The organism is Fibrobacter sp., from assembly GCA_024399065.1.
In the GTDB taxonomy this organism is placed as follows: domain Bacteria; phylum Fibrobacterota; class Fibrobacteria; order Fibrobacterales; family Fibrobacteraceae; genus Fibrobacter.
Window position 1 is genome coordinate 1 of the sequence record JAKSIB010000026.1, and the last position, 49433, is coordinate 49433.

59 protein-coding genes, 4 tRNA genes and 1 pseudogene are annotated in these 49433 nt (G+C 49.6%); 10 read left to right on the forward strand and 54 right to left on the reverse strand.

Translation table 11 applies throughout. From position 1 onward, the window contains the following. The 4 genes from MJZ25_11730 to MJZ25_11745 all read right to left on the reverse strand — a co-directional run. On the reverse strand, positions 1 to 82 hold an 82-nt coding region (locus MJZ25_11730), incomplete at its 3' end, for a hypothetical protein (GenBank protein MCQ2124846.1). 22 nt (positions 83 to 104) lie between these two features. Further along, positions 105 to 176: transfer RNA gene (locus tag MJZ25_11735), tRNA-Thr, on the reverse strand. Positions 177 to 216: 40 nt separating this feature from the next. Next, a tRNA-Tyr gene (locus MJZ25_11740) sits at positions 217 to 299 on the reverse strand. Positions 300 to 308: 9 nt separating this feature from the next. Continuing rightward, a tRNA-Thr gene (locus MJZ25_11745) sits at positions 309 to 381 on the reverse strand. Positions 382 to 638: 257 nt separating this feature from the next. Here MJZ25_11745 and MJZ25_11750 point away from each other — a divergent pair. Next, a complete protein-coding gene (locus MJZ25_11750; protein ID MCQ2124847.1) occupies positions 639 to 1199 on the forward strand; it encodes a flavin reductase family protein in 561 nt (186 codons plus the stop codon). Between the two features lie 11 nt (positions 1200 to 1210). Next, positions 1211 to 1837 carry an N-acetyltransferase family protein gene (locus MJZ25_11755; protein ID MCQ2124848.1) on the forward strand — a complete coding sequence of 209 codons (627 nt, stop codon included), beginning with the start codon at positions 1211 to 1213 and terminating at the stop codon, positions 1835 to 1837. Between the two features lie 3 nt (positions 1838 to 1840). On the opposite strand, the gene MJZ25_11760 is transcribed toward MJZ25_11755, so the two are convergent. The 3 genes from MJZ25_11760 to MJZ25_11770 all read right to left on the reverse strand — a co-directional run bounded on the left by MJZ25_11760 (position 1841) and on the right by MJZ25_11770 (position 4415). Further along, the gene (locus tag MJZ25_11760) at positions 1841 to 2539 is read right to left on the reverse strand and encodes an HAD family hydrolase (protein ID MCQ2124849.1); all 699 of its coding nucleotides are present in this window, start codon (positions 2537 to 2539) and stop codon (positions 1841 to 1843) included. A 14-nt stretch (positions 2540 to 2553) separates the two neighbouring features. After that, entirely contained in the window at positions 2554 to 3633 is a 1080-nt protein-coding gene (locus MJZ25_11765; GenBank protein MCQ2124850.1) for a polysaccharide lyase, read from the reverse strand. 134 nt (positions 3634 to 3767) lie between these two features. Beyond that, entirely contained in the window at positions 3768 to 4415 is a 648-nt protein-coding gene (locus MJZ25_11770; protein ID MCQ2124851.1) for a hypothetical protein, read from the reverse strand. A gap of 251 nt (positions 4416 to 4666) precedes the next feature. On the opposite strand from MJZ25_11770, the gene MJZ25_11775 reads away from it, so the two are divergent. Continuing rightward, the gene (locus MJZ25_11775) at positions 4667 to 6535 is read left to right on the forward strand and encodes an endo-1,4-beta-xylanase (GenBank protein MCQ2124852.1); all 1869 of its coding nucleotides are present in this window, start codon (positions 4667 to 4669) and stop codon (positions 6533 to 6535) included. 115 nt (positions 6536 to 6650) lie between these two features. Then, positions 6651 to 7937 carry a DUF763 domain-containing protein gene (locus tag MJZ25_11780; protein ID MCQ2124853.1) on the forward strand — a complete coding sequence of 429 codons (1287 nt, stop codon included), beginning with the start codon at positions 6651 to 6653 and terminating at the stop codon, positions 7935 to 7937. Between the two features lie 38 nt (positions 7938 to 7975). Here MJZ25_11780 and MJZ25_11785 read toward each other — a convergent pair whose 3' ends face one another. Further along, positions 7976 to 8554 (reverse strand): fibrobacter succinogenes major paralogous domain-containing protein, encoded by a 579-nt coding sequence (locus tag MJZ25_11785; protein ID MCQ2124854.1) that lies wholly within the window; start codon positions 8552 to 8554, stop codon positions 7976 to 7978. 424 nt (positions 8555 to 8978) lie between these two features. Here MJZ25_11785 and MJZ25_11790 point away from each other — a divergent pair, with 424 nt between their 5' ends. Then, positions 8979 to 10190 (forward strand): glycosyl hydrolase family 8, encoded by a 1212-nt coding sequence (locus tag MJZ25_11790; GenBank protein MCQ2124855.1) that lies wholly within the window; start codon positions 8979 to 8981, stop codon positions 10188 to 10190. 70 nt (positions 10191 to 10260) lie between these two features. On the opposite strand, the gene MJZ25_11795 is transcribed toward MJZ25_11790, so the two are convergent. Further along, the gene (locus MJZ25_11795; protein MCQ2124856.1) at positions 10261 to 11592 is read right to left on the reverse strand and encodes a GntR family transcriptional regulator; all 1332 of its coding nucleotides are present in this window, start codon (positions 11590 to 11592) and stop codon (positions 10261 to 10263) included. A 173-nt stretch (positions 11593 to 11765) separates the two neighbouring features. Here MJZ25_11795 and MJZ25_11800 point away from each other — a divergent pair, with 173 nt between their 5' ends. Together MJZ25_11800 and MJZ25_11805 are read left to right on the forward strand one after the other, a co-directional pair. Next, positions 11766 to 12179, forward strand: a complete 414-nt coding sequence (locus MJZ25_11800) for an acyl-CoA thioesterase (GenBank protein ID MCQ2124857.1) — start codon at positions 11766 to 11768, stop codon at positions 12177 to 12179. Positions 12180 to 12292: 113 nt separating this feature from the next. Next, positions 12293 to 13591, forward strand: a complete 1299-nt coding sequence (locus MJZ25_11805; GenBank protein ID MCQ2124858.1) for a replication-associated recombination protein A — start codon at positions 12293 to 12295, stop codon at positions 13589 to 13591. Here the strand turns inward: MJZ25_11805 and MJZ25_11810 are convergent. Genes MJZ25_11810 through MJZ25_11820 form a run of 3 tightly spaced genes read right to left on the reverse strand, consistent with a single transcriptional unit; the run spans position 13588 to position 15664 of the window. Further along, positions 13588 to 14082, reverse strand: coding sequence for a hypothetical protein (locus MJZ25_11810; GenBank protein ID MCQ2124859.1), 495 nt, complete (start codon positions 14080 to 14082; stop codon positions 13588 to 13590). The genes MJZ25_11805 and MJZ25_11810 overlap by 4 nt on opposite strands. Beyond that, entirely contained in the window at positions 14082 to 14906 is an 825-nt protein-coding gene (locus tag MJZ25_11815; protein ID MCQ2124860.1) for a hypothetical protein, read from the reverse strand. Before MJZ25_11815 ends, MJZ25_11810 begins: the two co-directional genes overlap by 1 nt. A 17-nt stretch (positions 14907 to 14923) precedes the next feature. Further along, positions 14924 to 15664: a fibrobacter succinogenes major paralogous domain-containing protein gene (locus MJZ25_11820; GenBank protein MCQ2124861.1), complete on the reverse strand. Its 741-nt coding sequence runs from the start codon at positions 15662 to 15664 to the stop codon at positions 14924 to 14926. A gap of 111 nt (positions 15665 to 15775) precedes the next feature. On the opposite strand from MJZ25_11820, the gene MJZ25_11825 reads away from it, so the two are divergent. Further along, positions 15776 to 15913 (forward strand): hypothetical protein, encoded by a 138-nt coding sequence (locus tag MJZ25_11825; protein MCQ2124862.1) that lies wholly within the window; start codon positions 15776 to 15778, stop codon positions 15911 to 15913. On the opposite strand, the gene MJZ25_11830 is transcribed toward MJZ25_11825, so the two are convergent. The 10 genes from MJZ25_11830 to MJZ25_11875 all read right to left on the reverse strand — a co-directional run bounded on the left by MJZ25_11830 (position 15910) and on the right by MJZ25_11875 (position 26566). After that, entirely contained in the window at positions 15910 to 16431 is a 522-nt protein-coding gene (locus MJZ25_11830) for a hypothetical protein (protein MCQ2124863.1), read from the reverse strand. The two genes, MJZ25_11825 and MJZ25_11830, sit on opposite strands and share 4 nt — an antisense overlap. Before the next feature lie 343 nt (positions 16432 to 16774). Beyond that, the gene (locus MJZ25_11835) at positions 16775 to 17893 is read right to left on the reverse strand and encodes a hypothetical protein (GenBank protein ID MCQ2124864.1); all 1119 of its coding nucleotides are present in this window, start codon (positions 17891 to 17893) and stop codon (positions 16775 to 16777) included. 131 nt (positions 17894 to 18024) lie between these two features. Continuing rightward, positions 18025 to 19107, reverse strand: coding sequence for a M48 family metallopeptidase (locus tag MJZ25_11840; protein ID MCQ2124865.1), 1083 nt, complete (start codon positions 19105 to 19107; stop codon positions 18025 to 18027). Between the two features lie 83 nt (positions 19108 to 19190). Continuing rightward, positions 19191 to 19748, reverse strand: coding sequence for a LemA family protein (locus MJZ25_11845; GenBank protein MCQ2124866.1), 558 nt, complete (start codon positions 19746 to 19748; stop codon positions 19191 to 19193). Between the two features lie 77 nt (positions 19749 to 19825). After that, positions 19826 to 20044 (reverse strand): DUF1016 domain-containing protein, encoded by a 219-nt coding sequence (locus tag MJZ25_11850; protein MCQ2124867.1) that lies wholly within the window; start codon positions 20042 to 20044, stop codon positions 19826 to 19828. Between the two features lie 224 nt (positions 20045 to 20268). Then, positions 20269 to 20511, reverse strand: a complete 243-nt coding sequence (locus MJZ25_11855; protein ID MCQ2124868.1) for a hypothetical protein — start codon at positions 20509 to 20511, stop codon at positions 20269 to 20271. A 221-nt stretch (positions 20512 to 20732) separates the two neighbouring features. Beyond that, the gene (locus MJZ25_11860; protein ID MCQ2124869.1) at positions 20733 to 22703 is read right to left on the reverse strand and encodes a CotH kinase family protein; all 1971 of its coding nucleotides are present in this window, start codon (positions 22701 to 22703) and stop codon (positions 20733 to 20735) included. A gap of 143 nt (positions 22704 to 22846) precedes the next feature. Beyond that, a complete protein-coding gene (locus MJZ25_11865; GenBank protein ID MCQ2124870.1) occupies positions 22847 to 23638 on the reverse strand; it encodes a hypothetical protein in 792 nt (263 codons plus the stop codon). 14 nt (positions 23639 to 23652) lie between these two features. Beyond that, a complete protein-coding gene (locus MJZ25_11870; protein ID MCQ2124871.1) occupies positions 23653 to 25332 on the reverse strand; it encodes a S8 family peptidase in 1680 nt (559 codons plus the stop codon). Positions 25333 to 25759: 427 nt separating this feature from the next. Then, entirely contained in the window at positions 25760 to 26566 is an 807-nt protein-coding gene (locus MJZ25_11875) for a YggS family pyridoxal phosphate-dependent enzyme (GenBank protein ID MCQ2124872.1), read from the reverse strand. An 86-nt stretch (positions 26567 to 26652) separates the two neighbouring features. Between MJZ25_11875 and MJZ25_11880 the strand changes: the two genes are divergently transcribed. Next, the gene (locus tag MJZ25_11880; GenBank protein MCQ2124873.1) at positions 26653 to 27279 is read left to right on the forward strand and encodes a lytic transglycosylase domain-containing protein; all 627 of its coding nucleotides are present in this window, start codon (positions 26653 to 26655) and stop codon (positions 27277 to 27279) included. A 105-nt stretch (positions 27280 to 27384) separates the two neighbouring features. Here the strand turns inward: MJZ25_11880 and lon are convergent, their stop codons facing one another. From lon to MJZ25_11905, 5 genes are all read right to left on the reverse strand, one after another. Beyond that, a complete protein-coding gene (lon, locus tag MJZ25_11885; GenBank protein MCQ2124874.1) occupies positions 27385 to 29796 on the reverse strand; it encodes an endopeptidase La in 2412 nt (803 codons plus the stop codon). Positions 29797 to 29920: 124 nt separating this feature from the next. Next, positions 29921 to 31198, reverse strand: coding sequence for an ATP-dependent Clp protease ATP-binding subunit ClpX (clpX, locus tag MJZ25_11890; protein MCQ2124875.1), 1278 nt, complete (start codon positions 31196 to 31198; stop codon positions 29921 to 29923). Beyond that, positions 31198 to 31791 (reverse strand): ATP-dependent Clp protease proteolytic subunit, encoded by a 594-nt coding sequence (locus MJZ25_11895; protein MCQ2124876.1) that lies wholly within the window; start codon positions 31789 to 31791, stop codon positions 31198 to 31200. The genes clpX and MJZ25_11895 overlap by 1 nt, the downstream gene beginning before the upstream one ends. 11 nt (positions 31792 to 31802) lie before the next feature. Next, on the reverse strand, positions 31803 to 33062 hold the full coding sequence (gene tig / locus MJZ25_11900) for a trigger factor (protein MCQ2124877.1): 1260 nt from the start codon (positions 33060 to 33062) through the stop codon (positions 31803 to 31805). Positions 33063 to 33111: 49 nt separating this feature from the next. Continuing rightward, positions 33112 to 33191: transfer RNA gene (locus MJZ25_11905), tRNA-Leu, on the reverse strand. 66 nt (positions 33192 to 33257) lie between these two features. Here MJZ25_11905 and MJZ25_11910 point away from each other — a divergent pair. Continuing rightward, positions 33258 to 34490 (forward strand): oligosaccharide flippase family protein, encoded by a 1233-nt coding sequence (locus MJZ25_11910; GenBank protein ID MCQ2124878.1) that lies wholly within the window; start codon positions 33258 to 33260, stop codon positions 34488 to 34490. On the opposite strand, the gene MJZ25_11915 is transcribed toward MJZ25_11910, so the two are convergent. The 27 genes and pseudogenes from MJZ25_11915 to rplB form a co-directional block, all read right to left on the reverse strand. Next, positions 34431 to 35780, reverse strand: a complete 1350-nt coding sequence (locus tag MJZ25_11915; protein MCQ2124879.1) for an oligosaccharide repeat unit polymerase — start codon at positions 35778 to 35780, stop codon at positions 34431 to 34433. The two genes, MJZ25_11910 and MJZ25_11915, sit on opposite strands and share 60 nt — an antisense overlap. A 3-nt stretch (positions 35781 to 35783) precedes the next feature. Beyond that, a complete protein-coding gene (locus MJZ25_11920) occupies positions 35784 to 36989 on the reverse strand; it encodes a Wzz/FepE/Etk N-terminal domain-containing protein (GenBank protein MCQ2124880.1) in 1206 nt (401 codons plus the stop codon). 4 nt (positions 36990 to 36993) lie between these two features. Beyond that, entirely contained in the window at positions 36994 to 38160 is a 1167-nt protein-coding gene (locus MJZ25_11925; protein ID MCQ2124881.1) for a polysaccharide biosynthesis/export family protein, read from the reverse strand. Positions 38161 to 38538: 378 nt separating this feature from the next. After that, positions 38539 to 38913: pseudogene (gene rplQ, locus MJZ25_11930) on the reverse strand (50S ribosomal protein L17). 3 nt (positions 38914 to 38916) lie between these two features. Then, positions 38917 to 39891 carry a DNA-directed RNA polymerase subunit alpha gene (locus MJZ25_11935; GenBank protein ID MCQ2124882.1) on the reverse strand — a complete coding sequence of 325 codons (975 nt, stop codon included), beginning with the start codon at positions 39889 to 39891 and terminating at the stop codon, positions 38917 to 38919. An 18-nt stretch (positions 39892 to 39909) separates the two neighbouring features. Beyond that, positions 39910 to 40257, reverse strand: a complete 348-nt coding sequence (gene rpsK, locus MJZ25_11940) for a 30S ribosomal protein S11 (protein MCQ2124883.1) — start codon at positions 40255 to 40257, stop codon at positions 39910 to 39912. 98 nt (positions 40258 to 40355) lie between these two features. After that, positions 40356 to 40724, reverse strand: coding sequence for a 30S ribosomal protein S13 (gene rpsM, locus MJZ25_11945; protein ID MCQ2124884.1), 369 nt, complete (start codon positions 40722 to 40724; stop codon positions 40356 to 40358). Between the two features lie 9 nt (positions 40725 to 40733). After that, on the reverse strand, positions 40734 to 40850 hold the full coding sequence (gene rpmJ, locus MJZ25_11950) for a 50S ribosomal protein L36 (protein MCQ2124885.1): 117 nt from the start codon (positions 40848 to 40850) through the stop codon (positions 40734 to 40736). 27 nt (positions 40851 to 40877) lie between these two features. Next, positions 40878 to 41096, reverse strand: coding sequence for a translation initiation factor IF-1 (gene infA, locus MJZ25_11955; GenBank protein ID MCQ2124886.1), 219 nt, complete (start codon positions 41094 to 41096; stop codon positions 40878 to 40880). Then, the gene (secY, locus tag MJZ25_11960; protein ID MCQ2124887.1) at positions 41096 to 42457 is read right to left on the reverse strand and encodes a preprotein translocase subunit SecY; all 1362 of its coding nucleotides are present in this window, start codon (positions 42455 to 42457) and stop codon (positions 41096 to 41098) included. Before secY ends, infA begins: the two co-directional genes overlap by 1 nt. Then, positions 42457 to 42894 (reverse strand): 50S ribosomal protein L15, encoded by a 438-nt coding sequence (rplO, locus tag MJZ25_11965; protein MCQ2124888.1) that lies wholly within the window; start codon positions 42892 to 42894, stop codon positions 42457 to 42459. Before rplO ends, secY begins: the two co-directional genes overlap by 1 nt. A gap of 1 nt (position 42895) precedes the next feature. Further along, a complete protein-coding gene (rpmD, locus tag MJZ25_11970; GenBank protein MCQ2124889.1) occupies positions 42896 to 43075 on the reverse strand; it encodes a 50S ribosomal protein L30 in 180 nt (59 codons plus the stop codon). A gap of 11 nt (positions 43076 to 43086) precedes the next feature. Beyond that, positions 43087 to 43569: a 30S ribosomal protein S5 gene (gene rpsE, locus MJZ25_11975; GenBank protein ID MCQ2124890.1), complete on the reverse strand. Its 483-nt coding sequence runs from the start codon at positions 43567 to 43569 to the stop codon at positions 43087 to 43089. A gap of 13 nt (positions 43570 to 43582) precedes the next feature. Next, the gene (gene rplR, locus MJZ25_11980; protein ID MCQ2124891.1) at positions 43583 to 43957 is read right to left on the reverse strand and encodes a 50S ribosomal protein L18; all 375 of its coding nucleotides are present in this window, start codon (positions 43955 to 43957) and stop codon (positions 43583 to 43585) included. 6 nt (positions 43958 to 43963) lie between these two features. Further along, a complete protein-coding gene (rplF, locus tag MJZ25_11985; GenBank protein ID MCQ2124892.1) occupies positions 43964 to 44503 on the reverse strand; it encodes a 50S ribosomal protein L6 in 540 nt (179 codons plus the stop codon). 2 nt (positions 44504 to 44505) lie between these two features. Beyond that, positions 44506 to 44901, reverse strand: coding sequence for a 30S ribosomal protein S8 (rpsH, locus tag MJZ25_11990; protein MCQ2124893.1), 396 nt, complete (start codon positions 44899 to 44901; stop codon positions 44506 to 44508). A 13-nt stretch (positions 44902 to 44914) separates the two neighbouring features. Then, entirely contained in the window at positions 44915 to 45100 is a 186-nt protein-coding gene (locus tag MJZ25_11995; GenBank protein ID MCQ2124894.1) for a type Z 30S ribosomal protein S14, read from the reverse strand. Positions 45101 to 45109: 9 nt separating this feature from the next. Then, on the reverse strand, positions 45110 to 45649 hold the full coding sequence (rplE, locus tag MJZ25_12000) for a 50S ribosomal protein L5 (GenBank protein ID MCQ2124895.1): 540 nt from the start codon (positions 45647 to 45649) through the stop codon (positions 45110 to 45112). A gap of 2 nt (positions 45650 to 45651) precedes the next feature. After that, positions 45652 to 45951 (reverse strand): 50S ribosomal protein L24, encoded by a 300-nt coding sequence (gene rplX, locus MJZ25_12005; protein MCQ2124896.1) that lies wholly within the window; start codon positions 45949 to 45951, stop codon positions 45652 to 45654. Further along, a complete protein-coding gene (gene rplN, locus MJZ25_12010; GenBank protein ID MCQ2124897.1) occupies positions 45951 to 46319 on the reverse strand; it encodes a 50S ribosomal protein L14 in 369 nt (122 codons plus the stop codon). The genes rplX and rplN overlap by 1 nt, the downstream gene beginning before the upstream one ends. Before the next feature lie 21 nt (positions 46320 to 46340). Further along, positions 46341 to 46595: a 30S ribosomal protein S17 gene (gene rpsQ, locus MJZ25_12015; GenBank protein ID MCQ2124898.1), complete on the reverse strand. Its 255-nt coding sequence runs from the start codon at positions 46593 to 46595 to the stop codon at positions 46341 to 46343. A gap of 18 nt (positions 46596 to 46613) precedes the next feature. After that, complete coding sequence (rpmC, locus tag MJZ25_12020) at positions 46614 to 46805, reverse strand: 50S ribosomal protein L29 (protein MCQ2124899.1); 192 nt, start codon at positions 46803 to 46805, stop codon at positions 46614 to 46616. Beyond that, on the reverse strand, positions 46805 to 47218 hold the full coding sequence (rplP, locus tag MJZ25_12025; GenBank protein ID MCQ2124900.1) for a 50S ribosomal protein L16: 414 nt from the start codon (positions 47216 to 47218) through the stop codon (positions 46805 to 46807). Before rplP ends, rpmC begins: the two co-directional genes overlap by 1 nt. Positions 47219 to 47221: 3 nt before the next feature. Next, positions 47222 to 47881, reverse strand: coding sequence for a 30S ribosomal protein S3 (gene rpsC / locus MJZ25_12030; protein MCQ2124901.1), 660 nt, complete (start codon positions 47879 to 47881; stop codon positions 47222 to 47224). A 5-nt stretch (positions 47882 to 47886) separates the two neighbouring features. Then, positions 47887 to 48234 (reverse strand): 50S ribosomal protein L22, encoded by a 348-nt coding sequence (rplV, locus tag MJZ25_12035; GenBank protein MCQ2124902.1) that lies wholly within the window; start codon positions 48232 to 48234, stop codon positions 47887 to 47889. After that, entirely contained in the window at positions 48234 to 48515 is a 282-nt protein-coding gene (rpsS, locus tag MJZ25_12040; GenBank protein MCQ2124903.1) for a 30S ribosomal protein S19, read from the reverse strand. The genes rplV and rpsS overlap by 1 nt, the downstream gene beginning before the upstream one ends. Positions 48516 to 48518: 3 nt before the next feature. Beyond that, on the reverse strand, positions 48519 to 49349 hold the full coding sequence (rplB, locus tag MJZ25_12045) for a 50S ribosomal protein L2 (GenBank protein ID MCQ2124904.1): 831 nt from the start codon (positions 49347 to 49349) through the stop codon (positions 48519 to 48521). Positions 49350 to 49433 lie beyond the last annotated feature (84 nt).

Below are 49433 nucleotides of genomic sequence, written 5' to 3' on the forward strand. Positions count from 1 at the left end.
AAGTGGTTTTACCGTGGTCAACGTGACCGATGGTGCCGATGTTGCAGTGCGGCTTGCTTCTGTCAAAATGTTCTTTTGCCATGATTCTATCTCCATTTAGTGAGAGCCCAGATCGGGAGTCGGACCCGAGACCTCTTCCTTACCAAGGAAGTGCTCTACCACTGAGCTACCTGGGCATATTCCTCATAACGAGCTCTCATGTCGTCATGAGGTTAGTGGGTAGGAGTGGTTTCGAACCACTGTAGGCGTGAGCCAACGGATTTACAGTCCGTCCCCTTTAACCACTCGGGCACCTACCCATTATGTCAAGCCAAAGATAGGAATCGAACCTACGACCGGCTGATTACAAATCAGCTGCTCTACCAGCTGAGCTACTTTGGCAAGTAACCCTAACATTCGCGAAGAACATTAGAGTGTGCCAAATTTAATAAGAAGTACGATATCTTGTCAACGGATTTCCGCGTATTTTTCAAAAAAAATCAAATTTTTTCAATATTTATGTATACACGATAGGTTAAACAGTGTTGATAGATTGTGAATAGATGTTTTTTCGCCTACAACGGAGCAAAAGTTCATACACAACAACCAGTTACGCACACTTATGTATATTAGGCAAGTATTCAATCCAAGGAGTTACCATGCGCAAGGATCTCGGAAAGAAAGCTCTACTCTACCCCCAGCCCGTTTTGATCATCGGGACCTACAACGAAGACAAGACCCCTAATGCCATGGTGGCCGCCTGGGGATGCGTCAACGATTTCGACAAGGTGACCATCTGCATCGACAAGACCCACAAGACCATGGACAACATCAAGGCAAACAAGTGCCTGACCGTCAGCATGGCCACCGCCGCAAACATCAAGCAGCTGGACTATCTGGGTATCACCTCGGGCCACAAGGTGGCGGACAAATTTGCAAAGTCCGGACTTTCCGCCGTCAAGAGCAAGAAGGTCAAGGCCCCCATCATCAAGGAGCTTCCCCTGACCTTGGAATGCAAGGTCTTGAGCTACGACGAAGAAACCGAACTGCTCTACACCCAGGTGGTGGGCGTCTCCGCCGACGAATCCATCCTGAATGCAAAAGGCAAGGTGGACATCAAGAAACTTTGCCCCCTGTGCTACGATCCCGAAGGTCACGGCTATTACGCCCTAGGCGAAAAAATCGGCAACGCCTTTAAGGACGGAAAGAGCATTAAATAGTTTTGTTTGTCATGATTAGAATACGTTCTGCAAAAGTTGAAGACGCCGCAGCGCTACAAGCAATCTACAAACCCTATGTAGAAGGCACCGCCATTACGTTTGAATACGACGCGCCCTCTGTGGAGGAATTTGCAGAGCGAATCCGCGGGACGCTGGAAAAGCACCCCTACCTGGTTCTGGAACGAACCGAAGACAACGCAGGGAACGCCGGGGCTGTCGCGAGTTCGGAATGCACCGCGGACGAAAACTGCGTAGGTTCGGAGTGCATTGCGGACGAAAATGGCGCAGATGCTGCAGAAATTCTCGGGTACTGTTACGCCGGCGTTTTCAAGGCCAGAGCCGCCTACAGCCGCAGCGTAGAAACTTCCATCTACATCAAGATGGGCGAACACGGGAAAGGCTACGGCCGTGCCCTGTACAGCGAACTGGATCGCGAACTAAAATCTCGCGGGATTCTAAACGCCTACGCCTGCATCGCTTCGCCAAAACCTGGCAGCACCCACCTGGACAACAGCAGCCAGAAATTCCACGAACACATGGGCTACACGCTAGTCGGTACCTTCCACGATTGCGCCTACAAATTCGGGCAATGGTACAACATGATCTGGATGGAAAAAATGCTGGGGGAACACCGCTAATTTCTAGAAGCATTCTTCCATAACTTCTGGCAGTTCGCTAAAGTTACGGAGAACGGCGGCAGGTTTGTTGGCTGTGCCGAAACCGTAAGCCGCGTGGATAAAGGGAATGCCCGCAAAATTTGCAGCAGTTTCATCGCCGAGAGTGTCGCCTACATAAACTGCATTTGGCACGAAGTTCGCGTCGGCGACAGTTGCATCGCAATAATCGGTAGCGGCTCCGTTACAATCGGCACCGGCGCACAAGCCGTTTCGTTCACAGATGGCCTTGATGTTTTCGCCCTTGCTTTTGCCAGTGCGTCCGGACATTTCAAAATCCTTGAAGTACTTCTGCAAATCGCAGGATTCCAGGAACGCCTCGATGTACCCGCAAGGACAATTGCTGACAATGAACAATTCGTATTTTGCGAAAAGCAGTTCAAGTGTTGCGCGGTCCAAAAACAGCGGCGCACCGTGTTCTTTCAGGTAGTCGCAATGGGCCACGGCACACTGATTCATAATGTCTTCGCGGCGTGACTTTTCCATGTCCGGGAAATAAATTGCGCTGATTTCCTGAAGGTTCTTCCCCATCACATTTCGCAGGTCATCTTCAGAAATCACCTTGCCCGTATTGTTCTTCTGGAACACCTGATTCCATATCAGCGTCAAGGGAGCAACAGTATCCCAGAGGGTTCCATCAAGATCAAAAATTACAGCTTTAGGCATGGACACAAATTTAATTATTGCTGCTGCCCCATGGCGTTAAAGTCTTTTTCGTTCTTGAAATATTTTGGGGTTTCGCCGGGGCGCTTGGCACTGCGTTTGCCGACGTAATCACCAGCACGATTGTCGCTACGATTTCCGTCGCGATTATTGGAAAGCGCAGGCTTAATAGCCGACGAGCCGTCCTCCGGCGACACCACGTCTCCGCCAGATGCGCCAGGCTTCGCGTTCGCCACGGGAATGGAATCCGTGGAAACTACAAAGTTATCATAGCGCACGAACACGTCGTTAGCGGGAGCCCAGCTATCGTCGCTTCCGCCATGGAATGTAGAGAGGTAGAACATGTCAATTTTCTGGTCCTGGAAATCACGCAACCGCAAAGTATCCAAGTCCAGGGAAAGTTCACCGTCGAACCAACTTTGCACAACGCCATTCTTGTCGCCCGAACCTTCCGTAGTTACAGAATTCATGACCACGCGGGTCACCACATGATGCCACTGCCCCGGCACAAAATGTTTTTGCTCCGCAGTCTCGCCCAGGTTCCATTTGGCGTCATCACCGTAAGTACTGCCCTGGTCCACAAAGTAGAGGTATTGCACCACGGCACCATCCGTACGCCACATGATGCGAGCGCTCCAGCCGTCGCCTACAGAGGGGCGATTTCCGCCAGTGTAGCATTTGCCGCCGCAAAGCCCAGGCAACTTGCCGCCTTTCACAAATTCAAAACCAGGCTCGAACTGAATATCGTACGCCACCCACATTTCTTCTGCAGAAACATCGAGCGGCTGCTTCACCTGCCCGGCGCAGGCGGGGCGCTCACCCTCGTCATTGGGCCCTACGCAACCCTTGGGGTACTTCAGCTGCAGAACCATTCCGTGCTCTTCATCGTCCTGCACAATCTTTGCATTCTGACCACCGTTCTGTTCCATGGCATACCAGCTGGAAACTCCCGCCTTTTTAGGGAAGTCCTCCTGGGCCATCTTATCGGTGTACTGGCCCGCAGCACGATTTTCAAAATCCGCAGAAAACACCACATCGGCAAAAGACACCGAAGTGCAAGCCAAAGCCATTGCGAAAATTCCACGAGCTAAGTTCATAACGGGCCTCAAAAAGAAATGCAGACTCTATTGAAAATACATTCTTTTAGGGAGATATGAATACATATTGCGCCCTTATGAATAGACAAAAAGCCTCCCTCAAGGGGAGGCTTCTTTAACGAACAATCGTAAGCTTAGCGAAGACCTTTCTTCTTGTAGTAGTACAGTTTCAGCTGGCCTATGGTCTGATCTTCTGTGGATTCCACCTTGATGTCGGTTGCAAAGAACGGATAGATTTCATTGTCGCTATCCTTTGCGATGTACCAAGTTCCATCGGTTGCACCGAATATAGAGCTGCTGATTTCCGTATCTTCGTTGATTTCGAACATGCTCTTGCATACGGGAGTTTCTTCCGGCAGGGTGCCGGTCTTCAGGCCGGTGCTTAAGTCGGCTTCGTAGACAGAAAGAAGCATGCTCCTTTCAAACATGACGGTATCGACATCAACGCGAAGCTCCAGGTGCTTGGGAATTTCGCCACCAGTCTTGAGGCTAATGGACTGCTGCGTATCGGAGTTGATATCATTGGTCAGGATTGCAGAATCCAGCACCATTTCAATGCAGCGTGAAGAGGAAGACGCAACGACGGAAGAGGACGACTTGGCAGAAGAGGAAGATCCCGGTTCAGTTGATTCGTCAGCATCATCTTTTTGGTCATCGTCCTTTTGGATATCTTCGGAAATTTCATCGTCACTGGTACCAGAAGAACTATCGTCACCACAGGCGATAAGACCGAAGCCTGCCGCAAAAATGGCGGACCCTAGGAGAATTTTTTTGAAGTTCATATAGTATTCCTTTTTATGTACACAATTGTTTACACAACTGCACTCCCTAGAAATATTCTAAAAAATGTCGAATTGACCACGGCCATATTTGAAATAAGTAAAAAAACGCATTGTACTAGTTTCTTTTAAGCAATCCCACCTTATGGATATTTTATCCATAAAACGTATTTTGCCTCCTATATAAATTATTCCAACTGGAAATAGTTTTAGCCATGGTGTTATGGAAATTATTCCATATTGAGGATGGTTATATGAAAAAGTCTCTTTCCAGTTTTGCTTCTGGCCTTGCTCTGGCTGCAGCTTGTTCTGTACCGGTCTTTGCAGGTCCCGGCCTTGCCGATGGTGCCGCAAAGTTCGTAGGCAACATTACTCAGTCTAACACAGCCCCTGGCCCCAACGATGAATATACCAAGCTGTGGAACCAAGCCACGGCCGAAAACGGCTGTAAGTGGGGTTCCATCGAAGGTACCCGCGGCAGGTTCAACTGGGCAGGCTGCGACGCCGCCTACAACTGGGCCAAGAACAATGGCGGCCACTTCAAGTTCCACGCCCTCCTTTGGGGCGGTCAGTACCCCGGCTGGCTCGAAAGCCTGAGTGTCGATGAAACCAAGAAGGCTATTACCACCTGGTTCGACGCTGTCAAGGAACACTATCCTGATATCGAAATGATCGACGTGGCTAACGAAGCAATTCGTACCGGCAATGGGCAGTATCATTCCGGTTACACCAGAACCAAGATTATCCCTGCACTGGGGGGCGATAACAACGGCGATTACCAGTTCTTGACTACCGCATTCAAGATGGCACGTGAACGCTGGCCCAAGGCAATCCTTATTTATAACGACTATAACACCATCCAGTGGCATGTGGACCAGGGTATCAACCTGATCAACACTATCCGCAAGAATGGCGCTCCGGTCGACGCCTACGGCCTCCAGGCACACGACCTGATGAGCACCGGCGGTGGCTACAACGGCACCGGTGGCGGCGGCAACTGCCTGAACTACAATACCTTCGTTTCTACCATGCAGAAGATCCACAAGGAAACCAACAACTTCCCGGTGATCATCTCCGAATACGACGTCCCGTCTACCGACGATGGCATTCAGAAACAGTGCGTCAGCGAACAGGTCAAGTACTGGATGGAAGACCCCTATGTGGCCGGCATTACCTTCTGGGGTTACATCTATGGCCGTACCTGGCTGGACTGTAACGGTACCGCCAGCGGCTGCTCCGGCTTGATCAGGAACGGTCAGGACCGCCCGGCAATGACCTGGCTCAAGGAATATCTGGCAAATAACAAGGGCGTGAACACCACCGGTCTTCCTACCGGCGAAACCAGGGAACCGGAACCGCAGACTCCGTTCAAGGGCACAATCGCCATTCCGGGCAAGATCGAAGCTGAAAACTTCGACGTTCCGGGTATCGGCTCTGGAAACGATTCTTACAGCGTTGGAAGTTCCGGCCACGGCAACTCCGACTACCGTAAGGACGAAGCCCCTAACCTCTACAAGGGTGCCACTGGTGTTGTCATCGGCTACAATAGCGAAGGCAACTGGTACGAATACACTGTAGACGTGAAGGCAACCGGCACCTACACCATGTATGCCGCAGTCGCTTCTGCAAATAACACCTCCGGCTTCAAGCTCTCCATTGACGGCGAAGACATTACCAAGTCTATCTCTGTTCCCCAGGCAGCTTCTGGCGAGGAAAACTATAGCGACTACAACAAGGTCAGCGCCGATGTGAACCTTACCCAAGGCAAGCACATTCTTCGCCTCACCGTAACAGGATCCTGGTTCGACATTGACTACATGACCTTCGTTGCCAAGGGCGAAACAGATCCGGAACCCATCGCAAAGTCTTCCAGCTCCGCCGAACAGCCGGCAAGCAGCGATGACAAGGCATCTATCGGCCCGAGCCTCGAATTCGAATACGCAACCCGTCAGGACTTCGACATCTTCGACATGCAGGGCGCTTTCATGGGCCGCATCGGAGCATACAGCTTCGGCCAGGCAATCTCCTTCATCAAGGATAGCGACGTCAAGTTTGCAAAGGGCGTTTACTATCTCCGTTGCAAGAGCACCAAGCAGATGATGACTTTCAGCCTCACCGAATAATACGAAATTAAAACACACCCAAAACTAGGCTCCCGGACTTTTCTCCGGGGGCTTTTTTTGTCAGCTAATCATTTCCTTGAATAAACTTTGTTCTAGAACGAACTAATTTTTATTCATGCCTAAACGTACTGGTGTAGCGGACTTGCCTTTGCATACGGGGACTGTTCCCCGTTGGCTTGCGGACCGTATGCGTGACTTGGGCAGGCTCATTGCCGAATCCATCGTGGAGAATTACGGCAAGAGGGAATTCCTGGTGCGTTTAAGCGACCCGCTGTGGTTTCAGTCCTTCGGGGCGGTCATGGGCATGGACTGGCATTCCTCGGGAATTACCACCAGCGTGATGTACGCCCTGAAGCGTGGGCTGAACCCGATTGCAAGGGACCTTGGGATTTATGTGTGCGGCGGACGCGGAAAATTCTCACGGGAGACGCCAAACGAATTGCTGCAGATTGCGGACAAGACCGGCGTGGACGGGTATTACCTGAAGCGCACCAGTTGCCTTTGCGCCAAGGTGGACAACACTGCCGTTCAGGACGGTTTCCAGCTTTACCAGCATAATTTTATCGTGACGGATGAGGGCGACTGGGCGGTGGTTCAGCAGGGCATGAACACGGATGCCAGGGCAGCACGACGTTACCACTGGTGTTCCTCCAGCTTGCGGTCTTTTGTGGAAGAGCCCCACGCCGGCGTGGTGGGCGAAAACCGCGGGCAGATTCTGAACTTGACTCATCAGGATGCAGGCGTGACACGCAGTTCCATTCTGGAGTTGACTCACGAAAATCCCGACAGGATGATGCGTGAGATACAGCAGATTGTGGCTCCCAATTCTTCTGTCATTGTTTCGCCCCAAATGGATCTGTTCGCACCGCCGGAGAGTGCACAGCCCCTTATTATAAATCCATCGCGCGACCCTATCGTCGCAAATTCATCCCGCGACTGCATTATGCCCAGCCGTCACGAAGTCCGTGCCGAAGACGTCGACTTGAAGCGCCTCGGTGGAGTTCTTGCCACCGCCTACGAATCGGACCCCAAGGATTTCGAAAGCCTTTTGCTTACGCCGGGACTTGGCCCCCGCACGTTGCAGTCATTGACACTTGTAAGCGAAGTGATTAACGGAATGCCGTCCCGTTTTAGGGACCCCGCCCGCTATTCCTTCGCCCACGGCGGAAAGGACGGCCACCCCTTCCCTGTTCCCACCCGCGTTTACGACGAATCCATCCGCGTTTTAAAAGGCGCCATCGAGCACGCCAAAATCGGCGACCGCGAAAAGATGGATTGCCTCAACCGCCTTCACGCAACGCAACTTGCCATTGAAAAAGACTGCGAACCTCTCGCCGACTTCGACAAAACTATAGAACACGAAAAATCCCACTCGCAAGAGTGGGGCGGAAGAACGGTTTAATGGAGATCCCGGGTCTAGCCCGGGATGACATTAAAAAGCTATTCGTCCTTCACGCAGCGGACAGAAAGCCCGAAATCTTTTGCATAAGGATAGACGGAAACGTCCTTGCGGCCAGCCATCATGTGAATGCCGATGGATTTTTTGCTGGGCGCGGCTGTTGCACTCCACAAATAAGCATACAGCGTCTGGCGATCGAAGCGGCCACGGTAATCACGGAAACCCGACGGTATTCCATTAAAACCATATTCATCGGTGCCGTTGCCGTAATGGTTCCACCCTTCAGCAGATTTCAATTTGACGGCGGCAGAATCGCGGCCACCCACCTCAACAAAAAGCTGATCGAACTCCTCAGCAGTAGGCAAGTGCCAGCCGGCGGGGCAAACATCCTTCGCCACATCCCAAGTATAAAAACGACCGTACTTGCGACAGTCGTAATTGAAACGTGTATAGCAAAAACTTTCTTCCGCGGCAAAACTCAGGTTTTCTGCCATCCAAACCTGGGAGCCAATTTTTACCGTCTTGTATTCCTGATTATCGCGAGGATCCTTGAGAATCTCAGAAGCAAGGGACTCCCCCACATAGAATAGGAATACAGCTATTTGAAAAAATTTTCTCATTACCCTAAAATTATAGAATAAAAGAACTGTCTCGGAGATAATTCTCAATTTTAGGGCTATTTTACGGGAAAAACTGCTTTTTTAGATACCCGATTCCCGTAATTTATTAGGTTGTTTGTAATAGGTTTGTGGTTAGGGCTAATTTTTTCATGGCAACACGCCCCAAAAGGGAGCCAAAACAACGAAAATGCCAGTAAAAAACGGCCGATCAGAGCTGTTTTCCATTTCCAACACGACTTTCACGATAATTTGTTTGTAAAATTACGGGAAAAACGACACAAGTTGCAGCTCTTTTCCCGTAATTTGGCCACTTTTTTTAAAAAGATCCCCCGGGGACACGATAAATTCAAACAGCTGCAACAGTTTATTTTGTTTTAAACTTTTTCGCCGATTTTCACTTTGTTTCAAAGCTATTTTTATGCCCATGAGAAACATATTCCAGGAAATCGGAAAGACCCCGGCCGAAATCGAGGCAAAACTGAACAAGGCCTACGCCCACTTCTTTGAAGGCGACGTAGAAAACGAACGCATCTGCTTTGACAAGGGCGAGGACGAAGCCTACATCGTAGATATTGGCCACAGCGACATTCGTTCCGAGGGCATGAGCTACGGCATGACCATTGCCGCCCTGCTGAAAAAGCGTGACCTTTTCGACAAGCTCTGGAATTTTGCCCAACGCCACATGAAGAACACCTCGGGCCCCCTTGCAGGTTATTACTCCTGGCAGGTTTCCATGAAGGACTTTACCATGATGGACCCGGGCCCGGCTCCCGACGGCGAGGAATATTTTGCAGCCGCCCTGCTTTATGCCGCCAAGGTTTTCAACTGCGAAAAGTACAAGCAGGAGGCCATCCAGCTGATTAACGACATGGCCCACAAGCCTTGCGAAGGCGATGTGCACACCATGATGGATGTGGACGTTGGCCTGGTGCGATTCTCCCCCATGGACGGCAACGACTTTACCGACCCCAGCTACAACACCATCGCGTTCTATCGCATGTACGGCGAAGCCACCGGCGACGAGATCTGGAAGCGCATTGCGGAGAACAGCTTCAACTACTTGCAAAAGGCGGTACACCCTGTGACAGGTATTGCCGCCGACTACAGCGAATACGATGGAACGCCCAAGGCAACCCCCTGGTACCCCACCAGCGACTGCTTCTGCGGTGACGCCTGGCGCGTGGCCTGGAATCTGGGGCTTGACGCAGCAAACATCGGCGACGCACTGGAACGCGCCAGCAAGAACGGCGGCAATAATAGCGACAAGGCCGACGAAAACGGCGACAAGAATGACGATAAGAATGCCGATAAGAATCTCGCGGCCCTCGCCCACGTTCGCGACTGGGAAATTGCCTCCATCAGAAAGCTTTTGAATTTCTTGAACGAGCGCCGCCCCTACCTTGCCGACATGCGTATCGACGGAAGCGCCTTCCCCAACGAGCCGCGCCCTGCAACCGGCGGCCTCATTGCCATGAACGGCGCAGCAACTGTGGCATTGCCTGCTGGCGACCCGCTGATCAAGCCCTTCGCCGAAGACCTGTGGAACATGGAAATGCCAAGCGGCACATGGCGCTATTACGACGGCACCCTCTATATGCTGGGACTGCTCGCCTGCTCCGGCAAGTTCAACGTCTAGGCATCACACAGACGCACAAATTTCTTCATTAACCATAAGTGTCGCGGCTTCTTGCCGCGGCATTTTTCATTTACACTGGATTTTTCTCGACCACGCGACCAAGGGGTGCTTGCATAAAGCGCCTCTGTTCCGCGTAAATCGTGGGTGCCAGAATATGGTAAAGAGCTTCCTTCACCATGGTCCCCACGTTGAAAGCAAAGGAATCGAAAACGTATCGGTAACTGTCGATGGTGTCGTCGAAACCCACCACATAGGGTACCGGCTTTCCCTTGGATTTAAAGCAATCAATCACAGTTGTAGCCACCCAGTCGTTGGCGCACACGAACTGGTTCAAGGTGGCTCCTTCCAGCAAACGCTCCACCATCTGGGTAATAAATTCCTGGCTATCCTGCCCCACCTTTTCCGTGTGATTCTTCAAGTCAAAAGGTGACGCAAAACGGTCATCTACAAGAGGCTCTACCTTTACGCCGGCCTCTAGCAGGCCCTGCAAACGGGCCTTGGACCAAAAGCTCCAATGGTAGGGAGAAATGTAATGGACCGAATCCACGCCTTTCTTTTTAAGATGCTGGCCAACAATGAACCCAGCCTCCTTACCGAAGGCCACATTGTAAAAAGCCCACTTTTTCTTGTTGCGCACACTGAGAGGCACCACGTCGGGGGCGTACTCCCACCACACCGAAATGGGGCTCTGGAAATGGGCAAAGTGAACGAATAGTTTTTGAGGATCATCCACCAGCCATGTAGAAAGGAATGCGCCCAAGCAGTGGTTATCATTCTTTACCACATAGGCAGAGCCGTCGGGATTAAAAATCTGGTTGCTCTTTTCGTGGTAGCCCAAAAAATGCACTACCAGGTTTTGCTCTGCGGCAATGCGGGCTACCGTCCTGAAAACGTCGGATTCGCGTTCCGATTCAATGCGCATTCTGCCACGTTCGTCTGAACGGTGCAAGAACAAAATGTAGTTGGAAGAATCGATGGAACGTTCTTCGCTAAAGAAAACCTTGCGGCCATTGCGAACAAGAATTCCCTGCTCCACTTTCTGGTTCAAGAACTTCTTTACCAGGTAAGGCGAAACGCGATAACGGATGGCCAAGTCGCCAGAGGAAGGCAACTGCTCAAAGGCATTGAGGTAACCGCTTTCCAGATCCTTCTGGAACTGCTTTTCGATTCCGGTGTAAACATCTTCAACAGGGCCCACGGAAACCTTGGGCGCACTGCCCCAGAAACAGCCCTTGCCCTGAATCAGCATGATGGTGCCTTCGGAAGCAAGCTCCTTGTAAACCTTGTGGATGGTCGTTACCGAAAGCTTTAGCTGCTGAGCCATCTTGCGGACCGAGGGCATTTTGTCGCCGTCCTTGAAACCTGCGGCCTTGATAGATTTCTTTACTTCGTTGATCAGCACTTACCTTACCTCGTTACGCCCGAAATCTAGTTTATTTAAGCTACGGAAATATACCACCGTTTATTCTTATTTCTTTTTTGAAGAGACTAGCCGACTTGACACAGTCTGCCTTTGTAGTTACATTTTGTGCAGTAAAAAGCATCGTGGCGGCCTAGCTGGCCAAAGGATAATCCATGGAAACTTGTAGCTACGAATACACTGCACGAATCGAAGTGCGTTACGCCGAAACCGACCAGATGGGCATTGTCCATCATTCTGTTTATGCCGTATGGTTTGAACAGGCCCGCACCGAGTTTTTCCGCACTGCTGGAGCAAGCTACGCCGACATGGAAGCCGAGGGTTTCGCCTGCCCCGTCTTGGAACTGGGCGTGCAATACAAGGCCCCCACCCACTACGGTGAATTCGTGGATATCAAGACCACCCTGGTCAAGGAAGACAAGCTCCGTTACCGCTTCAAGTACGAGCTTTCTGTAGATGGCAAACTTTGCACCGTGGGCACCACCTTGCACTGCTTTACCAAGGCCGGGCGCCCCACCAGGGAACTGCCTGCAAAGATTGCCGTGTTCTTCCCCACCGATGCAAAGTAGTTCACCAAATACTCACTAAAATTTGAACTGCCCAAACGCCACAGTTCTAAAAAAACAGTGAATCCAAATTGTCGCAACCTCTCGTAATTCGTAACTCATAATTCGTAATTGTCATGGATCAGCCCTTAGCAGAACGTTTACGCCCCCAGAACCTGGATGAGTTTCTTGGACAGAACAAGATTCTCGGTGCCCAGAGTCTGCTGCGCAAAAGCCTCGAGAACGACACCGTGCCCAGCATGATTTTCTGGGGCCCTCCGGGCTGCGGCAAGACTAGTCTCGCCCACGTCATTAAGCAAAAGACCCGCAAGGCATTTGTGGCGTTGTCCGCGGTTTCCAGCGGCGTCAAGGAAGTGAAGGAAGTTCTGGCAGACGCCCGCAAGATGAAGGCCATGTTCCAGGACACGATTCTCTTCATCGACGAAATTCACCGCTTTAACAAGGGCCAGCAGGACGCATTGCTGGGCGCCGTGGAAGACGGCACCGTAACGCTTATCGGCGCCACTACGGAAAACCCCGGGTTTGAAGTAAACGGGGCTTTGCTTAGCCGCTGCCAGCTGATTCTGTTTGCGCCACTTTCCAAGGAAGACTTGCGCACTCTGATTTTTAGCGCCTTGAAGGAACATCCCCGCGGCCTCCAGCTGAAAGATGTTGAAGTGGAAGACGCTGTTGTCGACAAGCTGATCGCACAGTCCGAAGGAGACGCACGATTCCTGCTGAATCAGCTGGAATGGATCGGCGGAAACCTGGGCGGAAGAAAGGTCATTGACGAAAAGCTTCTGGAAGAATTCCAGTACAAGAAGCCCCTGCGTTACGACAAGAGCGGCGAAGAACATTACAACCTGATTTCTGCACTACACAAGTCCATCCGCGGTTCCGACCCGGACGCCGCCGTGTACTGGCTGCACCGTATGCTTCAAGGCGGCGAGGACCCGCGTTACCTATTGCGTCGAATGATTCGTATGAGCATGGAAGACGTTGGCCTTGCAGATCCTAACGCCCTGCTGCTAGCAACAAGCGCCCGAGAGGCATACGACTTCCTGGGAAATCCCGAAGGCCTTATCGCCTTGGACCAGCTTGCAGTCTACCTGGCTCTGGCTCCCAAGAGCAACAGCCTTGAAGTTGCAGGCATGACCGCAGACGAAGTCATCCGCCAGACAGGCACGCTCCCCGTGCCCCGCGCCTTCCGCAACTCCGTCACCCGCGTAGGTAAGCAGCTTGGCTACGGCAACGGCTATCAGTACGATCACGACTCCCCCGGTGGCTACTCCGCCCAGGAACATCTGCCCAAGCAGCTGGAAGGCATGCGCTTTTACCAGCCCAAGCAAATCGGCAAGGAAAAACTTTTCGCTGAACGCCTGGAACAGCTCAAGGCCATCCGCGACGAAAAGCTTGGCAAGAAAGAAGAATCCTAATCCGCCGCCGGCTGGTCCCAAGGGAAGGGAACAAGAGCGTTTTCAGACGGACCTACCGGAATCGTCATATTCGCCGGAAGTTTACCGATATCATCAGGCATCGCGGCCATAATAATGGTTACTGGTAGCACGACAACTCCGGCTGCCATAAAGAGGAACACCCCGAACGGAGAGCTGACCATTCCGGACATGTCCTTCAACAATTTAAAGCCTCCGTTTATGGTCCTCAGCGAATGGTTATCACTGTGCCCGCGTTTACTATTCTCTCTAGCCACAAGCAGGTGACCATATACAACGTCACCTTTGCGGGCTTCCAGAACCATCTCGTCGCCGGAGGAACTTTTAATCAAGCAACTCTGCGTGGACTCGCAAACGCGCTCGCCATTGCGGTAAAATTCGTAATCCTGACTATCGGAAACCGTTACCCACGAGGTACTAGAGCATCCAACCAGAAGAATCGTCAGCAGTATTGCAATCATCTTCTTCTTCATCACCACCATACCTGAGCACTAACGTTCCACCCGTGGGCACGGCAAAGTTTACCGTCACGAGCATTTTCAAAATCAATGTAGTTGTACAAATAGCGCACATCCAGGGCATAAATAACCCTAGCCGCAGCGGGCTTGTAGAAAGCCCCCATTCTCAATAAGAACGCCAATCCCCCATCTGAGATTTCGTACTTATCAGAATTGTAATATACCATGGAAAAACCGATTCCAGGTCCCACATAGGGGAACAGGGAGTGGCCTCCAAGCACGTAAGCGCCAGACAGGAAAGTGCCAATGTTCCCAAAGTCCCGGGAGTCCAAGCCTACATCAAACGCCCAGGCAAAATCCCAGGAGATAAGGAAATCCTTGTACAAGTAGTTCGCCGATAAATCTACGGTCGGAGAAATGTCAACTTCCGGGGACAATAGTCCCGTGGCTCCAAGGCCAAGACCCCACCGAAGCCCGTTCCACTGGCCAAATTTCAGGGACACAACATCCACAATAGGATTCAAGTCATCAGGCGTATAGGCCATGTGCTTGTATGTCCAAACCGTTGCCTTGTCGCTAGAATTCAGCAGCGAGTACACCACCAGAATCCCATCATCCTGACGTAGCATTTTTATTTGCAATAGAAAATCGCTGGCGTAGGCAGACTCCGCCACAGACACGTCACCGTTTGTTCTGAGTACGCTTTCGGTCCGGCGCACCACCTTTTCTGCGTAATCCTTATGGACACCATCCAGTTCCACCGCGGTGTCAACGAACACTTTGGGCCTAGCCCAAAGAGCAGTGCAAAGTACCAGCAGAATAAATAAAACGCGATACAAGGCGGTCCTCCTAAACCCTAGTCTTTCAAGCAACGAAGGCTAGCTCCACCGGATTTGGCTTCAAACATCGAAGTAACTGAGTCTACGTCTGTAAAAACTTGTGTATAAGAAGCATTAATCCCATACTCCGCTACAGACCACATAGAAACAACCTCTTCCAAGAGCATGTATGAACCATTTATGTAGCGATATCCAGAAGGAATCGCGTTAAACCCAATTGCATCCATTCCATTTGCATTCTCAGTCCACCCACTAGTTGACTTGAGCTTGGATCCTGCGACTTTTACACCGCCCACCTTCTTGAACAGGGCACCAAACTCAGACTGCGTAGGTACATGCCAGCCTTCAGGGCATATTCCTCGATGAGGTTTATTGGGTTTACATTTCTTGCCCAAACCACAAGCTACAACACCATTGGCTTCCGATACAAGGCCAGCACTATCCATGGCAGCAGACCAAGTGTATAAGCGACCATGAGCGTCACAATTGCTTTTCATCCCTTCGTAACACCAGCTAGTAGAATCAGAAATAAATGCAGGTGTAGAATAACTTATACCCGTGTAAGCATAGTTCAGGTTTTCGGCCATCCAAGTTTGATTGCCAATCGTAACAGTCTTATAAGTCTGTCCGTCTCGGCTATCCGTCATGGTGCCCAAGGTGAACTCAATCTCACCATCCGACACTTCCGAAGGTGAATCATCGGAGCAGGCCACAAAAACAAAACTCAAAGCCGTAATCAAAAGTAAAACGTATTTCATAATATATCAAACCATTTTTTATAATAACATAGAAAAACTAAAAAATGGACTTGTTGATTTTTTAATAGAGGGTTTTCCGCCCAGGAGCATTTGCCCAAGCAGCTGGAGGGCATGCGCTTCTACCAGCCCAAGCAGATCAGCAAGAAAAAACTTTTCGCTGAACGCCTGGAACAGCTCAAAGCAATCCGCAACGAAAAGCTGGGCCGAAAAGCAGAAACTGCAGAAGAAAAGAAAGACTCATCGCTTTAAAATTCAGCAACTACGCCAAGTCCTCCTGGAAATACGATCCTGTCGCGGTCAAGAGACCCCTTGTTTATGTCGAAATTCGTATAGTAACTGCCGTTCCCGGCGAAAAATTGAAATCCCAGTTCAAAGTACGCACCAAAGTGCTTGGCAAACATGTGCTGATATCCAAATCCAAAAACAAGACGCCAATAATTGATCTCTTTGGATGATTCTTCCAAATACGAATCCTTGCTATTCACATTGTGGATGATAAAACCTTCAAACTCGCCATGAATCCACTCGGATGAATGAAAAGCATACGGACCAGTAAGCCCCATAAAACGATAGGCAATACCGATCCCTCCCATAAAGTCATAATCAGAGTCATACCCCATTAAATGAACGTTGCTAGAAAGATGTTCATCCTTCATTGTATACTCAACGCTTGTCATTCCATGGTATGGACCAAAACCCAAGCTTACGCCGAATTGTGCATAACACATCCCAGCAAGCATGCACAGTAGTGCTTGAAACTTTTTCATGTTTCCCTCCTTTTTCACCAACGCTTCACTGGAGGGACAATGTCACATAAGGCAGGTGAACCCCCAGGTTTAAAAAAAATAGCTGATGCTACGCAAATTCCAAGACGAACTAAATAATTTGATTGTTGTTGCGTGTTCGTTAAAGAAATGGAACTATCGAGAACAAAATCCTTTATAGCGACATTGAAACTAAAATCCACAACAATAGAATCCTGTTTATCAACATATTTTTTTAACGAATCTATTACTAATTGTGCTTGGCAATATCCCTGCAACAGAAGCAACAAAGAAAAAAACAGTATCATTCGAAAACTTATCATAGATAAACGGCTTCCATCAAAAATTAGCGATAAGAAAGTGGGTACTTTGAAAGAATTGCATCACGAATATTTTGGGGCAAATTTTTGCTTGTTTTCGCTCTGAATTCTAAATCCTTATGCCTTACATAATGCATTCCGACAACACCATAATCAGTAGCCCTTCTAAAATTAGGGTCCTTCTCGTTTCCCGTAAGCTGCGTATTCGCCTGAGGATTAAAACCCGTCAAATCTTCGTTCGGATTAGGAACACTTCCTGTTGGAATTGAGAACTCCATAAAAGGCGTTATCTTACATCTAACCGTAATATCTTCCGTATCACAGCATGTATCTAAATCCGTATCATGAGTGGTTTTTGCACATGAGAAATTTCCGTATCCATCAAAACCACAACCACTAAAACAGTAGGATCTTATTCCATTTCGATCAGGATCAAACGCAGCCCAGCGCCACACCTTTCCTTCAATTGGGCCTCTCCAAACAAGCTGACGCTTTTTGAAATACGTCTCGGAGCCTGCGGTTGAAATGACTTTGTAATCTGATATGAAAGATTCCGCAATCATTCGATACGGATAAATCTCCACCGTTATCTTTGAATCATATGTAGCGGTTTCAACAACTTCCTTTTTTAAGGCTTTGAGCTGCTTAAGATAGGGATCTTCTTCTGCGGAATCATCACAACCATCACAGGACAAACCTATATAGTCACATTTTTCAAACAATATTCTATCTGACAAAAGCGTATCGCCATTTACAAGCACAATAAATCCATAGTCCTCATTCATGGCAAGCCAAGATGTGGGACACACATAATCAAGAGGACGTTCAATAGAATGACTATAATCGGCATCCTCTGCAATACGTTTTGCGTACGAAGCTTCTAACTTTAAGAATTCATCAAGAGAATCTAGTACCAACCCTTTTTTATCAACATCTTTTTTTAAGGTTGCTTCTTGAAAAAATCGAATTCTATTCCCTTTTTCGTCAAATTCAAAATATGGAAGTATTGAATCCCCCAAGTTTTCCTTATAGAAATGTTCAGAAAAGGAATTGTTTAGTGAGCCATCTCGAGCTTCATCACCTCCAAGATTTGAATTGTCACAAGCCCACAGTAAAATCGCAATAAGACAAGGTAATTTCTTCATCGTATCCTCCCTTATACTGAAAAATAATAAATCTAACACAAAATGAGGTAGAGGAACTCTCATTGTATAAAAAGTAACGGGAATAAAATTTCTAGGTCCTTCATCCCTACGGATTCAGAACAACACACCGACTAGAACTGTTCCAGGATCTTTATTCGTTCTGGTGTATCCGGGTGGGTACAGAAGATCAGGTTCACCTTGGACACCAAGCCCTTCAGGAGGCCGTTATCGTCTTCCTCGTCGGGGTGGATGATGTACAGCTGGGCCACGTCATTACGCTTGACGCTTGAAAGGCCCGGATCCTCGGAAACTTTGCGCAGGGCGCTTGCCAATGCCAGCGGGTCACCACAAAGTTCAGCGGCACCGGCATCGGCCACGTATTCGCGCTTACGGGAAATTGCCAAACGGTTGACGTAGCTAAAGAAGTAGGCCACCGTAGAAATCACAAGACCAACCAAAGCCACAACCATAACGATAAGGATGGCGCCACCTTCGTTCTTGCCACGACTGCGGCGAGGACGACTGCGGAGCATGCCCTTGATTAGCTGCCAGAATATGGACTGTACCAGGGAAATAAGGCCCACGAACACGATGCACACCACCATGAGGCGGGTATCGCGATTCTTGATGTGGGTCAGTTCATGGCCCACCACGGCGGCCAACTCATCGTCATTTAATTTGTCTATAATACCCGTAGTCAACGTGATAGTAAACGACTTGACGTTGATGCCGCTGGCGAAAGCGTTCATGCCCGGATCGTCAACGATGTTGATCTGGGGCATTTCGATGCCGCCGGCAATGCAGAGGTTTTCCACGATGTTGTAGACGCGGACATTCTCTTTACGTTCCAGGGGCTTTGCGTGAGTCACATGGCGCAAAAGGGAAACGTTGCAGGAGTACGCGAAGAAGAACCAGATACCCACAATGGCAATGGTCGCAGGCAGAGCCTTCAAGAAACAGTACCACACAATGGGCCAATGGGCGCCGTAGCCTTTGCCGGTCAGCATCGCCGTATCACGGCAAACTGCCTCGAACGAGGTTCCCACCGTCGCAAGGAAGGAGTCGCCGAAAAATTCGCAGAACACTCCGAAGTAGTCCAGCACAAAAATGAACAACCAGACCATGGCGAGAATGATGATCGGGTACATACACAACAGGATTACAGTGTTCCTGTTGTTACGCCAGATCTGGGTCTGCATTCCAACGTATTTCATGATACAGTTGTTAGTGGCTAGTGGTTAGTAGACAGGGATTCGGGAACGTTCTGCCCCCGATACCCCTAATCACAGCTTACTTTTTAGAACTTGACTTCGGGAGCCTTGTTCAAGGATTCACGGCTTTCAGTAGCTTCGTACATGGCAGCGCGCTTGAAGTTGAACATGCCAGCAATGATGTTGTTGGGGAAAATTTCGCAAGCGTTGTTGAATTCCTTGGTAGCGGAGTTGAAGAAGCGGCGAGCTGCAGCCAGCTTGTTTTCGATGTCAGAAAGTTCAGTCTGAAGCTGGAGGAAGTTGGTATTGGCCTTCAGTTCCGGGTAGGCTTCCAGGGAAACGCGGAGACCGGCAAGAGCGCTGGACATAGCCTTGTCCGCTGCAACCTTTTCATCCACGGTCTGGGCACCCATACCGGCGGCGCGGGCAGCGGTAATCTTTTCCAGGGTTTCCTTTTCGTGGGTGGCGTAACCCTTCACGGTGGAAACCAGCTGGGGCACCAAATCAAAGCGCTGCTTCAGCTGAACATCAATGTTTGCAAATGCGTTTTCGCGGTTATTGCGGAGCTTCACCAGTTTGTTGTAGGTGGTGATCAGCAAGAGGACGATGATGACGGCGACAGCAATGATAATTCCAGCGACCATAAGATTCTCCTTGTAATTGTTCTTACTTTGTAAATGTACAATAAAAAAACAAAAAAAATGACAGATTCCTCAAGACTTTACCCCAATTCGTCCCGCAGGAACTTTTCCAGCGTATCCTTCTGGGGAAGAGCCAGCATGTAGGTGGAAACAAACAGTTTGTTATCCATTCCCGCCAGGGCATACTCCACCATCTTTTTGCCCTTCTTCGTGCAGAGAAGAATACCCACAGGCGGATTATCCCCCTCGTTCATTTCGTTTTCCTTATAGTAGGAGACATAGGCATTCAACTGTCCCAAATCTCCGTGGTTAAAGGAAAAAAGGGTCTTCGACGGTCATGATTTCGCGTATGTGCGAAAAGGAAAGATTCTCAATAATTCGTTTAGCCGGCGTTTCGAATTCGTCCAACAGCGTTGGACTAATTCCGCTAGCCAAATAACCCTTGATTTTAGGGTAAATTTGATAAAAACGACGACAATTTTTAAACAGAGTCTCGTTCATCCCTCTTGTATTCAACCGAGCTTCAATATTTTTTCAGCAACTTTTCGCCATACTTCGCACGATCAAGACCTTTCTGCTCGTACTCAACAATGTAATAGCCGATCAGGTAATTTCTGATGGTGGCAAGTTTGTTTACCGCCTTCACCGAAGCGGAGTAGGCACTCTTGTGAATCTGCTCCAGAGAACTGGCCAGACCTTCGAAAGTCTGGGGATTGGAATTCTGCCAACCATTAGGCAACTGGAAGTCTTGAATTTGACTGGACATAGTATCTCCTTTGGAAAGAAAAAAGACATCTGTTTTTCAGATGCCTTGGAGATACTTTTTCGAACCTCGGGCGGAATTATAGCTTATACATAAATACTGGCAAGGGTCAAATTGTAATTTGTTTGTAAAAGGAGATCCTCCCCATACGGGAACCATGCGCACTAAGGAACAAGTTCCTAAGTGCTGTCCGCCGGAATCAAGTCCGGGATGATATGCTGGGTTTAAAGGAATTCGGCGGTGAATACGCTGCCGTCTTCAGGAGTAACTAGGCGGGGATTTTCCTTGACGCCGTCAGACCACTGCTTAAATATTCCCGTGGTTGCCTCAGCCTTCAAGAGCATGCTGTTTCCGCCAAAGAACGTACCTGTGTAATTGACTCGGGACAATTTCATTCCATCGATGGTTACGTAGCCGCCGCCATTGGCACCTACAGAAACCGTGATATCGTCACCAAAGCCAAATTCCTTACGGTAGTCTGCACGAAGGGCAGCGTTTCTACCCTTGCTATAGTACAAAATCATATCACCACGGGCATCAAATTCTCCACACATACCTGGATAAAAGCCGCAATAATCCCTACGGAACTTCTTCATGTCTCTTTCAATTTCGGAACCCGGAATTTGAGCATTTACCGCACTCAGAGATTTCTCCAATCTTTCTTCGGTCAAATATTCGTTAAGCATCACAGCGCCGTGGTTAGCAAACATTCTTCTGAAGTCGGGATTTTCCATCAGCTTTACATAAATATTTGCAAAGTATCCCGGGCCAGTTCGGCCTTCACCACGGTCATTGCGCATCCATTTAAACATGTTGCCGCCATTCATCTTAAAATCGGAGCTAACCCACTGCCACTCTAGACTCTGGTCTGTATCAAAAAGCATGAACTTGAATGGCTGACCAGGAGAGCGCCAGGCGCGCATATTGTTACTGGGCCAGTCCGCATTCTTCAAGTAGAACTGGGCTGCGAGATAGTCGGCATAGTTGCCTACATCCATCATGGTCTGAACCTTGGCGTAAGCCTCGTTGTTCTCGCCGGAAAAATCATTTGATGCCACAAAAGCCAAAAGTTCCGCATAGTAGTGGCCATCGCCAGCACTTGGCGTCACAACATCTTTTTTCTGCTTCACCATTTCTACGGTGTTATTGTCGATTCCGTAATTCGTTTCAACAAAGTGTTCGTTCAGTCTTTCGCGAAGGTCGTGAATGCCGTAGTATTCACCATTGTAGAATACCACCACCTGACGGTTACGCTGATAATCTACGGAGGATCCTTCTACGATTGCAGTCATTGCCGGGTCACCCACAAGGTCGCCTACGTAGCGGTTTCCGCTATTGCGCAAGTTAAAGCCCCTGAACTTGTTCACTTCCGGGCGGACCGTGAACAAGTTGTACTTCAGCTTCTTTTCGTTATACTGCTTCTTGATCTTGATTGCCACGGGCTTCTTGGGATAAGTACGGCTGTAGTTTCCCATCAGAGAAATACCGGCGTCGACTTCCCAGGCCTTGCCGCTGCTGCGGCTACCATTTTCAAAAAATTCCACATGAACAGGATCTTCGGTTTCATCCATCAGGCCGGGGCATCCGTAGGGATCATCACCTTCGCATCGTGACGTGTTCACATAGACTCTTCTAAAGAAGGAAGGGTCCACACTGATGGCCACCACCGGCATGGAAACGGTTTCACCAACAAAATAAGTCTGAGTGGACTTTCTTAGTTCATATCCGCCCTTGGCTTCGACACAGCGAACTACCGTATTCTTGGTAATTGTCAAAGGCCAATCCAAGACTTCCTCATAGTCCATAGGATCCCCACCGTCGAGAGTGCAGTAAATCTGCCCGCCCTTTACAGGCGCCGGTTCAGGAATGGTAAAAGATTCAGCATAGAAGCCCGCAGGCGGCAACAGCTTCGGAGACAGGTCTACCTCATCTTCGTCTTCATCCCCTTCATCCTTGTCTTTATCACCAGAAGGTTCTTCCACGTTCTTGATCATTTGTTCCAAGAACCAGGAGTAAAGAGAATCTGTTCCAAACAGACTGTCAGGAATCACAAGGCTATCCAGGTCGAAGGTAAAGTCTCCAAATTCACTTTTGACTTCAACAACTTTTGAATCTTCACCACTACAACCGCACAGTCCAAAGGCGCACAAGGAGCTTGCTATCAAGAATGCAAAAAGACTTTTTTTGAATTTCATAATTTAAAATATCGCCTAGTTATGTAAAATTTAGTTTAAACAAAACTGCTGTTCAAAATAAAAAAACACCTATGTGATATTCACTAAACAATAAACCCCGGCACAATGGCCGGGGTCCAAACAACATCTGTTAAAGGAGAAGACTAAAGCAATTCTTCCTTAATCCAGTATCCATATGCATATATGGCCGGACCATCCTTAACATTGCAATTCCATGCTTGACTTTTGTAAAGTTTTCTCTGAATCGAAGCCTCGGCTAGATTCTCACCAGAACAATTTTCAATCAACGCTCCCATTCGTATATAGTTATTCGAGGACATACACATATCTCCGGTTCTTGCAACACCGACCAATAGAATAGAATCCTTTTGAACGGACTGCACAACTTTTCCTGAAGGTTGGTTTGTATCTCCAATAATCATCAGGTAATAATCACATGTCTCGCTAGATTGATGTTTTTCAATCCGTTCCTTGATTCCAGGAAAGAAAATATCTAGACTATCCTTATCCAGTTTACGAACACCTTCGACCAAATATTCTTCAGGAACATTCGCCGGAGAATAGCCAGTTCCATTGTAAGCCAACACCGACGAATCAAAAGACAATTCCTGTGGATTATCAGTAAACTGCCTAGCATATTCCTCCAAGGAACCGCTAACCTTAGGAATCCACACGTTTGAAGATCCGTATTCATTGTCTTTAACAAAACTAGATGAAGACAAAGTATCAACTGTAGAACCTTCCCGACTATCAGACGAGGGCGGCGTATTGTATTCTCCATTCGATTCAACATTTTCAGACTGTCCACCATTTTCCTTGTTCTGAACCGACGCCAAGTTTCCTGGATTATCTTCAACAGTCACACTTTCTCCAGATCCGGAATCACAGCCTACAAGGGCTAATAACGTAGCAATGAATATAAACTTGAATTTCATGTGTACGCTCCTTATTATTGATTATGCCAGAAGTTATATCCCAAAACAACATCACCCATTCCAGAATTGGAGTATCGTTTAATTTTAACAATCAGATCACTTGATGACGTCGTGAAAAAATCAACAACTTCAAACGGATTTGACGAGCTCTCAGAACGAGCAATTAATTCACCATCTTGATAGACAAAAAGATCCAAATCTTGTGAAATCATCCTATGGGCATAAACATATGTAGCCGGGGTCAACCATGCAATAGCTATTCTATAGTGATGATTTGCGACAATATTACTTTCAATCTTCGTTATCATCCCACCATCATCAAAGCAACAGCCATTTGGACCATTCCAATAAGCAGAACGATTATTCCAAGCTAAATCGCTATAAGCAGGAACACCTTTTGCAACATTAGCATAATTGTCCCGATCATGGTCAGCGTCTCCTATAGCAAGAGAATTGGCCGTCAGCAAAAGAGCCTTTACAACCTCAGGATGTCTTTTGTAGAAAACATGATCTTGTAGTAAATCAGCAACCATCCCAGCCATGTATGGAGTTGACGCACTAGTGCCATCAAAAAAACCGTTATAACTTACAGAGCCGTTTTCCCACACATAATGCGCATTCGGGAAAAAGAAATCCGTAAAATTAGCAACTTCAGGTTTCTGATTCCTTATATCTGAATTTCTCCAAGCAGAATAAGAAGCATAATTTCTCGTCATAGGATCAACTGCACCCACAGTAATCGCATTAACTGCAAGCCCGGGACTTTTCACCCAAAAATCATCATCCTCATCTTCAAAATTCTTATTTCCTGCACAAACAAAATTGATAACTCTATTATTGTAAATATAGTCATCCATATCAACATCAGCTTGGCAATAATCACCCCCAGCACAAACCGTCCAAGAATGCGATCCAACATCTATTTGAGGATCCATAGTATTTGGGTTAGGATAAGCATCCTCATCGTAACCATAAATCATTGCTTGAGGGGCTGTTTCTTGAAGAATTCTAGCAACACCTGTCGGATGCCCCTTATAACCACGATAACACGGCGTCATCGCAGAATAATGGTCCGTATCTAAGTCAGATGTTTCAGGACATCCCGTTTCATTAAAATACACACCAACACCATTGCCTTTATGGTTATTGGTAAACGCATGAGTATTAATTTGAGAAAGGGTAAAAATACTCGAATAGGTCATTGACGGTTTCGGTTCTTTATATTCCCCAACTAGAACAGGAGTCGGTCCACTTAAAAGTTCTCGAATTTCTTTCGCCGTAAGGTAATCGACATAGCTAGGCTTATAGAACTTTTCGTTTTCCTTTTTCGTTCGAGACACATAAGCATCTTTTGACAGAAGCTGATTATTCAACCAATATCGAGGAAACAACACATCGTTTTCATAACGACCATAGGAAGCTGAGTCCATTGATTCTCTAAAAGAGAGATCACTCACAATGACCTTCATTCTGTTTTCTATCGGAAAAACAGCTGTTTTCAATTGATCCCGCTGTCTTCCCATAACATCTCGTTCAACGCTTGCAGTTCTATACTGAGTCTTTTGATTCAAGAATTCTTCAACAGCCCTCGTCACATGGCTTTGAGGAACATATTGCGGCAATACATCAACCTTTCCTTCCTCAGACCAAACGCTTGTTATAACAAAAAATGTGAATGCAAAATACTTTTTCATATAAAAATCGGCTTTTTTCCAATATATAATTTTTAATTAAGCCAGTCATTATAAATTCAGGTCTAAAATACCTCGCTTACGAATAGTCCAATTTTCAAATTGGTGCGACGACGTCGCACTAATTACGTTTGCCAAACCTTCAAAAGTCTGGGGGTTGGAATTTTGCCAATCGTTGGGCAACTTGAAATCTTGAATTTGACTGGACATAGTATCTCCTTTGGAAAGAAAAAAGACATCTGTTTTTCAGATGCCTTGGAGATACTTTTTCGAACCTCGGGCGGAATTATAGCTTATACATAAATACTGGCAAGGGTCAAATTGTAATTTGTTTGTAAAAGGAGATCCTCCCCATACGGGAACCATGCGCACTAAGGAACAAGTTCCTAAGTGCTGTCCGCCGGAATCAAGTCCGGGATGACACATTGTGTTAAACGGGATCGTTTACGGGCTTGCTGTAGTCGCGTTCGCCGAAGAGGGCGGTGCCTACGCGGATCATGGTAGAACCTTCTTCGATGGCCACTTCCAAGTCGCCGGTCATGCCCATGGAAAGCTGGTCGAAGTTTGCGAATACGCCGCCCCTGGCCAAGTACTTCTGCTGAAGATTGCGGAGGAAGGCAAAGCATTCGCGGGAATCTTCTGCAACACCGGTGTTCTTGCCGATGGTCATGAGGCCGCGGAATTTCAAGTGCTGGAATTTTTCGCTCTTGCCGTCGGGACCACAAGGGCCAGCGACTTTTTCAAGTTCTGCCAGGAATGCGTCGGCGTTTGCAACATCCAAACCGCTCTTGGTTTCTTCTTCGCCGGCGTTCACCTGAAAAAGAATTTCCAAAGTCTTGCCATTGGCCGCAACCTTTTCGCCTGGCAGTGCTGCGCAGACCTTTTCCAGTTTTTCAACGGCTTCCATGCTTGCAATGGAATGAATGCAGTCGGCGACGATGGCGGCCTTCTTCAATTTGTTGCTCTGCACAGGTCCTATGACATGGCACTGCACCGGGGAGCCATCGAGAGCCACGCGACGTTCGCTGAACTTGGATTCCGCTTCCTGCACGCGGTTCTCGCCAAAGACTTTTGCACCCAGGGCAATTGCGTTTTCCACTGCTTCCGCCGAGTGGAACTTACTGACCCAAACCAAAAGCACCGATTCACGGGAACGGCCCGCCTGAGCGCAAGCGGCAGAGATTCTCGTTTCCAATTTGGCCAGCTGGCCACGCATTTCTTCAAGAGTAAATTCCATGTTCCGAAATATAGAAAAACCCATAAGCCCAAGTTTTTATGGAACCGACTTTTAATATATTGCAGTACGGAAAGGCGAGGAGAACTTTGAAGAAATTACTACTGGTCATATTTGCGGTTCTATTCTTTTGCGGGGGTGCGCTTCCCGCAGTGGAAGACTATCTGGATGAAATCGCAAACAGCAAGGAAGTCCTGACCTTTTTCAACAAGAAGGATTCTCCCGAAAAACTGAAGAAGTTCATCACCTCGGTTAATCAGAAACTGAGCGCCGCCGATGTGGATCGCTTTTCCAATTATATCCTGACTTATTCAAAGCAGTACGATGTGGACTATAAATTGGTGGCCGCCGTCATTGCCCAGGAAAGCAAATTCAAGGTCAACGCCAAAAGCCGCGTCGGTGCGTTAGGGCTGATGCAGGTGATGCCCACCACCGGGAAAAACGTGGCCCAGAAACTGAAACTCCAAAGCTTCAACCTGATGGATGCGAAGGACAATATCCAGATCGGCGTCAAGTTCATCTCCATGCTGCACAAGGAATACAGTGGCGATATCAACTTAATGCTGGCCCATTACAACGGCGGATACAAGCAGGCGGAACTGTACAAGACTTTCAGGTACTTCGAACTTTTACGTCTTGTGTTTATGAAATACGAAACCTTTGACTACGTGAAAAAAGTCAAGGCCAACTACCGAAAGATTAATCGGGAACTTTAGCCGTCTCGAAATCTAATCCCGAAATTTAAACGTTGCGAATTTAAACGTTGCGAAATTTCTGTACAAAAAAAGACCCGCAGATTTGTTCCGCGGGTCCTTTAATTTTTACTTCTTGCCAGATTTTTTCTTCGCGGCCGTCTTGCCGGCAGGCTTTTCGCTCGCGGCTTTCTTTTCGTCAACCTTCGCAGATTTTGCACCGGGCTTCACAAAGAGAATCTTGATGATTTCGTCGATGTGCTTGTGGGTGTAAATCTTCAGGCCCTTCTTTGCAGGAGCGGGAAGTTCGTTCACATCCTTCTGGTTCTGGGCAGGCAGGCGCAAGGTCTTCACACCAGCCTGGAGAGCAGCCAAAGCCTTCTCGTTCAAGCCGCCGATTGCAAGGCAGGCGCCAGTGAGGCTCACTTCACCAGTGAACGCGATGTCCGGCGGAATGGGCTGCTTGGTGAATGCAGAGAGCAAGCACAAAGTGAGGGCGATACCGGCGGAGGGGCCGTCCTTGGGAACAGCGCCTTCGGGCACGTGAATGTGAATGTCGGTCTTTCCGAACTTTTCAGCGTCGATGCCGAAATCTTCCAAGCGTTCACGCACCAAGGAGAGAGCGATCTGGGCGGATTCCTTCATCACGTCGCCCAGCTTACCGGTGAGCAAGAGATTGCCCTTGCCCGCCATGAGGGAACATTCAATAGGCAGGATTTCGCCGCCAACGCTTGTCCAGGCAAGGCCAGTCACAACGCCCGGACGACCCGGTTCCGGCAACTGGCTTTCCAGGAATCGCGGAGCACCCAGGTATTCCTGCAAGGTCTTTTCATTCAGTTCCTTAGTAAACTTCTTGCCCATCACCATGTCCTTGGCGCGGTGACGCACAACGTTTTCCAGCATGCGTTCCAGTTCACGGACGCCAGCTTCGCGGGTCCAGTCGCGGATCACCTTGCGGACAATTTCATCGGGGAACTGGATGTCTTCACCCAGCTTCACGCCGGTACGTTCGCAAATGCGGGGCACCAGGTAGTTGGATGCAATCTTTTCCTTTTCGTGGGGATAGTAACCCGGAAGGCGCACGATTTCCAAACGGTCGTGCAAAGCTTCGGGAATCTGGTTCTCGTTGTTTGCAGTAGCGATGAACAGCACGCGGGAAAGATCCAGGCCCACTTCCATGAAGTGGTCGGTAAAGTCGTGATTCTGTTCCGGGTCCAAGACTTCCAGCATAGCGCTGGCGGGATCGCCGCGGAAGTCGCTAGCCATCTTGTCAATTTCATCCAGAAGAATAATGGGGTTCATGCACTTGGCACGCTTGAGGGCATGAATGAAACGGCCCGGCATGGCGCCAATGTAAGTGCGGCGATGACCACGGATTTCAGCTTCGTCACGGACACCACCCAAAGTGATGCGAACGAAACTACGCTGCATTGCCTTGGCGATGGATTCCACCAAGGTAGTCTTACCGACGCCCGGAGGACCCACCAGGCAGAGGATCGGTGCGCGGCGTTCTGTACCGGTAAGCTTCAGAACGGCAACGTATTCCATGATGCGATCCTTCACCTTGTCCAAGCCGAAATGCTTGGAGTCCAGTTCGGACTTCACCTTCTTCATGTTCAAAACGGTTTCGGTATATTCACCGTAGGGCAGCGTGAGGAACCAATCCAGATAGTTGCGGCTCACGGCGTATTCCGGAGAAGTGGGCTGCATCAGACGCATGCGGCCGATTTCTTCTTCAAGCTTTTCCTGGATGGCGGGGGCGAACTTCTTCTCCTTGATTTTCTTCAGGAGCTGATCCGGTTCGGACTGACCGTTTTCGCCATCAAGTTCATCTTGCAGCTGACGGATCTGTTCGGAAATGAACCATTCCTTCTGCTGCTGGGCCATCTTCTGACGAACGTTCTGCTGAACCTTCACCATCACATTGTCGTTGCTTGCGGCCACCTGCATCACTTCCAGGAGACGGTCTGCCAAAGCTTCGATGTTGCCAATTTCCAAAAGGCGCTGACGTTCATCCAAAGAAACCTGGAGGAACGGGATCATTCCATAGAAAGCATTGAGGTGGCTATCCATGGTGAACAATGCATCCACCATGCCTTCGGCAATATTCCTGTGCATGGAATATTCCCTGAACTGGTTCAATACGGCTTCGAACTTTTCGCTCTTGTCCTTCAGGGTGATTGCCGGAACCTTGGGAGTAACGGTGACCTTGAAGAAACCTTCGTTGGAGACGATGGAACGGAGGTCCACCACCACGTCGCCTTCCAGCACAACCTTCACGCAACCATTGGGGAACGGAGTCACATTGCTAATGCGAGCCAACACACCCACGGAATACAAATCCAGCATGGGGTTGTCGATGAGTTCCTGTTCAATATTCTTCTGGGCAGCGAGAATAATCTCGTTGTCGTGAGCTTCGGCGTATTCCAAAGCCTTAAGGGAAATGTCTCTACCAACAAGAATGCGGCGAGTTGTCAAAGGGAAAACAATGGCGTCCCTCAGCGGGAGCAACGGAAAGCTTTTCGAAAAGTCAATAGCCAAAATTTTTCTCCAATATTTTTACGACCCAAAAATACAAAAAAGGATGACGCCTTACCTAGGCTAATCATCCCTTTGGCGCTTGCAAAGTCCGCTTCAGCACGGGGCCGATTTGCGGACACACAAACTAGGAAGCTTTCTTACGAGATTTCTTGGGCGTCTCGGAAGAAGGATTCAATGCCTTCTTGACCATGTCGGCAGTAAGAAGCAACTTCTTGTTTTCAGTGCCGGGCATTTCAAACATGTAGCGCTGCAGAGCCTTTTCCATGACGGAACGGAGGCCGCGGGCACCAGTTTTGCGGACCATGGTTTCGCGGACGATTTCCTTGAGGGCATCATCCTCGAATTCCAACTCGATACCGTCCATTGCGAACAAACTCTTGTACTGCTTTACCAAGGCGTTCTTGGGTTTGGTCAAGATGTTGAGCAATGCGGATTCGTCAAGTTCTTCGAGAGCCACAGCCACAGGCAAACGGCCGACGATTTCGGGAATCAAACCGAACTGAATCAAGTCATCAGGTTCGATTACCTTGAAGAGTTCACTCAGGGAGTTTTCTTCTGCGCTACGAATTTCGGCACCAAAGCCCATGCCGCCCTTGTTGATGCGGCGGGAAATAATCTTGTCCAAAGTTTCGAAGGCGCCACCGCAAATGAAAAGGATGTTGCGGGTATTCACCTGAACCAGTGGCTGTTCCGGATGCTTACGGCCACCCTTCGGGGGCACGGCAGCAACGGTACCTTCCAAAAGCTTCAGCAAGCCCTGCTGAACACCTTCGCCACTGACGTCGCGGGTGATGGAAGGATTGGCGGTCTTACGGGCGATCTTGTCGATTTCATCGATGAAGATGATGCCACGTTCGGCCTTGGCCACATCATAGTCGGCAGCCTGCAAAAGGCGCACGATGATGCTGTCCACGTCTTCACCAACGTAGCCTGCTTCCGTAAGGACGGTAGCATCGGCAATGGAGAACGGAACATCAAGGAAGCGGGCCATGGTCTGAGCCAGCAAAGTCTTACCGGATCCGGTAGGGCCCACCAACAGCAAGTTGGACTTTTCCACTTCCACGTCGTTCTTGTCGGTATGAGTTTGTTTGTAACGCAGACGCTTGTAGTGATTGTAGACGGCAACAGAAAGTGCCATCTTGGCCTGGTCCTGGCCGATTACGAATTCGTCCAGGTGGGCCTTGATTTCAGAAGGGCACGGGAGCGGCTTGGAAGCAACTTCTGCTGCAGCCGCAGCCTGTTGAGAACGGGAACGGTCTTCTTCAATGATGCGGTGGCACATGGACACACAATCACTACAGATGTGGACCCCAGCACCAGTAATCATCTTTTCGACTTGCTCAGCCGGTTTACCGCAGAAACTGCAAGTAACCGTCGGGTGGTTCTTCCCGTTACGATACATTAGATACCCTCTTTACGCGGCACGAAGATTTCGTCAATGACGCCAAATGCCTTGGCTTCTTCAGGACTCATGTAAAAATCACGGTCGGTCTTTTCACGGACTTCTTCGATTGCCTTGCCAGTATGCTTGGCGACGATTTCTGCCAGGGTGTCCTTAGTGCGGACAATTTCCTTTGCAGTAATCTGGATGTCGGTAGACTGACCGGTAGCGGCGCCGGACGGCTGGTGCAACATGATGCGGGAATGCGGGAGAGCGTAGCGCTTGCCCTTGGTTCCAGCAGCCAGCAACACAGCAGCCATCGATGCACAACTACCAATACAGATTGTAGCGATGTTCGGACGAACATGCTGCATGGTATCATAAATGGCCAAACCTGCCGACACGTATCCACCAGGGCTGTTGATGTACAGCGTAATATCCTTTTCCGGGTTCTCGTATTCAAGGAAAATCAACTGGGCCATAACATTGTTGGCCACTTCATCGTTAATGGGAGTTCCCAAGAAGATGATGCGTTCCTTAAGGAGACGGGAATAGATATCGTAGGCGCGTTCACCGCGACCGGTGGTCTCAATGACGGTAGGGATGATCATTATGAGTGTACCTCTTACTTTGTTTCTTCAGCAGCAGGGCGGATACCGACGATGAAGTCTGCAGCCAACTGGATGCGGAGTTCGTCACGGAGGCTGTTGATACGGCCGGACTGACGGAAATGAGCCTTCAGGGATTCGAAGTCAACGTGGTATGCGTTGGCGAGATCCTGCAAGCGAGCATCAACGGTAGCCTGGGTCGGCTTGATCTTTTCAGCGGTTGCGACGAAGTCGAGAATGCGATGCTTCTTGATTTCCTTGATTGCTTCCGGAGCGAGAGCCTTAATCTGTTCTTCAGTGGGTTCGACCATGTCCTTTTCGCTCTGAGCGTTGCGGTTCATGGACCAACGGATGAGGTCGTAGATACGAGCCTGCGGGACTTCGAACGGGTTAGCTTCGATAATCTTGTCGATAGCTTCGTTCACAGCCTTGTTCTTGACGAGTTCCTTCTTCTGGTTTGCGAGGCTGTCAGCGAGGTTCTGCTTCAATTCTTCAACAGACTTGACACCAACCTGTTCGAGGAAAGTTTCGTCCATGGTGGGCGGAACAATAGCGCGGACGTCGGTGATTTCAACCTTGAACTGAGCAGTCTTACCACGATAGCGTTCGTCCTTGTGGTCTTCCGGATACTGGAAGTTGATTTCCTTGGTTTCGCCAGCGGATGCACCGTTGAGGCCAGCATCGAATCCCGGGGAAGCGGATTCACCGAGGAGAGAGCGGAATTCACGGTTTTCCGGAAGGTCCTGCTTTTCGCCGTCGATGATGACTTCGATGTAGTTACCGACAACAACGTCGCCCTTTGCAGCAGCGCGGTCAACGTGTTCGTCCTTGCTCCACATCTGCATGAGACGGTTGTATTCGTCTTCGACTTCAGAATCGTTGATTGCAGCATCCGGAACGGTAACGCCAGTGTCAGCATAGCCCTTGATGTCGATGACCGGATCCATTTCGACTTCCACCTTAAGTGCGATGTCGGAAGCCTTGTCGTCCTTGAAATCAACAACCTTCATGGGGCCGACCGGAATGATGTTAGCCTTCTTGAGTTCTTCGGTAACGATCTTGTTAACGATTTCGTCGACAGCTTCGTGACGAATGGATTCGCCGAACTGCTTCAGGATCATAGCCTTGGGAACCTGGCCCTGACGGAAACCCTTAAGGGTGACCTGCTTCTTGTACTGAGAGAGCTTCTTTTCGAAAGGAGCGGTCAAATCAGCCTGCGGAATAGTGATTTCGAGAGTGCGAACGGTTGCACTGGTTTCTTTGATTTCAACGGTCATTATGGACTCCGAGGATCGATTTATAATCGAATGTTAGATGTTAAATGCATGCGAGGGGTGGGAGTCGAACCCACACACCGAGGTACCAGATCCTAAGTCTGGCGCGTCTGCCAATTCCGCCACTCTCGCGATTTTGCACCCAAAGATACAAAAAACAAAAGACACATGTTGCATAATCATCTATTTTATGTCCCGTTGCAAGCGTTAAAGAATATCAAGATCGGCGTTTTCATTTCCTTGGTGAACATTCTCATCCAGGGCGTTTCCGTCCTCGTCCAGAATATTATCGCTAGCAACCTAGGAATTGTCAAATTCGGATTCTTCGGAATTCTGCAAAGTGACTACACCATATTCTGCGCCTTGGCGGATTTCGGCATGGCCACCCTGATTCTTGCTTTCTTCGGCAAGAGGGCAACCCAGGGCAGGCTATTTACCAACGTCCTGCAACTACGCCTCTCCATGACAGCTGTCGCAGCGCTTGCCATGGTCCTGTTCGCCTGCATAGTCCGCCGGGACAGCCCCATGTTCTACGGAGAACTGGTTCTCGCCCTGGGGCTTCTATTCCAGCACGCATTCTTCGACTGGTATTTCATCTGCGGAAACTTCTGGAAGAAACTGCTCATTTCAAAGGTCCTGCACACCATTTCCTATACCACGGTCATGGGAATAGCCCTCTGGTATTTCAAGCTTGATTCCATCCCGGCCATCGCTGGTGCCATGGTCCTTGCGGCAATTCCCGCATTCGGCTTCGGTGTCGGACAGGCATTCAACACCAAGGTATTCCACATCGGCAGGCACACAAAGCAATTCTTTAAACTCATGTTCAAGTCCGCGGGGCCCTACGCCATTGCAAGCCTAGCCAGCTTCGCATACCTTCCCGTCGGCCTGTACACCATCGCAAGTTTCGCCAACGAGACTTTCCTCGGCGCCTACAATTTTGCACACAAACTAATAATGCTTGCATCCGGGCTCATGGTCCACTTCATTTCCTCGAGCCTCATCTCACTGCATCAAACCGACAGCAAGATCCTCCATCTTCGCGACCAGATTACATTCACGGCATTCATCGCCGTGGCTTGTTCACCCTTCTGGCTCTTCCCGGAATACACACTCAAGATTATCTTCTTCGCAGCCCCCTGGACCGACGACGTTCTCCAGACAAGCTGCTTCTGCCTGCGAATTCTTTCCCTTTCCTTGATACTCCAGGCAACCCGCATGGGAATGATCTCTACCATGCTGAAGGAAAAGCGCACCTGGCTCTACGGAATCATGATTTCACTGGGCGGCCTTTTCAATATCGTCGTCTGCCTTGTAGGCGGCAACTTCCTTGATAGCCGTTATATTCCGGTATTAACTCTTACCGGAGACTTACTGCTGAGCTTGCAGCTGGCCGTCTACTTTTTCAAGAACAGGCGCATCCGCTGGTAATTCACTTGCCACGGCAGGCTTTCGTTTCCAGCCCCCGCAAATCGTGGTTGCTGCGAAGATATAGAATCCCCAGATGCAATAGAGGCCCTGCTTGTAGCCAGCCGTAAAGAACCACCATCCCACAAAGTAAATGAAGAAGGTGTATAGGGCAATCTGTCGTGGCGTGTAAGGTCCGCAAAGCCTCAGGTGCAACAAGGTCAGGGCTATGCCGCAGAAGAACGGGAACAGGAAACAACCCACCAGGTACAAGTCCTTGTAGACTTCCCACAAGTAGTTCACCGTATTGAAACCGCCCACCTTCTGGATTCGGTCATTAAAAGCGTTGTCCCACCTTAGGCTATTCTTGAAGCTTCCGCTGACCCGGAAGAACTCAAATACACCGCTAAAAAAATCAATACCGTAAGTATGGGGATGGATTTCCCTGTCGTTCGGCGAGTTCAATGCATAGTCCAGGTTCCAGTAGTTGTTGGCCACGTACATGTAGGGCAGCTTCATCACCACATCCATAGCCTTGCCCTTCACATCGCTGCCGCCGTACTGGGCTCGCACACTACTGATTCCCACAAAACCGCCAATGGCAAGAATCAACACGAAGCTTATAACGAAAGGCGAAATCCTCTTGAACAAATAGTTGGACATGATTATCAGGAAACCCACATTGAAGAACAACGAGGTTCTGTTAGGGTAAGCCAGCAGATTCATCAAGATGGTAAAAAACACCATGAACTTTGAAAGCCTGCAAACAAAGACATTGCTGTTGAACTTCTTAAAGGCGGCAATACCGAAAAGCATGACCGCCAAGGGCCCGCTACTCAGGAGTACAGCGAAGTAGCCGTAATCCACATCCTTCGACATCCAATCCGACGGGTGGTCCGCAAAGATAATCAAGGTGCCGACCTTCATGACGACGCCGGCCACACCAACCATGAAAAGAAGGAAGGAAACTAACGAAAATACAAGATGCACGTTCCAGTTGTATTCCTTTTGCGGAACCGGCTCGGCCAGGGTACAACAGAGTCTCTTGGTCCTTGCATACTGGGTAACCAGAAAACATCCCGAGCAAAAAGAAAGCAAGCCCAGGATCCACACCATCCAGGTCTTCGCATGGAAATCCGTCATTGCCGGATCAATGCGCAAAAAGGCAATTCCCAAGGTGAGGAACTGAGTAAAGCAATAGATGGAAATAGGGCTGAAAAAATCCCTCTTGAGCCATACCACCCGAATCAGGCAGTACATCGCGACAATAGCGCAAACTGTAGTTTCCGGATATAGCATTATCCAGGAAAACATAGGCTACCCTTTCTTCTTGGAGAAATGGCCCTTGAATTTAATCCACTGCACACCCACCTCGGAACCGCGGGCAACTTCTTCATCCAGGAAACCGAGGATGTTGCAAATGATGGTTGCCAAAATGAAGGAAACCATGCATGTGAACATCAAGGTCACGCCACGGAGCGGGAAAACCTTCTTGTCGTTTTCCCAAGGCGGTTCAAGAACATGGAGGTTGGTAAGCATCTTGGCTTCTTCCATGCGCATTTGTTCGCTCTGCTGACGAAGCAATTTGTACATCGCTTCCTGAACGCGAATCTCGCTTTCACGACGCACATATTCGGCGCCAAGTTCCGGAGACTTCTTCAAGGAGACGATACCCACATTCTTGTGCTTTCCATTTACAGCACCGTTCAAGGCAGCATTCACGCCCTGGTAGCGCTTGTTCAATTCTTCATAGCGTTTGCTGTTCTCTCCACGGTCTGCCTTTTCAAAAGCCATTTCCATGGCGATTTCTTCACGTCTGGATTGCAGGGTGGTCAAGTACTTGAGAGTAGATTCCAGCTGAACTTCCGGATCGTAGAAGTTGTTTTCCTCCTGGAACTTCACAAAGGAAGCCATCAAGGAATCCAGGGTGTGGAGGCAGGAGTCCAGGCGGGAATCCAGGTAGAGTCGGGACTGTCGAGCCTGGGCGGTCTTGAAGGCATTGAAGGCGGAATCGGCCTTTTCCAAGATAAAGGCGACCATCTTGGCGGCCAGCTTGTAGTCTTCATCTTCCACCGTAATGGAGAACATGTCCTCCTTGTTGGTTTCCATACCGAAGTTCTTACGGAACATCTTCAGCAAGTCGGCATGGAACTTTCCGTCGAACTCGTAATGCTCGGCAAGATTGAAGGTTTCGATGACCTGGTTATGAAGTTCCCAGGAATTCATGATGGTCCATACGGCATTGGCGTCGTCGTCGGCAGAACCCAAACCCAGGAGAGAAGAAACACCCCCCGAGGCGCCACCAAGCATGGAACTCAAGCCGCTAAGGGACGGCTGGGACGATGCCGGCGGAGTCACCACCGCAGTGGCGGCATACACAGGCTTTAATACCCACATCACCAGCACAAAGGCGACTAGCGTGGGCAAGATCAAAATAAGAAGCCACAGCTTGAAACGCTTCAAGCTGTTGTTCATCAGATGAAGAATGATCTCAATAAATCCGGCAGATTCCTGCTTTTCCATAGAGCTACTTAAAGTTAACGTAAACGATGAGGGCAGACGAAACAATCGTCAAAAGGGAGGCCAGGAACAACGTGACATCCTTAAAGGATTCGTAATGACTCCTGGGAATTTCAATGTAGTCACCGGGCAGGATCTGGTCCTGGGTAACATTCAAGGACAATGCATCCGGGGATTCGCCACGCCAAACCTTGATCTGATTCCAAGTACCAGTCATGGGGTTGATACCTGCGGCGGCGGCGTAATCCAAGGCGTGCCAAGTCGGATCGTAGGGGTAACGGCCAATGGCATTCACTGCACCACCGACATACACCAGCATTTCCTGCACAGAGAACTCAACTTCGGTATTGGGAAGAACAGTGGTTTCCTTCATCTCGGAAAGAGTAATCCAGCGGGGCGACTTGCCTGGTTCACGAACACAGGCGGCCTTGTAGCCAAAGCTATGAAGTCTTGAACCACCGGCAAGTTCGTAGTATTCCTGCAAAGTACGGCCTTCCTTGTAGGCGACGCTTGTCTTAAAGCCAGGGAAAATCATGGAGATGTTATCGCCCAGTCCTACATAGGGCACATAGATCTTGTCGCCCTGCTGCAACATGATGTCGTCTTCAAAATTACCGTTTGCAGACATGGCGCTATAGTTCACATGGATTGTATCCTTGCCACGAATGACCTGGATGTCTTCTGTGTTAGCACGAGCAACCGTGCCACCCATCTGACGCACAAAGTAACTGAGTCTCGTCTGGGCATCGACCATGTGTTGACCAATCTGTCCCACGGCACCCATTGCATTCACACGGAATTTCTTGAGGGCAGCCAGCTGGACGAAACACTGTTCTCGCTTATAGCGCTTGGAGGCAAGTTCAAGAATCAGTTCCCTTGCTTCTGCAAGAGTCTTGCCGCCAACATTCACCATGCCACATTCCTCAATGGCCACAGAACCATCGGGGTACACCTGAACGGTCAGGTAATTCTGTTCAAGCATGATATCAAGAAAATCACCCGGGCCCAGCACATAACTGGAGTCCACAGGCTCTTCCGCATACGTGGGAGTCATGGTCACGTTGCTGCGGTTTGCCAGCCCAGGGGTCTTCGTATTGGCCAGAGAGCCAAACGGAGAGTCTTCGGCAAGAACCAAGGAACACAGCACCAAAAGTACAGTTATAAAACGTCGCATCAAAAACCATCTATACAAAAACTTGTTTTATAAAAATACAAAAAAATGATTTGGAAAATCACGTAACTGCAATAAATTCAACGAATTACGGACTTTTGAGATTAATCGCACAAACGCGGAAAAATCAATCGGGGGTGCGCAGGATGATAATCATTTCCACGGTCTTTGCTTTTCTCGTAACAAAAAAAGCCCGGCCTTTGCTTTTTCTCGTAACAAAAAAGCCCGGCCTTTCGACCGAGCTTTTTAAAGCTTTCGCCTTGAGGTGCGCTATCGCTAGCGCCCATCAGATTAGTTCTTGCTTTCGCCTTCGACCATGTCGACAGCTTCCGGCTTTGCAGCGTCAGCAGTCTTCTTGGTCTTCACAACGATTTCGTCTTCGACGAGACCGATGAGAGCCATTTCGGCAGCGTCACCAGCGCGGTTCGGGCCGAGCTTCAGGATACGGGTATAACCACCGTTACGAGAAGCATAGCGAGGACCGATAGTGTTGAACAAATCCTGGAGAACCTTCGGGTCCATCACGAAGCGAGCTGCTTCACGACGTGCAGAAAGGTCACCCTTCTTTGCATAAGTAATCATGCGATCCACATAGCCGCGAACGAGCTTGGCCTTGTGGAGAGTGGTGCGCACATAACGGTTGCCCTGTTCGGCTTCCATGCCCTTACCGATGATGGAAGTGGCAAGAGCGCGGAGGATGGCACGCTTGTGCTGGGCGTTAACGCCGAGTTTCTTGTTTTTTACACCGTGTCTCATTGTTTAATCCTTCAAGTAGTCATCGACGTCCATGCCAAAGCTGAGGCCCATGGAGGTCAATACTTCGTTAAGTTCAACCAAGGACTTGCGACCGAAGTTCTTGTATTTGAGCATATCGCCTTCCTTGTTACGCACAAGTTCGCCAACGGTATGGATGTTTGCCATACGGAGGCAGTTGCTGGAGCGAACAGAGAGTTCCAGGTCGTCCACACGGGTGCGGAGGAGCTGGGCGATGCGCTGACGTTCTTCATCCATTTCAAGTTCTTCAGGAGATTCGAGATCGCCTTCGAAGTTGATGAAGATTTCCAGATGGTCCATGAGGAGCTTTGCAGCGTATGCAAGAGCGTCTTCAGGATCGATGGAACCGTCAGTAGTAATCTCAAGTTCCAAACGGTTGTAGTCCGTCTTTTGGCCAACGCGGGTATCGCTGATGTGCATAGCGACTTTCTGCACCGGGTTGAAGTTTGCGTCCATAGCAATGACTCCAATCGGAGCGTCCTTGTCCTTCAATTCGTCAGCAGTGACATAGCCACGGCCGCTGGAAATCTTGACTTCCAGAGACAAAGATGCGTTTCCGTTCAGAGTTGCAATATGAACGTCCGGTGTCAGAATTGCGACATTCGGATTTTCCATGAAGTCCTTAGCAGTGACTTCGCCGTCGCCGGACATGTCCAGGCGGAGGGTTTCGTCATGGTCGGACAGGAGCTTTACGCGGATGCTCTTAAGATTCAGGATAATGTCGGTGACATCTTCCTTGACACCCGGAACAGTAGAAAATTCCTTGTCAACGCCTTCAATTTTCACGGAGACAATAGCTGCGCCCTGCAGAGAGGAGAGGAGCGAGCGACGGAGTGCGTTACCGAGGGTGATACCCCAGCCACGTTCCAAGGCTTCTACGACAAACTTTGCGTAGCGGCCGTCTTCGCCGGTCTCAACTTTCTGGAAGCTGCGCGGCATCTGAAGTGATTTCCACATCATTGGCGATACCTCTTTTAATTAGACTCTTCTCTTCTTTTTAGGACGGCAACCATTGTGCGGAACGCCCGTCACGTCTCGAATAGAGAGAACTTCGAGGCCCGCATTCTTGATAGCACGGACAGCGGATTCACGACCACCACCTGCACCCTTGACGCGGACATCCACCTTGCGCATACCGAGGTCGAAAGCCTTGTGAGCAGCGACTTCTGCAGCGAGCTGGGCAGCAAACGGAGTGCTCTTACGAGAGCCCTTGAAACCGGAGTTACCGGGAGAGCCCCAAGCTACAACGTTACCGCGAGCATCGGTGATAGAAACGATTGTGTTATTGAAGGAAGCGAAAACGCAGGCAATGCCCTGAACGTCAATACGCTTCTTGCCCTTCTTGACCTTGACTTCTTCAGCAGCCGGAGCTTCGACAGCGGCAGCAGTTTCATTAATTACTTCTTCAGCCACGATAAGACTCCTTACTTCTTCTTGTTAGCCACAGTTTTCTTCGGGCCCTTACGAGTACGGGCATTGGTGCGGGAACGCTGACCGCGGACCGGGAGGCCCTTGCGGTGACGCAAACCACGATAGCAGCCAATATCCTGCAAACGCTTAATGTTCAAGGTAACTTCTGCGCGAAGCTGACCTTCCACAGAGTATTCATCTTCGAGGAGATGACGGATCTTACCCTGTTCTTCTTCAGTCAGGTCGTCACACTTCTTGTTCTTGTCAATGCCCAACTGAGCACAGACCTTATTAGCGGTGAACAGACCGACACCATAGATAGCCGTCAGACCGTATTCAACAGTCTTGTTTCTCGGCAAATCGACACCAGCGATACGTGCCATACGATCTCCTTATCCCTGCTTCTGCTTGTGACGGGGGTTCTTCGAACAGATGATGCGCAATACACCCTTACGACGGATGATCTTGCAGTTTTCACATCTGGGTTTGATGGAGGCTTTGATTTTCATAGGTTTGACCTTCTTTGAAAATACCTATTACTTGTAACGGTATGTGATTCTTCCACGATTGAGGTCGTAGGGAGAAATCTCAACCAACACTTTGTCGTCCGGCAAAATTCTAATGAAATGCCGACGCATCTTTCCTGAAACATGGGCCAGAATTTCGTGACCATTTCCGAGTTGAACGCGGAAGAAAGCGTTGGGGAGAGCCTCCAACACAACACCTTCTACTTGAATTCCTTCTTCTTTAGCCACTAGGATGCCATCCTGCCGCGAATGCGGCCACGTTTCAAGAAACCTTCATAATTCTTGGTATGCAATTGAGCTTCGAGCTGACGAAGTGTATCAAGTGCAACACCAACCACGATCAAGACCGAGGTGCCCCCAATATAGAAACTCATATTGAGTGCGTCTTTCAAATACCAGGGACCAACGCTAATAAAAGCGAGATAAAGGGCACCGGGCAGAGAAATTCTGGTCAAAACATGGTCAATGTATTCTGCTGTCTGCTTACCTGGGCGGACTCCCGGGATAAAAGCTCCAGATCTCTTCAGGTTTTCTGCAATATCATTCGGGTTGTACTGAATTGCAGTGTAGAAGAACGTGAAGAAAATGATCAAGAGAGCATCTATCACACTATAGGTCACATGACCGGGGATAAATGCAGCAGCAAAAGCCTGCATAGCGGACACGTTCGGGAACCAAGATGCAATCATTGCTGGAATGAACATGATGCAGCTGGCGAAAATTACAGGGATCACGTTAGCGGTATTCACCTTGAAGGGCAAATAGCTAGACTGACCACCTACAACCTTACTTCCGACGGTTCTACGAGGACTTTGGAGCGGAATGCGACGGTTCGCCTGCTCAACAAAAACGATAAAGCCAACAATCAGGACCACCATTGCCAGTATGAATACTTCAATGGCGAGGGGCTGAATGCCTTCTCTAAACATTTCTGTTTCGGCAAGGACGGCCCTTGGGAGACCGCCGACGATACCGGCGAAGATGATAAGAGAAATACCATTACCCACACCGTGCGAAGTAATCTGTTCGCCAAGGTACATCACGAAGACCGTACCAGCAGTGAAGGTCAGGGTAGCCAAAAGGCGGAAACCAAGGACACCGGCGCCAGTAGAGAAGTCGTCGACGAGGACGGAGACATTCGCACCAGTAGCCGTGGTTACCTTTAATGTGGAAAGCCAAACGGAAATACCCCATCCCTGCAAGAGGCAAAGAACCACTGTAAAGTAACGGGTATATTGGTTCAACTTAGCACGTCCTTCCTGGCCTTCCTTCTGCAAAGTCTGGATGGCAGGAATAACGGATCCCATCAACTGGATAATAATGCTTGCGCTAATGTAGGGCATGATACCCAAGGCAAACACGGTAGCCTTAGCAAAGGCACCACCAGTGAAGGAGTCGTACAAGCCGAACAAATTATTCGAGTTACGGAAGAATTCAGCAAGGATTGCAGAATTCACACCGGGGATGGTGATGTGAGCGCCAATACGATAAACGATCAAAAGACCAAGCGTAAAAAGCAACTTCTTACGCAGGTCTTCAATCTTGAAGGCATTGACAAACGCATCAATAGCTTTCTTGAGAGCTTCCATTAGATGATCTCGACTTTGCCGCCAGCAGCTTCGATGAGGCTCTTAGCCTTTTCGCTGATAGCGTTAACCTTGACATTGATAGCCTTATCGACAGCACCGAATGCGAGAACCTTGATGGGTTCTTCAACATTGCGAACCATGCCGAGGTCGAACATGACCTTAGCGTCGAATTCGGTTGCGCTTGCAGAAGCGAGCTTCTTCAAGTTAACGATCTGGTATTCGAGACCAGCGTGCTTGAAGCCGCGCTTCGGAATGCGGCGGTGAATCGGCATCTGGCCGCCTTCGAAAGCGACACGACCGGCCTTAGCACTCTTACGAGCGCCAGCACCCTTCTGACCACGGCCAGCAGTGGTGCCCCAACCGGAACCCGGACCACGACCGATACGCTTGCGCTTAACGACCTTAGCCTTGCCAGGATTGAGTGTATTGAGTTCCATCTTAGATCTCCTCGACCTTGACCATGTCAGCCACGGCATTGATCATGCCCTGGATGGAGGGGGTCAGATTGTGTTCAACAGATTGTCCGATCTTGCGGAGGCCGAGTGCAGCAACGTTTGCACGGTGCATCGGGAGACGACGGACAGTACCCTTGATCAAAGTAATACGAACTTTCTTCATTGTATTACCCCTTAGGCGTTAGCACCGCGCAGTGCAGCGCAGTCCTGTTTGTTCTTCTGAGCCAAGAGACCTTCGACGCAAGCGCGTACGACAGTGCTCGGGTTGGAAGAACCGTGAATCTTAGTGAGGATGTTGCGCACACCAGCGAGTTCGAGAACTGCACGTGCAGCAGCACCAGCGATAACACCGGTACCCGGAGCAGCCGGCATCAAAAGGATGCGAGTTGCACCGCTCTTGACTTCGATGTCGTGCGGGATGGTGCCGTCCAGGAGCTGGACTTCAACGATGTTGCGCTGAGCGGCTTCGGTACCCTTACGGATAGCTTCGGAAACTTCCTTAGCCTTACCGAGACCAACACCAATCTTGCCGTTCTTGTTGCCAACGACAACGAGAGCGGAGAAAGACATACGACGACCGCCCTTAACGGTCTTGGCGCAACGGTTGATGTGTACAACCTTGTCTTCAAATTCAGAAACTTGAGCTTCGCGTTCCAAAGTGTACCTCGTATTAGAACTTCAAGCCGCCTTCACGAGCACCTTCTGCAAGGGCCTGAACGCGACCATGATAGATGTAACCGCCGCGGTCGAAGACCACGGATTCAATGCCCTTGGACTTTGCGACTTCAGCAATCAAGAGACCGAGCTGCTTGCTCTGTTCGGACTTGGTCATTTCGCCATACTTAGCCTGGAATTCCTTGGAAGTAGTGGTGAGCTGAACAAGAGACTTGTTGTTGACGTCGTCGATGATCTGGGCAACCATGTGAGACAGAGAACGGCGAACAGCCAAACGAGGGCTTTCTGCAGTTCCGACAACAGACTTGCGTACGCGTTCATGGCGTGCGATTCTGGACTGGATTCTTTTTTTAGCAATTGCAGTCATAATTTACCCTTATTTACCTGTCTTCTTACCCTGCTTGCGACGGACAATTTCGCCTTCGTACTTAATGCCCTTGCCCTTATACGGTTCAGGACGACGGTACTTGCGAATTTCTGCTGCAGCCTGGCCAACCTTCTGCTTATCGATGCCGGAGATGGAGATCTTCAGCGGATCAACAGCCTTCAGTTCAACGCCTTCCGGTGCCTTGTAGATAACCGGATGAGAGAAACCGAGAACGAGGTTGAGGTCCTTGCCCTTCTGTTCAACACGGTAGCCAACGCCAACGATTTCGAGAGTCTTCTGGAAACCCTTGGTCACGCCTTCGACCATGTTAGCAACGAGAGCACGGGTGGTGCCATGAATTGCACGAGAGAACTTCTGGTCATCCGGACGAGTGAAGGAGAGCTTGTCGCCATCGAGATTGATCTTGATCAATTCGTGAACGTCGACTTCGAGCTTGCCCTTCGGGCCTTCGACCTTGATGTTCTGACCATTGACGGCGATTTTAACGCCAGCCGGGATGTTGATAATAGCTTTACCGATACGGGACATCTTTACCAAACCTTTGCGATGACTTCACCGCCCACATTTTCCTTGCGAGCTTCGTGGTCAGTCATGACGCCTTTAGAGGTGGAGATGATAGCATAACCGAGGCCATTGCGAACACGCGGGAGCTTAGCTGCGTCAACATAGTGACGAAGACCCGGCGTAGAAACGCGCTGAATGCCCTGGATAGCGGATTCACCGTTAGTGTAGCGGAGGAGGACCTTGAGGATGCCCTGCTTACCGTCTTCAACTACGACGAACTTCTTAATGAAACCTTTTTCCTGCAACACGCGAGCGATTTCACGCTTCAGGTTGCTGGCAGGAATGTCCACCACGGGGAGCTTTGCCGTAGAGGCATTGCGGATACGGGTGAGCATATCGGCGATAGGATCTGTCATTGCCATGAGTATACTCTCCTTACCAAGACGACTTAGTGATACCGGGGATTTCGCCGGCGAGTGCCATTTCGCGGAAGCAAATACGGCAAAGGCCAAAGCGGCGCATAAAGGCGTGCGGCCTACCGCAACGCTTGCAACGGTTGTACCCACGAACGGTATACTTCGGAGTACGCTTGCATTTTTCAATCATTCTTGTGCTTGCCATGGTATTACCTTACTTGCGGAAGGGGAGTCCAAGTTCTTCGAGCAGTGCACGGCCTTCTTCGTCGGTCTTTGCAGAGGTAACGAAGGAGATGTCCATACCGAAAGTACGAGAGATCTTGTCGATGTCGATTTCGACGAAGATGGTCTGTTCCTTAATGCCCAGGGTGAAGTTACCCATGCCATCAAAGCCACGACGTGCGAGACCACGGAAGTCACGGACACGCGGGAGGTTGATGTTGATAAAGCGATAGAGGAAGTCCCACATGTTGTCACCATGGAGAGTTACCTTAGCACCGATACCGATACCTTCACGGAGGTGGAAGTTAGCGATAGCCTTCTTAGCGTTGGTAACTACAGCCTTCTGACCAGTGATAGCGGTCAGGGTATCAGCAGCTTCGTCAAGAATCTTGCGGTTCTGAGCAGCTGCGCCAACACCCATGTTGACGACGATCTTCTGGAGACGGGGAATTTCCATCACGTTCTTGTATGCAAACTTCTGCTGCAAGGCCGGGACGACTTTTTCGAGATAGAATTGCTTCATCTGGTTCATAGTTATACCGCCTTACCGGTTTTGACACTCACGCGGACAGCCTTCTTACCGGCTTCACGAACGATGCGAGTGCGAACAGGAGTGTTGCCTTCGAGGAGCATCACGTTGGAAATGTCGATCGGCAATTCCTTTTCAATGATGCCACCAGTCTGGTTGGTCTGGCTCGGCTTTTCGTGACGCTTGCAAACGTTGACGCCGCTAACGGTCACCTTGCCGCCCTTGACACTGATCACGGTGCCGGTCTTGCCCTTGTTGGCACCGGAAATCACCTTGACGTTATCATTTTTCTTAATGTTAGCCATTAGAGAACCTCAGGTGCGAGGGAGATGATCTTCATGTACTTCTTGTCGCGGAGCTCACGAGCCACCGGTCCAAAAATACGGGTTCCACGCGGTTCACCTTCCTTATTGATGAGAACCACTGCATTGTCGGAGAAACGGATAAGCGTTCCATCCGGACGTGCGATTTCCTTACGGGTGCGGACGACTACTGCGTCTGCCACGGAACCCTTCTTCACCTTGCTCTGGGGGATAGCGTCTTTAACGGCTACCTTGATGACATCACCGATGCTTGCATAGCGACGGTTTGTGCCACCCAAAACACGGATGCAGGCGACTTCCTTGGCACCACTGTTATCGGCCACGACGAGTCTGGTTTCTTCTTGAATCATATTCGCCTTACTCCAAAAAGATTATTTCTTCTTTTCCACAATGCGAACCAGGCGCCAGCGCTTAGTTGCAGAGAGGGGACGAGTTTCCATGATTTCTACCAGGTCACCTTCTTCGGCTTCATTGTTTTCGTCATGAGCCTTGAGCTTCTTAGTAGTAGTCATGATTTTGTTGTACATCGGGTGACGCTTGCGGTTTTCAACCACAACCGTGATGGTCTTATCCATCTTGTCAGAAGAGACAACGCCCTGCTTAACCTTACGAAGGTTTCTATCCATTTCCTGCTCCTGCCTGGCTTAAGCCTTGGCCTTTTCGGTGAGGATGGTCTTGATTCGAGCGATATCCTTGCGGGTAAGCTGAATCAAAGAGGGTTTTTCCAAGTTACCGAGCTTAGCAGCCATGCGGTAATTGAACAGATCGAGATTCAACTGGGCCAGCTTTTCCTTGAGCTGGTCAACGCCCAGTTCCTTTAATTCACGTGCCTTCATTAGATCTCCGATTCTTCGATGATTTTGCACTTGAGGGGGAGCTTCTGAGCTGCCACGTGGAGAGCTTCCAGTGCCAGTTCGCGTTCTACACCACCCATTTCGAAAATGATGCGACCCGGGAGGATTACGGCTGCCCAGAATTCGACAGCGCCCTTACCCTTACCCATACGAGCTTCTGCAGGATGGCGAGTAATCGGCTTGTCGGGGAAGACGCGGATCCAAACGCGGCCACCGCGCTTGATCTTACGAGTCATGGCGATACGAGCAGCTTCAATCTGACGAGCAGTGAGCCAGCACTTTTCGAGAGCCTGAATGCCGAATTCGCCGAAGGCGATGGAGTTGCCGCGAGAGGCGACGCCCTTCATGCGGCCTTTCATCTGCTTACGATGTAATGTTCTTTTAGGACTCAGCATATATTACTTCTCTCTCTTGTTATCGGACATGACGTCCTTACCAATCTTTTCACCGTGCATGATCCACACCTTGATACCGATAGCACCGTAAACGGTCTTAGCGATAGAAGTTGCGTAATCAATGTCTGCACGAAGAGTGTGCAGAGGCACGCGGCCTTCAGCATACTTTTCAACGCGGGCAATTTCGGCACCACCGAGGCGACCGCCGCACTGCACCTTGATACCTTCCACACCCATACGCATAGCGGACTGGATGGCGCGCTTCATAGCACGACGGAAGGAAATGCGCTTTTCGAGCTGGCGAGCGATGTTTTCAGCAACGAGCTTAGCATCGGCTTCGGGACGCTTGATTTCCTGGACGTTAATATAGATTTCTTTTCCGGTGAGGAACTGGAGTTCGCCCTTCAGCTTCTCCAATTCTTCGCCCTTTCGACCGATAACGATACCCGGGCGAGCGGTAAAGAGGTTAACATTCACCTTCTTGACGGTACGTTCGATGCCAACCTTGGAAAGGGAAGCATGTTCGAAGCGCTTCATCAAGTAGCGACGGAGCACGATGTCTTCATAAAGAAGATCGGCAAACTTGTCTTCGGCATACCACTTGGATTCCCAGCCGCGGATAACGCCAAGACGAAGACCATTCGGATGAGTTTTCTGACCCATTGTAATTACTCCTTGTTGGCCACAACGACTGTGATGTGAGAGAGCGGCTTTTCGATACGGAAAGCACGACCCTGGGAACGCGGATGGATGCGCTTCATGATGGTTGCACCGTCAGCAGTGATGGTCTTGATGACCAGTTCTTCTGCGGCAACCGGAGCGGCAGACTTCTGCTTGAAGTTAGCAACAGCGGACTTCAAAGCATTTTCTACCAGGGGAGCGCCCTTGGTCTGCGTGTGGAGGATGGAAAGCATTGCGAATGCTTCTGCAACGGACTTGCCGCGAACCAGGTCGACAACGCGACGCAGCTTGCGAACACCGTAGCGAACGTTTTTCACTTTAGCGACAGCTTGCATTATTTCTTGCCTCCAGCAGCTTCAGTCTTACGGTGGCCCTTGAATGTACGGGTCATAGAGAATTCACCGAGCTTGTGACCGACCATGTTTTCGGTAACATAAACCGGGATGAACTGCTTGCCGTTATAGACGGAGAAAGTGAGACCGACCATATCGGGAATGATGGTAGAACGACGAGACCAGGTCTTGATGGCCTGCTTCTTGTCGGAACCAGCCATTGCCTGAGCTTTGACGAGAACGTGGGAATCCACGAACGCACCTTTCTTAAGGGATCTGGACATGAATTAGGCCCTCTTCTGACGACGACGTACGATGAAACGATCGGTACGCTTATTGTTACGAGTTTTAGCACCCTTAGAGTTCTTACCCCAAGGAGAGCAGGGATGACGACCACCAGAGGTACGACCTTCACCACCACCAAGGGGGTGATCGACCGGGTTCATAACGACACCACGGACGGCCGGACGCTTACCGAGCCAACGAGAACGGCCAGCGGAACCAGAGGATTCATTCATGTGATCGATATTGGAAACCTGACCAACGGTAGCGAGGCAGTCTTCAGAGATGTAGCGAACTTCGCCACTCGGGAGACGAACCTGGCAGAGCTTGCCGTCCTTAGCAACCAGTTCTGCACCGGCACCAGCGGAACGAGCAATCTGAGCACCCTTGCCCGGCTTCATTTCGATGTTGTGGATAATGGTGTTCAGCGGGATTTCGCGAATCGGCAATGCGTTACCGACGCGGAATTCTGCGCCTTCACCAGAGTTCAGGACATCGCCGACCTTGATGCCAGCCGGAGCGATGATGTAAGCACGCTTACCGTTTTCGAACTTAACGAGAGCGATACGTGCGGTACGGTTCGGATCGTATTCGATTGTTTCGACAGTGCAGGAGATACCAGCGGACTGACGCTTGAAATCGATGAGACGATACAACTTCTTGTGACCACCACCGCGACGGCGGGAGGTGATTTCACCGGCGTTGTTACGGCCAGAGCTACGCTTGATGCCCTGGGTAAGAGCCTTGAACGGCTTATCAGCAGTGATTTCCTTGCGGTCACCAATCTGCTTGTAACGAAGCGTCGGGGTAAGCGGGCGATAAGACTTCAGACCCATGATTATACTCCTTCGAACTCAGCGATGGACTGACCGGCCTTCAAAGTGATGTAGGCCTTCTTCCAGTTGGACTTCTTGCCAGCA

Excerpts from the sequence above, each read along its gene's own strand:
- MJZ25_11750 (MCQ2124847.1), top strand. The coding sequence starts at position 639 with ATGCGCAAGGATCTCGGAAAGAAAGCTCTACTCTACCCCCAGCCCGTT.
- MJZ25_11755 (MCQ2124848.1), top strand. The coding sequence starts at position 1,211 with ATGATTAGAATACGTTCTGCAAAAGTTGAAGACGCCGCAGCGCTACAA.
- MJZ25_11760 (MCQ2124849.1), bottom strand. The coding sequence starts at position 2,539 with ATGCCTAAAGCTGTAATTTTTGATCTTGATGGAACCCTCTGGGATACT.
- MJZ25_11765 (MCQ2124850.1), bottom strand. The coding sequence starts at position 3,633 with ATGAACTTAGCTCGTGGAATTTTCGCAATGGCTTTGGCTTGCACTTCG.
- MJZ25_11770 (MCQ2124851.1), bottom strand. The coding sequence starts at position 4,415 with ATGAACTTCAAAAAAATTCTCCTAGGGTCCGCCATTTTTGCGGCAGGC.
- MJZ25_11775 (MCQ2124852.1), top strand. The coding sequence starts at position 4,667 with ATGAAAAAGTCTCTTTCCAGTTTTGCTTCTGGCCTTGCTCTGGCTGCA.
- MJZ25_11780 (MCQ2124853.1), top strand. The coding sequence starts at position 6,651 with ATGCCTAAACGTACTGGTGTAGCGGACTTGCCTTTGCATACGGGGACT.
- MJZ25_11785 (MCQ2124854.1), bottom strand. The coding sequence starts at position 8,554 with ATGAGAAAATTTTTTCAAATAGCTGTATTCCTATTCTATGTGGGGGAG.
- MJZ25_11790 (MCQ2124855.1), top strand. The coding sequence starts at position 8,979 with ATGAGAAACATATTCCAGGAAATCGGAAAGACCCCGGCCGAAATCGAG.
- MJZ25_11800 (MCQ2124857.1), top strand. The coding sequence starts at position 11,766 with ATGGAAACTTGTAGCTACGAATACACTGCACGAATCGAAGTGCGTTAC.
- MJZ25_11805 (MCQ2124858.1), top strand. The coding sequence starts at position 12,293 with ATGGATCAGCCCTTAGCAGAACGTTTACGCCCCCAGAACCTGGATGAG.
- MJZ25_11810 (MCQ2124859.1), bottom strand. The coding sequence starts at position 14,082 with ATGAAGAAGAAGATGATTGCAATACTGCTGACGATTCTTCTGGTTGGA.
- MJZ25_11820 (MCQ2124861.1), bottom strand. The coding sequence starts at position 15,664 with ATGAAATACGTTTTACTTTTGATTACGGCTTTGAGTTTTGTTTTTGTG.
- MJZ25_11825 (MCQ2124862.1), top strand. The coding sequence starts at position 15,776 with ATGCGCTTCTACCAGCCCAAGCAGATCAGCAAGAAAAAACTTTTCGCT.
- MJZ25_11830 (MCQ2124863.1), bottom strand. The coding sequence starts at position 16,431 with ATGAAAAAGTTTCAAGCACTACTGTGCATGCTTGCTGGGATGTGTTAT.
- MJZ25_11835 (MCQ2124864.1), bottom strand. The coding sequence starts at position 17,893 with ATGAAGAAATTACCTTGTCTTATTGCGATTTTACTGTGGGCTTGTGAC.
- MJZ25_11840 (MCQ2124865.1), bottom strand. The coding sequence starts at position 19,107 with ATGAAATACGTTGGAATGCAGACCCAGATCTGGCGTAACAACAGGAAC.
- MJZ25_11845 (MCQ2124866.1), bottom strand. The coding sequence starts at position 19,748 with ATGGTCGCTGGAATTATCATTGCTGTCGCCGTCATCATCGTCCTCTTG.
- MJZ25_11855 (MCQ2124868.1), bottom strand. The coding sequence starts at position 20,511 with ATGTCCAGTCAAATTCAAGACTTCCAGTTGCCTAATGGTTGGCAGAAT.
- MJZ25_11860 (MCQ2124869.1), bottom strand. The coding sequence starts at position 22,703 with ATGAAATTCAAAAAAAGTCTTTTTGCATTCTTGATAGCAAGCTCCTTG.
- MJZ25_11865 (MCQ2124870.1), bottom strand. The coding sequence starts at position 23,638 with ATGAAATTCAAGTTTATATTCATTGCTACGTTATTAGCCCTTGTAGGC.
- MJZ25_11870 (MCQ2124871.1), bottom strand. The coding sequence starts at position 25,332 with ATGAAAAAGTATTTTGCATTCACATTTTTTGTTATAACAAGCGTTTGG.
- MJZ25_11875 (MCQ2124872.1), bottom strand. The coding sequence starts at position 26,566 with ATGGAATTTACTCTTGAAGAAATGCGTGGCCAGCTGGCCAAATTGGAA.
- clpX (MCQ2124875.1), bottom strand. The coding sequence starts at position 31,198 with ATGTATCGTAACGGGAAGAACCACCCGACGGTTACTTGCAGTTTCTGC.
- tig (MCQ2124877.1), bottom strand. The coding sequence starts at position 33,062 with ATGACCGTTGAAATCAAAGAAACCAGTGCAACCGTTCGCACTCTCGAA.
- MJZ25_11915 (MCQ2124879.1), bottom strand. The coding sequence starts at position 35,780 with ATGTTTTCCTGGATAATGCTATATCCGGAAACTACAGTTTGCGCTATT.
- MJZ25_11920 (MCQ2124880.1), bottom strand. The coding sequence starts at position 36,989 with ATGGAAAAGCAGGAATCTGCCGGATTTATTGAGATCATTCTTCATCTG.
- MJZ25_11925 (MCQ2124881.1), bottom strand. The coding sequence starts at position 38,160 with ATGCGACGTTTTATAACTGTACTTTTGGTGCTGTGTTCCTTGGTTCTT.
- MJZ25_11935 (MCQ2124882.1), bottom strand. The coding sequence starts at position 39,891 with ATGATGTGGAAATCACTTCAGATGCCGCGCAGCTTCCAGAAAGTTGAG.
- rpsM (MCQ2124884.1), bottom strand. The coding sequence starts at position 40,724 with ATGGCACGTATCGCTGGTGTCGATTTGCCGAGAAACAAGACTGTTGAA.
- rpmJ (MCQ2124885.1), bottom strand. The coding sequence starts at position 40,850 with ATGAAAATCAAAGCCTCCATCAAACCCAGATGTGAAAACTGCAAGATC.
- secY (MCQ2124887.1), bottom strand. The coding sequence starts at position 42,457 with ATGGAAGCTCTCAAGAAAGCTATTGATGCGTTTGTCAATGCCTTCAAG.
- rplO (MCQ2124888.1), bottom strand. The coding sequence starts at position 42,894 with ATGGAACTCAATACACTCAATCCTGGCAAGGCTAAGGTCGTTAAGCGC.
- rpmD (MCQ2124889.1), bottom strand. The coding sequence starts at position 43,075 with ATGAAGAAAGTTCGTATTACTTTGATCAAGGGTACTGTCCGTCGTCTC.
- rplF (MCQ2124892.1), bottom strand. The coding sequence starts at position 44,503 with ATGTCCCGTATCGGTAAAGCTATTATCAACATCCCGGCTGGCGTTAAA.
- rpsH (MCQ2124893.1), bottom strand. The coding sequence starts at position 44,901 with ATGGCAATGACAGATCCTATCGCCGATATGCTCACCCGTATCCGCAAT.
- MJZ25_11995 (MCQ2124894.1), bottom strand. The coding sequence starts at position 45,100 with ATGGCAAGCACAAGAATGATTGAAAAATGCAAGCGTACTCCGAAGTAT.
- rplE (MCQ2124895.1), bottom strand. The coding sequence starts at position 45,649 with ATGAACCAGATGAAGCAATTCTATCTCGAAAAAGTCGTCCCGGCCTTG.
- rplX (MCQ2124896.1), bottom strand. The coding sequence starts at position 45,951 with ATGGCTAACATTAAGAAAAATGATAACGTCAAGGTGATTTCCGGTGCC.
- rplN (MCQ2124897.1), bottom strand. The coding sequence starts at position 46,319 with ATGATTCAAGAAGAAACCAGACTCGTCGTGGCCGATAACAGTGGTGCC.
- rpsQ (MCQ2124898.1), bottom strand. The coding sequence starts at position 46,595 with ATGGATAGAAACCTTCGTAAGGTTAAGCAGGGCGTTGTCTCTTCTGAC.
- rpmC (MCQ2124899.1), bottom strand. The coding sequence starts at position 46,805 with ATGAAGGCACGTGAATTAAAGGAACTGGGCGTTGACCAGCTCAAGGAA.
- rplP (MCQ2124900.1), bottom strand. The coding sequence starts at position 47,218 with ATGCTGAGTCCTAAAAGAACATTACATCGTAAGCAGATGAAAGGCCGC.
- rpsC (MCQ2124901.1), bottom strand. The coding sequence starts at position 47,881 with ATGGGTCAGAAAACTCATCCGAATGGTCTTCGTCTTGGCGTTATCCGC.
- rplV (MCQ2124902.1), bottom strand. The coding sequence starts at position 48,234 with ATGCAAGCTGTCGCTAAAGTGAAAAACGTTCGCTACGGTGTTCGCAAG.
- rpsS (MCQ2124903.1), bottom strand. The coding sequence starts at position 48,515 with ATGTCCAGATCCCTTAAGAAAGGTGCGTTCGTGGATTCCCACGTTCTC.
- rplB (MCQ2124904.1), bottom strand. The coding sequence starts at position 49,349 with ATGGGTCTGAAGTCTTATCGCCCGCTTACCCCGACGCTTCGTTACAAG.